Origin of the sequence: Saccharopolyspora taberi (genome assembly GCF_039534165.1) — a bacterium.
GTDB classification, from domain to species: Bacteria; Actinomycetota; Actinomycetes; order Mycobacteriales; family Pseudonocardiaceae; genus Saccharopolyspora_D; species Saccharopolyspora_D taberi.
The window spans coordinates 132,434-173,900 of record NZ_BAAAUX010000011.1 but is presented as its reverse complement, the minus strand read 5'-3'; the positions used below and the strand labels follow the sequence as shown (position 1 = coordinate 173,900).

The following is a 41,467-nucleotide window of genomic DNA, read 5'->3' as shown; positions in this document are numbered from 1 at the left end:
CGCGCGTCGCGCTCCCGCCGGTGGACCAGGTCCACCAGCTCGGCCGCGATGTTCTTGATCATGTGCAGTCCTTCGCGGCCCCACGGGCGCGGTTCGGAGTCCACCACGCAGATCGTGCCGAGCGCGGTGTCGGTGCGGTCGATCAGGGGAGCGCCGAGGTAGGAACGCACGCCCATCCGGTCCACCACGTCGTTGCCCGCGAACCGCGGGTAGGCGAAGACGTCGTCGAGCACCAGCGCCTTGCGCCGCGCGATGACGTGCGGGCAGTACCCGGTTTCCAGCGGCGCCGAGCGCAGCGCGCTGTCGTCCGAGGTGTCCGGGGCGATGATCCCGCTGTAGAGGCCGGCGGCGAACTGCTGGGTGTCGCCGATGAAGTTGACCATCGCGTTCGGCACGCCCGCGGTCTTGGCGACGTACTCGGCGAACGCGTCGAGCTCGGGGTCGGGCTTGCCGCCCAGGCCGAGCTGCTGGAGGCGGGCGGCCCGCTGCTGCATGTGGTGGTCCACAGGGGTCAGATGGCGGTGGCCTGCGCTGTCGAAAGTGGTCATTCAGGGGCTCCGAATCTGAGTGGGGCTACCGGGCGGACGGGGTGGCGGCGAGGACGTGCTTGGTCAGCGACACCAGCACCGAGGCCGCGGAGCTCCTGCTCCGCGCGTCGCACAGCATCACCGGCACGTGCGGCTTGATGCCGAGCGCTTCCCGCACCTCGCCGGGCTCGTACTGGAAGGATCCGTCGAACTCGTTGACCGCGACCAGGAAGTCGATGCCGCGCCGCTCGAAGAACTCGACCGCGGCGAAGCAGTCCTGCAACCTGCGGGTGTCGGCCAGCACCACCGCGCCGAGCGCCCCGCGCACGAGGTCGTCCCACATGAACCAGAAGCGCTCCTGGCCCGGGGTGCCGAACAGCAGCAGGACGACGTTCTGCGGCTGGAAGGTGATGCGGCCGAAGTCCATGGCGACGGTCGTGGTGTTCTTGTCGTCCACCCCCTCCAGGCTGTCGGTGGCCGTGCTGGCGGTGGTGAGCTTCTCCTCCGTCGTCAGCGGCTCGATTTCGCTGACCGACCGGACGAAGGTGGTCTTGCCGACGCCGAACCCGCCCGCGACGAGCATCTTGAACGCGGTCGGGAGCGACTCAGAGCTGTTGGAGGCCATGGAGTAACGCCTTCAGTAGGTGTCGGTCGGGCGGTTCGTTGACGGCGGTGGGGGCGCGGGTGGTCAGCGCTCCCCAGTCGATGAGGTCGGAGAGCAGGATCTTGGTGACCACTGCGGGCTGGCGCAGGTGCGCGGCGACCTCGGCGACCGAGGTCGCCGCGCGGCACAGCTCCAGCGCGTTGGCGTGCTCCGGGGCCAGGCGTTCCGGTGCCACCCGGCCGGTGGTGCGCACCATCGAGAGCAGGGTGAGCGAGGCCGACGGGCTGGTGCGCCCGTTCGTCAGGGTGTACGGCCGCAGCAGCGGCCCGGCCTCGTGGTCGAACCACGGTTCGTCCCGGGGATCGGTCATGATCACCCGCTCAGATCGCCGAACGCCGTCGCGGCGTGCCGCGCGGGCGTGGCCAGGTAGGACGGCACCCGCTTGACGAGCTGGGCCATCTCGTACCCGATCACGCCGGCGTCGGCGTCGCGGGAGGCCACGACCGCCAGCACGGCGCCGGGGCCCGCCGCCGAGACGAACAGCAGCGCGTCGTCGAGCTCGGCGACGACCTGGCGGACGCCGTTGCCGCCGCCGAAGTGCTTGCCCGCGCTGCGAGCGAGGGAGCACAGCCCGGACGCGATCGCGGAGAGCGTGTCGGCGCCGCTGCTGTCCAGGCCGTGCCAGTTCTTCTTCACACCGTCCGAGGAAAGCAGCAGGGCGCTTCGCGTCTGCGGGACCTTCTGCACCAGGTTGGTGAGCAACCAGGTGACGTCCGATGCCTGGCCCGAGGTCACATCGCTGGCCATGAGTGGTTCTTCTCCTTGACGTGAGGTCTGGTGGCTGGGGAGGGGTGACGCCGGTCAGCGCGCGCGGTCGCGCGGGTCGTCGTCACGGGAACCGAGGTCCAGGCCCTGCTGGAAGGCGGCCATCAGACCCGGGTCGTGCCCGCCGCCGTAGTCCTCGCGGTCGGCGTGGTTGTCGAGCAGTTCGGGCACCAGGTACGAGGTTCCGCCCTTGCGCTTGGGCAGCGGCGGACGGGCTTCGTTGCCCGCCGGGCGCGCGCCGTTGCGCGCCGGGCCCGTGCCGTTGTCCGCCGGACCCGTGCCTGCGTCCTTGAACACGACGGCCTGCGGTTCCGGCAGCGATCCGGTGCGGCGCTCGTACCGGGGGCGGTGCGCCCCCGAGGCCGGGATCGAGTCGGCGAACGGGCGCGGACGCGCCTCGTGCCTGCCGCCGGAGGCGGGCTCGGGCGCCGGGACCTCGGCGACGGGCGGAGCGGGCGGCTGTTCCGGCGCCGCGGGCTGCTCGTCCGGAACCTCCTCGCCGAGCAGGCGGTGCGGCACCACGATCACGGCGTCGGTGCCGCCGTAGATGTTGTTCTGCACCCGGACGGCGACGCCGTGGCGCTGGGACAGCTCGGCCACCACGTAGAGCCCGATGCGGCCGTCCTTGAGCAGTTCGCCCAGGTCGATGTCGCCGGGGTTGGCGAGAAGTTCGTTGGCGCGGCGCTGGTCCTCCTGCGGCATTCCCAGGCCGCGGTCCTGGATGTCGATGGCCAGGCCCGCCGTGACGTTCTCGGTCCGCACGATCACCTGCGTCTCGGGCGCGGAGAACGTGGTGGCGTTCTCGACGAGCTCGGCGATCAGGTGGATGACGTCGGCGACGGCGTGGCCGTGCAGCATCCCCTCGATCGGCGGAACCACCTTGACCCGGGCGTAGTGCTCGACCTCGGCGACCGCAGAGCGCAGCACCGTGTACATGCTGACCGGCTGGCTCCACTGCCGCCGGGGCACCGCGCCGCCGAGCACGGCGAGGCTCTCGGCCTGCCTGCGCACCCCGGTGGTGAGGTGGTCGACGTAGAACAGGCCCTTGAGCAGGTCGGGGTCCTCGACCTGGTGCTCGAGCTCGTCGAGCTTCTGGATGGCCCGGTGGATCAGCGACTGCAACCGCCGGGCGAGGTTGACGAACACCGCGACCCGGTGGTCGGAGTCGCTGGTGAAGGGACGGGCCGCGGTCTCGACCACGGCGGCCTCGGCGACCCGCTGGGCCTGCTGGAGGTCGTGGGCGAGCAGTGCCAGCGGGGTGTTGTCGGCGGGCTGTCCGGCCGGGGCGCGCGGCGTCGGGTGTTCGCCGTTGCGCACCTGCTTGACCAGCCTGCGCAGCTCGTCCTGGCCCTCGGCCATGGTGCCGCGCAGCGTGGTGATCCACTGCTGGTCGTCCCGCTGCGAGCTGTCGATCCGGTGGTCGACGGCGCGGAAGGTGTTCCTGGCCTGGCGGGCTGCCACGGTCAGCACGGCGGCGACGGCGGCGGCACCGCCGCCGAGCACCGCGTAGGAGGTGACCGCCGACGGCACGGCGACCAGTGCGGTTCCGGCAGCGGTTCCGAGCAGCGCGACGGCGGTGGCCGGGAGCACCGCCAGGCGCGTGATCCGGGTGCGCAGGTCGTCGTCGGTGCGCGGCCAGGGGATGGCCAACCGGTCGGAACCCGTGTCGGATAAGGGGAATTCAGACATCAGCGTCCTTGGTACGGGGAAAAGGGCCGGTGACGGGCAGGGTCTCGGGTCGGGGACCGCCACCGCGCAGGGACTACTGGTGCTTCCTAGTTGATCAACATGTCACCGGTTGATAGTAGCGACACCGAAAGCGCGGAGCGAAGGGCAGGTGCCCGGCCAATCCGGCCGCGATCAGCGCGGACTGGTGCGAGGTGGCGGGCGGTGCGCAGCTGTGAACCGTTTTCCCCGGCCTGCGGTGATCTTCTTCCGCCGGTGACCGCGAGTTCACACAGGTGTGTGTGGATCCACCTGGTGTAAAACGAATTTTTAGTCTGCGGGGGTGAATTTCGCTGCCGGAACCGGAATCAGCGTGACAAGCCCCGGGATCGGTGACGCGGAGCGCAGGGCGTGGACAGCGGAAGGAGTCTTGGGCTACCTGCCCTGCGAGGACGCCGGGAACGTGTGGTGCGCGCGTTCAGTGAATTGTCGGCCCCGGAAGCCATTTCGGTACTGGAGTACTGAAAACGCGAGGGCCCCGGAAAACCGAACCCCCACAGACATCGCCGCTCCGGCGGAGGCGCCGCCCCACCAAAGACGCTCCCGCCCCGAAACCGCGCCGGTAGGATCCGCTGCCCTGGAGCCGTGGAGTTGCGGGAGGCGCCATGTGTGCGGCGAGCAGCGCGAAGTGGGCGGCCTTCGGAAGCCGGGTCCGCGAGCTGCGCCGGACGGCGGGATGGACGCAGGCGCAGCTGGGGCGGCGGGTCGGCTACGACCGGACGCTGCTGAGCCGCGTCGAGCGCGGCGCGCGGGAACCGTCGCCCTGGCTGGCAGCGCGGCTGGACGAGGCGTTCGGCACCGGCCGGGAACTGGCCGTCCTGCGGGCCGCGGCCGACCGGTACGGACGGCCGGTCCCGCTGGCCACGACCCTGCTGCAGGCCGTCGACGACGTGGTCCCGGCAGGGCTGGAACTGCCGCGGTGGCCGGAGTTCCTCAACACCGACGTCACCCCCTGCGTCCTGCACGGCCGCACCCGGTGTCCGGTTCCTGCCGCGGCGGAAGCGGGCAACCTCGTGCGGCAGGTCGTGAGCGGTGGAATCGGGAGCCGCGTGCACACCGATGCGGTGCACGCGCTGGTCTCGCTGCTGGAGAGCTGGCTGCGCGGCTACGACCGCCCGTGGCAGCCCGGAGCGCTGGCGGCGGTCGAGCCGATCGCGCACGGTATCGCGCGGTGGGCGCAGGCTGTCGGCGGCGACGCGGCGCGCCCGCTCTGGCAGCTGGCCGCCGAGTACGCGCACCGCGCGGGCGTCGCCCGCACCGACATCGGCTACCCGCTGGTCGGGATCACCTGGCTGACGCTGGCGATGCAGTGGGCCGACCACTCCGGTTCGGCTGGCACCCGGGTTCTCGGTTCTGCGGGACATGACCTGGCAGATCCTGCTCAGCGGCGACACCGGCACCGCGCTGCGCTACGCCAACGCGCTGGTCGCCATCGACGACCGCCGCCGGTGGCCGGTCGCCTACGGCGGCCTGGTGCGATCATGAGTCCTCGCCCGCCGGGCCGACGCGCCGGAAGCCCTGCGGACGCTGGAAACCGCGCGCCAAGTCCTGTCCGAACTGGACGAGGACGAGATGGCCGAGGTGCCTTGGCTGGACGGCGACGGTGACGGCGCGCGCGGGATCTGGTTCGACGTCGGCGAGAGCGGCACCCTGCGCGACCTGGCCGTGGCCACCGGCCGCACCGCGTTCGCGACCGGCGCGGTGGAGGCGACCCGGCGGAGCCTGGCGGCGTTCACCGGCCTACCGGAGCCGTCCCGGATCCGGCTGATGCTCACCACGCGGCTGGCCGACGCCCTGCTGTGCGCGCGGGAACCGGACCAGGCGGTCGCGGCGGCGGGCGGCGCCGTTCCGCGCGCGGCCGGGGCGAAGTGGTTCACGGTGTCGGCCGAACTGGGGATGCTCCGGACCAGGCTGGCGATCTGGAACGGGCAGCGGGACGTGGCGGCCGTCCGCCGGCGGTGGGTGGGCGAACTCCGCTAGGAAGCGCAGGCGCCGCCTCGGGGACGGCACCTGCTGGTACCCACCGGGACGGGTCCCGGTCGGAGCCCCGGACCCCGGACGGCGCTTTCCGATGGCCTGCATGCTCTTCCTGGGCGCCACCAATGTTCGAAGCCTCCACTGTGGACCCAGGGCGCGTCCGCGTTTTTCCTCCTGTGACTGGTGATGAGCACCCGGGGCCGAATGGTGCAGGTCGGTGCCGCCATCAGGATCTGACCCCGGTTTCGTCGCGCGTGCCAGAGTTCCCGGTGTACGCGCTGAAGGGAGTCGCCGTGTCCCTGCGAATCCGGACGTCGCTGGCCGCGTTCGCCGGCAGCGCAGCTCTGCTCGCCGCCCCGCTTCCGGCTTACTCCGGCGCTCCGGAGTCGGAGTGGATGGAGGTGTTCTCCCCGGACGGGGCGATCAGCCGTGCGCTCGTACCGGTGCGCCCGCAGCCGCCGGCCGCACCGCAGGACGTCCGGGCGGACGTGGTGCCGATCCAGCAGACCGGCCCCAGCTCGGAGCGGTTCGACCTGGTCATCGTCGGCGACGGCTACGCGCGTGCCGATCTCGGCGCCTACCACGAGCAGGCGGTCCGCCGGTGGGAAGAGCTCGCGGCCGTCGAGCCCTTCCGCTCGTACCGGGAGTCGTTCAACGTGTGGCAGGTCAACGTGGTCTCCGCGGAGTCCGGAGTGGACAACGACCCGACGATGGGGGTGCGGCGGGACACCGCGCTGGACATGGGTTTCTGGTGCCGGGGCGACGACCCGAACACCGAAAGGCTCTTGTGCGTCAACGAGACCAAGGCGCGCCAGTTCGCCGCGCTGGCGCCGGAGGCCGAGCAGGTGCTCGCACTGGGCAACTCGGCGAAATACGGCGGCGCGGGTGGCGGGATCGCCACGTCCTCCGGCGGGAACGACCGCGCGGGACTGATCGTCGTGCACGAACTCGGCCACTCCGTGGGCGGTCTGGCCGACGAGTACGACTACCCCGAGGACACCTACACCGGCCCGGAGCCCTCCGAACCGAACGTCTCGATCCACACCCGCGAGGAGATCGAGCAGGGCAGGCTCAAGTGGCACGAGTACCTGGGCAAGCCGTCGCCGGACGGTGGTGTGGTCGGCGCGTTCGAAGGCGCCTACTACCACCGGCGCGGCGTCTACCGGCCCACCGAGGACTCGGTCATGCGCACGCTCGGCAAGGAGTTCAACCTGCCCGGCCGGGACGCGATGATCCGGGCCTTCGAAGCGGCCCTGCCGCTTCGAAGGCCCATATAAGCGAACGGGACTGTCTTCGTCGGAGAGCGCTGGAGAACCGGCTACTGCCGCTTGTCAAACGGACGCTAAGCCTCAACCGGCGCGCGCGTCGGCGACCGCCGGGACCGCCGCGTTCGCGCCGGTGATGCACTCGCGGACGTCGCTGCCTTCGGGCAGCCCGAGCACGGAGTAGAGGCGTTCGGCGCGGGTCCAGTGCGGCAGCGCGGCGGCCGGATTGTCCAGCTGTGCCATCGCGTTCCCGATGGACCGGTGGTGCCTCGCCTGGAAGACGAGGTCCTCGGTGTCGCGGGCGACGGCCAGGCCGCGGTGGAACAGGCCGAGCGCCTGGCTGTCCATGCCGAAGCCCTGCATGAGTTCCCCGGCGATCAGCAGCACGACTGAGCCGTGCACGTCCCGGCCGTGCTCGGAGGCCAGGTCGACGGCCCGCCGCAGCGCGCCGAGCGCCGCTGTCCGGTCTCCTTCGGCGCGCAGGATGCTGGCCCGCAGGATCGACGCGTACGCCTCGACCGCGATGTTGCGGATCGACCGCGCGAGCGTGATCGATTCCGCGGCGTGGCCCAGCGCGTCGGCGTGCATGCCCGACGCGTGCAGGAACAGGCCGAGACCGAGAAGCGCGTTGCAGGTGTCCAACGGGTCGCCCGCGCTCAACCGCAGGGCCTGCTCGCCGTGCATGACAGCGTTGTCGGGATGTCCGAACTGGACGAGGTTCTCGCCGAGGTGGATGTGGAACATCGCCTGCGCCCGCGCATCGCCGAGTTCCCGAGCGGTGACCAGACCCCGCTGCGCGACCTCGGCCTGCGAACTCAGGTCGCCGAGGTGGTAGTGGAACCGCTCCATGCACAGCGCCAGCCCGCACGCCCGGTCCCACAGACCACCGGCCGCGGCCGACGCGAGCGCGTTGTGCAGGTTGTCCTCCTCGGCGCGGAACCAGCCCAGCGCCGCCGTCACCGTCGACAGCTCGGGTGACTCGGCGGGCCGGTGCTCGGCCCGGATCCTGGGCTGCCACGCCGAGTCGGTGATGAGCCTGCGGCCGGCGTCGACGGTGTGCAGGTAGTAGTCCAGCAGCCGGGCGGTCGCGGCGTCCCGCTCGGCCGCGGGTTCCTCGTCGGCGACCGTGGTGGTGTAAAGCCGGACCAGGTCGTGCCGCCCGTAGCGGTCGGTTCCGGTCCGGTGCAGCAGGTGCACCGCCAGCAGCCGCTCCAGGTGGACCTGGCTCTGCGCGATGGTGGTGCCTGCCAGCGCGGCGGCGGCGTAGCGGTCGACGTCGACGCCCGGATGCCTGCTCAGCAGCCGGAAAAGCCGCGCGGAGCCGGGGTCGAGCTGGTGGTAGCTCCAGGTCAGCGCGCTCCGCACGGCGGCGCCGGAATCCGGCAGCGACAGCTCGCACAACCGGTGGTGCTCGTCGGAGAGCGCCTCGACCAGCGACCGGACCGTGGTGTGCGGCTGGCCGCTGCCGCGCGCGGCGGCGATCCGCAGCGCCAGCGGGAGCCGGTCGCACAGCTCGGCGAGCTCGGCGGCGGCCTCTGGTTCGGCGGCGACCCGCTCCGCCCCGAGCACCACGCCCAGCACCCGGACGGCGGCTTCCCGGCTCAGCGCCGGGACGGTCATCCGCAGCGCGCCTTCGGTGGCGGTCAGGTCGTCGAGCCTGCTCCGGCTCGACACCAGCACCTCGCAACCGGACGTGCCCGGCAGCAGCGGCCGGACCTGGTCGGCCGACCGCGCGTTGTCCAGGATCACCAGCATCCGGCGCCCGGCCAGCACGGAGCGGTAGAGCGCGGCGCGTTCCTCCAAGTCGGCGGGAATCCGCGCGTCCGGCACCCCGAGCGCGCGCAGGAACCCGGTGAGGACCTGGCCCGGATCGACCGGTTCGGTCTCGTCGAACCCGCGCAGGTCGCAGAACAGGTTGCCGTCCGGGAACCGGGCGGCGACCTGGTGCGCCCAGCGCAGCGCGAGCGCGGTCTTGCCGACACCGGCGGGCCCGGTGAGGATCCGGATCGCGCCGTCGCCGTCGCGGCCGGAACCGAGTTCGGCGAGTTCGGCGGACCGTCCGACGAAACCCCTGTTCTGCCTGGGAAGTTGCGCGGGAACGGCGGCAGGCGTCGCGGGCGGCTCCTCGGTCTCCAGCACGGTGTTCAGCGCCGCCAGCAGCCCGGGGCCGGGGTCGACGCCGAGTTCGTCGGCGAGCCGCGCCCGGGTCTCGTGGTAGACGTCGAGAGCCTCGGCCTGCCTGCCGGCCTGGTGCAGGCTCAGCACCAGCTTCTCCACCAGCGGTTCGCGCAGCGGCCGAAGCGCGACGGCTTCCCGCAGCCGGTCGACGGCCTCCGCGGCGCGCCCGAGCCGCAGCAGCCTGCGGCCCAGCTCCTGGACGGCGTTGACCGCGGACTCCTCCAGCCGGGCCGAGACCTCCCGGTGCAGCCGTTCCGCCGGGACGTCGGACATCGCCGGGCCGCGGCGCAGCGCCAGCGCGGAGTTGAGCAGCTCGACGGCTTCGGCGTCGGAGGTGTTCGCGGCCTCGGCGAGCAGGTCCTCGAACCGGGTCACGTCCAGCAGCGAGCGGTCGGCGACCAGCTGGTAGCCGGGGGAGCGGGTGACCAGTTCCACCCCGTCGCCGAGGTCCTTGCGCAGCTGGGCGATGTGGCCCTGCAACGCGGCTTTCGCGCTGCGCGGCGGGTTTCCGTCCCAGACGATGTCCATCAGCCGGTCGCCGGAGACGACCTGGTTGAGTTCGAGGGCCAGCGCCGCGAGCACGCTGCGGCGTTTGGCGGCACCGAGTCCGGCGACGGTTCCGTCCGCCCGCAGGAGTTCCACCGGTCCCAGCAGGCGAATCCGCGTCATGGCAGCCCGATCCCCAGAAAACATTTCGCGCTCAAGCTTAGCCGGTGCCGAGGATGTTGATCCCCGAAACCCTTGGACCACCGTTGGCGCGACGTTGGTGCGACGTTGGCGCGGCCCGTCATCATCGCCCGGGTTATGCCTGTGTTCAGGGGGAATTCATGAGTGAGGCCGAGGCGAGCGTGCCCGCCGAACCGCAGCGGTTCGCGCCCGCGCAACCCGTCGAGCGCACCGCGCAGCTCGAACCGAAGCACCTGGCGGAGCCTGCCGAGCAGCTCCAGCCGAGGCACCTGGCGGAGCCCGCCAAGACGGTCGAACGGTCGGCGGCCGAGGTCAGGTCGTTGCACAGGTCGGTGGAGTCGCAGGACGTGTGGCTGGACCCGGCGGCGGGCAAGCGCCTGCGCGAGATGCTGGACGAGCAGCTGAGCCGGGTCGAAGCGTGGATGAAGCGGAGCGAGGACCTCGCCCGGCAGGCGCCGCTGGGGCGGAACCCGGTCGGCACCGCGATGGCGGAGAAGTTCGCCGGCCGCGCGGGCAGCACCGACGAGCACTCGTTCGCCGGAGTGCTGCAGCGCTACCGCGAGGTGCTGGAGGACGCCCGGGGCGCCGTCGACGACGCCATGCGCACCTACCGGCAGGTCGACGAACAAGCGGCCGACAGCTTCCGCAAGCTCATCTGACGCGATCCGGTGCGACCGGGAGCGCGAGCGCGCAGTCGAGGGGGAGAGACCAGAACATGTCCCAGGAAACACCGGACGGGCCCGGTGCGGACAACGTGCTGCGGGAAACGCAGAACTGGGCGTCGCGCAGCCACCGCGAGCTCTACGAGGCGGTGCACACCGACAACGACCCCGGTCGGGTCGGTCAGCTGGCCGACGAGTGGAACCGGCTGAGCCGCGAGATCTCCGAAGCCGCCCAGACCATGGCCGACGAGGTCCGGGCCACCGAGGCCGGATGGCGCGGCGAGGCCGCCGAAGCGGCGCGGTCGGCGATCCGCAAGCTGGCGGACTGGAACGACGAAGCAGGCGTGACCGCGGCCGGTCTGGGCGACCGGATCGCGGCGCAGGGCCGGGTCATGGAGACCGCCAAGGCCGAGATGCCGGAGCCGCTGGAGAACGCCAAGGCTCTGGAAACGGGCTATCAAGCGATGGCGGCCGCGACCTTCGCCGCGGGCAACCTGGAGGGGTTCGTCCAGTCGACCCAGAACGTCCAGGCGGTGCGCGTGACCAGCATGATCGGGCACGCCGCGGCGGTCGCGGTCATGACGAAGATGGAGGCCGAGTCCCGCGCCATCGACGCCGACACCCCGAAGTTCGCCCCGCCGCCGAACCCGATCCGGCAGGCGGCGACTCCGTTCCAGCGGAACGCGGCACCCGAGGGCAAGCGGCTGGCCGAGGTCCCGGCCACCGGTGGCGGTGGACCTGCGGGAGCGGGCGGCCCCGGCGGTCAGGGTGGTCCCGGTGGACCGGAGGGGCCTGCAGTTCCAGGCGGCCCCGGTGCTTCTCCGGGTGCTCTCGGCGTTCCGGAGGGGCCTGGTGTTCCCGGTGGTCCGGGCGTTCCCGGCGGTCCCGAGGGCGTCAGCCCGGCGGGATCGACTCCGGCGACTGCCGCTCCGCCCGCTGCTCCACCGGCAATGCCGGGTGGTCCGGGCGCGATGACGAGCCCGCCCCCGCTGGGAAATCCGGCCAGCATGCCGGGCGGCACGCCGATGACCGGCGGACCGGGGGCGCCCGGGGTCGGCAACCCGGGATCGCAGCCGACGCGGAAGCTGAAGCCGCTGGGTCCGATGCCGGGCATGCCGAACCCCGACGACTACAAGCGGGGAACGCCCACGCCGCCGAAGCTGGAGGACTTCGAGCCCGGTAGCACGAATTCGCAGGGCGCGGACCCGTCCCGCCTCCAGCCGCCGACCGGTGATCTCCCGCCGCTGCCGAAGCCGGTCCCGAAGCTGGACGACCCCACCGCGATCGGTGGCTCCCCGCTGTCGCCGGGTGGCAGGAACGGCCCCGGTGGTGGCAAGGGCTGGAGCGGGCAGATCCCGCCGATCCCGGGAACGAGCGGTGGTGGCGGTGGTGCCGGCCTGGGCGGCGCCGGCGGTGGTGCCGGCGCCGGACTCGGTGGTGCCGGTGCTGGTGGCGCAGGCGGGTCGGCCCAGCCGCCGGGCCCCGGTGGCTCGTCCGGTACGGGTCAGACGCAGGGCACCGGTGCGGGAGCCGGTGCCGGTGCGGGTTCCCGCGGCACGAGCGGCTCCGGAGCCGGTGCGATGGGCGGCGGCATGGCGCCCGGCATGGGCGCCGGTGCCGGTGGCAGGCGCGGCGGTGAGGACGAGGAACGCCGTGCGAGGTACGTCGAGGGCGGTCCGATCGTCGAGGTTCCGGGCGCGGACCTGCCGCCGCCGGTGATCGGTGAGGGCAAGCGGAGGAAGAAGGACCAGGAGTGACGATGACTGCCACGCCGGACTTCGTGCTGTCCACGGCCGAGTTCGACCTCCTCCAGGACTCGCTCGGCCTCGGCCGGGCGCCGTTCCCGCTGGATGTCCCCAGCCAGGGCGCGACCATGGAGGAGCGCGCCGGACTCGCCGCTCAGGCGCTGAACGGGCTGGCCGCCCGCGGCCTGGCCGTGCGGGACGAACTCGACGAACGGCTGGGGGCTCTGCTCCGCCTGCTGTTCGAACACGACATCTCGGTGGACGCGGTGGGGCACCTCGACCAGCCGCTGCGGGCGCTGGCGGCAGCCGACCGCGGTCTCGGGGTGCTCGCCGAGGTCACGGGAGACGAGGTGCGGTTGACCGAGATCCGGCCGACCGCGCTGGCGCGCTCCATCGTCGACGTGCTGCCGCCCAACGATCCGGGACCGGTTCGCTCGTTGTCGATGCCTTCCGAGCCGCTGACCCGCGCGGTCGAGGCCGAGGACGACGAGGACGACCCGTTCGGCGGCGATCTCGACGACCACACCGCGCTGACCCGGGCCGGACTGCCGTCCCAGGACGCCGCGACGCTGATCGAGCTGGTCGAGAACCGCCGCGCAGGCGGCCAGTTCGGCGTCACCCACGGGTCGGCCCGGGCGTCGACGCTGGTGAACTGGTTCGACACCCACCAGGGCCGGTACCTGATGACCAGCGAGAACTCCTGGCTCAGCATCACCCCGGCGGACAACCAGCGCATCGAGCACCGACTGGCCTCCGTAGTGTCCACAGTGTCCTGACGGGGACACGCGGTGTCCTGACAGGACAGAGGGGGAACAACACCATGAGCTTCGAGGTCGTCTCCGAGGAGCTGACCGCGCACGCCAGCCACCTGGACGGACTGGTGGACCGGATGGACTCCGCGATCGAGGCCGCCGAGCAGGTGAGCATGGCCGACGAGGCGTACGGGCTGCTGTGCTCCTTCCTGCCTCCCATCGTGAATCCGATGGAGGAGGAGGGCATGAACGCCCTGAAGGCCGCGAGCGAGGGCATCAGCACCACGGCCGACAACGTGCGCAGCACGGCGAAGAACTACCAGGAGACCGACGACGCGAACTCCGATTCGTTCAAGCCGCTGGACGAAGCCCAGCACAGCGCGGTTCCGGCCTGGAGGTCACGGGATGTCGGGCAGGGCGGCGGAGGCGGTGAGCCCGCGGAGCCGGCGCGGACGGCGAGGGAGCAGGGTGAGCCGCTGGAGCCGGCGATGGAGCCGAGGCAGCGGGCTGAGCCGCTGGAGCGGGCGCTGACGGCGAGGGAGCAGGCTGAGCCGTTCGAGCGGGTAGTGATGCCGGCGAAGCAGGCTGAGCCTGCGGAGCCGGTGATGGAGCCGAAGGAGCGGGCTGAGCCGCTGGAGCGGGAGGTGACGCAGCCGTCCCACGCCTGGCGTCCGGTGTCGGGTTCGCTCAACGACGCCCCGGAGGCTCCGTTCCAGCGGGTGCAGCCCCCGGAGCAAGCCGATCCGAGGCAGTAGGCGGAGCCCCGGTTCCGCCAACCGCGGTACATCGCGCGCAAGAACGCACAGTCGAATTCGTTGGAGGACTGAGAAATGCCTGGCGAGAACCTGGGGGGATTCGCCGCTCCCGGCGCCGATCCGGACGAGGCGCAGCGGCGGATCGAGCAGTGGGCGCAGGGGTTCGCGGAGAAGGCCCAGCGCTACCAAGCCGTTCAGCAGGAGACCGAGCAGCTGCGGCTGACCGCCGCCAGCTCGGACGGACGCATCAAGGTCACCGTCCGCGCCGACGGCAGCGTCACGGACCTGGAGTTCACCGACAAGGTCCGCACCATGGCGCCGCAGGAGCTCGCCGCGCAGATCCTGGCGACGATGCACCGCGCGCAGGCCGACATCGCCGCGCGGGTCGGCGAGACCATGGCCGCGCACCTCGGTGACGAGGACCAGGAGACGCGGGCCGCGATGCTGGACAACCTGCGCGAGCGATTCCCGGAACAGCCCGAGGAACCCGAACCGGAGCAGGAGCAGGGTTCGTCCAAATGGGACGGTCCTGAGGAGGACGCGGCTCCGGCGCCGCCCGCACCCCAGCCGCCCGCGGCGCAACAGCCGCCCGCCGCGCCACCGGCGCAGCCGAGGCGGCGCCCGCGTGACGACGAAGACGACGACTTCGGTCCCGACTTCGACCCGCTGCGGGACTGACCTTTCCGACCTGCTGACGACGGACCGATTCTGGGGGTAGTGGCGTGGGCAATCCGCTGGTGGCCGAGGCGGAGGAAACGAAGTCGTTCGAGGGCATTCCGCTTCTGGAGTCGGTCGACGACACGAAGAAGGCGATCGAGAAGGGGGACTGGGCCGGGACCGTGCTCGGCGCGGTTGGTACCGGCCTGGACGCCGCCGTGATGGCGATGGACCCGATCGGGTCGATTCTGGCCGCGGGCGTGGGGTGGCTGATCGAGCACGTGGAGCCGTTGACGGAAGCGCTGAACGCGTTGACCGGTGATGACGGTGAGATCAAGGCGCACTCGAAGACGTGGACCAACGTCGCCAACGAGCTCGGTGAGATCAACGCCGAGATGGCCAACCTGGTCAAGAACGACACCGCCGGTTGGACAGGCAAGGCGGGGGACGCCTACCGGAAGCGCACTGAGGAAACCGCGACGCTGATCGAGGCGGCGAAGAAGGCCGCCGAGGGCGCCGCCGACGGGATCAGCAAGGCCGGGATGGCCGTGTCCGCGGTGCGCACGTTGGTGCGTGACATCATCGCGGAGCTGGTCGGGCATTTGATCAGCTGGGCGTTGCAGGTGCTGGCCACGGCGGGCATCGGGATGGCGTGGGTGCTGCCGCAGGTGGTGGCCGCGGTCGCGAAGGTCGCGACTCAGATCGCCGACATCACCGGCAAGCTGGTCAAGGCGATGAAGGCCCTCGCGCCGCTGCTGAAAAGTCTCGGGGACTCGTTCGGCAAGGCCGGCGATCTGCTGAAGAAGATCAAGGCCGACAACGCGCCGGCCCCGAAGCCGAAGCCTCAGCCCAAGCCCGACACCCGCAGCCCCGACGGCAAGGGCCCGGATCCCAACTCCTCGCAGGGCTCGGGCGGCGGCAAGGGCCCGGATCCCAACACTTCGCAGGGTGCCGACGGCGGGAACGGTCCGGCCCCCAACACCTCCCAGAGCGCCGATGGCGGCAACGGCCCGGCCCCCAGCACTTCCCAGGGCGCCGAGACCCCGCCGCCGCGCTCCGGTGACCAGCCGCCGCCCGACCAGTCGCGCAGTGCGACCCCGGAGCCGGGCGGCGGCAGCACGCCTCCGCCCAGGACCGGTTCGCAGGGCAGCTCTGGCGGCGGCTCGCAGGGCAAGCCGAATATCCGGGACAACAACCGCGGTCCGGACAAGGAGCGCACGCCGGACAAGAACAAGAACACCTGCGGTGATCCGATCGACGTGGCCAGCGGTGATGTGGTGCTGCCGCAGACCGACGTGGAGCTGGCGGGCGTGCTGCCGCTGGTGCTGCGCCGACTGCACCTGTCGTCGTACCGGGCGGGCTGGTCCTTCGGCTCGAACTGGGCGTCCACTGTGGACCAGCGGTTGGAGGTGGACGAGGCGGGCGTGTCGTTCGCGGGCGATGACGGCACGCTGCTGTTCTACCCGCACCCGGCGCCGGAGTCCTTGCCGCAGGCCGGACCGCGCAAGCCGCTCGCGCTGACCGACGAGGGCTATACGATCACCGTCGCGGAAGAGGGCTGGACGCTGCATTTCGGCAGCGGTAGCGCGGTGTTGCCGTTGCGGGCGATCACCGATCGCAACGGGCACCGCATCGAATTCGACCGCGACGAGGCCGGGGTGCCGACCGAGATCCGGCACAGCGGTGGCTACCGAATCCGGGTCGAGTCCGCGGACGGGTTGATCACGGCACTGCACCTGTGCGGGGCCGATGGTGGTGCCGACCTGCCGCTGGTGCGATTCGGCTACCAGGGCGGTCGGCTGGCCGAGGTCATCAACGCCTCCGGGGTGCCGCTGCGGTTCACCTATGACGACGCGGGCCGGATCACGAGCTGGACCGACCGCAACGGGACCTGGTACCGCTACGGCTACGACCATGAGGGTCGCGTGGTGCGTGCGGATGGTTCCGGCGGGTTCTTCAGCGGCACCATGTCCTACGAGGACGGGGTGACGCGGTGGACGAACTCGCTCGGGCAGCAGACCGCCTACCACCTCGACGAACGCGGCCGGACGGTGCGCGAGGTCGATCCGGCGGGCAACGAGGTCCGGTCGGAGTGGGACGAGTTCGACCGGCCGCTGACGCGCACCGATCCGCTCGGGCGGGTGATGCGTTACGAGTACGACGAGGCCGGAAATCTGCTGGCAGTGTCCCGGCCGGACGGTTCCCAGACCCGGTTCGAGTACAACGACCGCGGCCTGCCGGTGACAGTGGTCGCGCCGGACGGAACGGTCTCACGGCAGGAGTACGACGAGCGCGGCAACCTGACCCGCGTGATCGATCCGGCGGGTGCGGTGACCACCTATGGATACGACGAACACGGGAACCTTTCGACGATCACGGACGCGCTCGGCGGGGTCCGAACCGTGGAGACCGACGCGGCGGGCCTGCCGGTATCGGTCACCGATGCGACCGGGGCGACCACGCGGTACGAGCGGGACGGTTTCGGGCGCACTTCGGTGGTGGTGGATCCGCTCGGGGGCGTCACGCGGTTCGGGTGGACCGTGGACGGCGCACCGGCCTGGCGGACGTTGCCGGACGGGACCACGGAAAAGTGGGCCTACGACGGCGAGGGGAACCTGCGTACGCACGTAGACCCGCTCGGGCAGGTCACGCGCACCGAGGTCACCCACTTCGACCTGCCCATCGCAGAGGTGCGTCCCAACGGCACCCGGCTGGAGTTCGGCTACGACACGGAACTGCGGCTGACCAGCGTCACCAACCAGCAGGGGCTGGTGTGGCGCTACGAGTACGACACCGTGGGCAACCTGGTGCGCGAAACCGACTTCAACGGCCGCATGGTGACATACCGGCACGACGCTGCCGGGCAGCTCATCGAACGCACCAACGGCGAAGGCGAAACCACCCGGTTCACCCACGATGTCTTCGGTAACGTCGTCGAACGCCGCAGTGGTGGGAAAACCTCGACGTTCACCTACGACGCACTGGGCCGCCTGGTCGAAGCGACGAACCCGGAAGCACAGGTCGCGTTCCGCCGAGACCCGGCCGGACGCGTACTCGCCGAGACCGTCAACGGCCGCACCATCGCCTCGGTTTACGATCCGCTCGGCCGCCGGGTCCGGCGTCGCACGCCTTCGGGAGCGGAGAGCGTGTGGGACTACGACGCGAGCAGCCGGCCCGTCGCGCTCCACACCGCCGGGCGCACACTGCGCTTCGACTACGACAGTGCCGGCAACGAGATCCAGCGGCACCTCGGCAGTGATGCGGTGTTGTCCCAGTCCTGGGATGCCAATCACAAGTTGCTGTCGCAGACGCTCACGGGTGCTGCAGGAGGTCGGGTGCAGGAACGTTCCTACACGTATCGTGCGGATGGCTTCCTGTCCGCAATGGACGACCGGCTCACCGGTCCACGCACGTTCGACCTCGACCGCACCGGACGTGTCACCGCGGTCAGCGGGTCGGGCTGGACCGAACGGTATGCCTACGATGCCGCGGGAAACATTGCCAACGCGTCGTGGCCCACGCCGTCTGGGGCGGACGTCGACGAAATCGGCGACCGCGAGTACAGCGGCACGCTGATCCGCCGTGCGGGCAAAGTTCGCTACGAGCACGACGCACAGGGACGTGTCGTGCTGCGACAGCGGAAGCGGTTGTCACAGCGCCCCGAAACCTGGCGTTACCTCTGGGACGCCGATGACCAGCTTTCCGAAGTGCTCACCCCGGACGGCGCCCGCTGGCGATACCGCTACGACCCGCTCGGTCGGCGTATCGCCAAGCAACGGCTCACTCCGGATGGCTCGCGGATACTGGAGCAAGTCGAATTCGTCTGGGACGGCCTTGTTATGGCGGAACAGGCGCACACCGACGGACTTCCGAACGGTCCCGGCCTCGGTGACGCCCGCGTCACGGTCTGGGACTACGAACCGGGAACCAGCCGACCCCTCACGCAAACAGAACGATCACCGCTGAGCAACGCGCCGCAGCAGTGGATCGACGAACAATTCTATTCGATCGTCACAGACCTGGTCGGCACCCCGACAGAACTGATCGATGACAAAGGGGACATAGCCTGGTTCCACCGGACGACCCTCTGGGGCGCCACGATCGATCAAAGCGGGGGAGGTGCCGGAACTCCGCTGCGTTTCCCTGGTCAATACCATGACCCGGAAACCGGCTTCAATTACAACTTCCACCGCCACTACGATCCCGTATCCGGCCGGTACAGCAGCGCCGATCCGATAGGCTTGGAAGGCGGGACCAACCCACACCAATACGTCCCCAACCCGCACACCTGGCTCGACCCCCTTGGGCTGACACCGACACAATGCATTAAAGAGCGAATAGCAGAGGATTCCAGGCTACGTGCGGATATTTACCACGGCATGGTTGATGACGAGTGGACGCGGAATCGTTCCACGTATGCGATCATAAGCGCGCTTGATCAAGGGGGGAATTCGCGGACTGTGGTCGGAGCCAGCAGTGTCGGATTCAACCAAAGGCAGTTGGATTTGGCAAGAAGGGTGGGGGATGATGTGGCGCCGGGCAGTGGGCATGCAGAAATGAATGCACTGGCCTATATCAGAAGCCAGGGATGGAGTCCGCAAGCCGGCGGGGCGTCACGGAACGTATGTGTGGACTGCGGCAGAAGCCTGTTCCAGAATGGAGGGGCTGAGCTGCGAGGCCCGGAACACATCTATGGCAAAGGAACAGGAGAGCGACTGTTCACGTGGGGTCCGTGAGTACTTTCTGCCGTTGGACCGCGAGGTGCGTCGGCACCTCGCGGTCCTTCGTCATCGAGAAGATCCAGGCGGACAACGGCACCGAATTCGCCACGCAGTTCCACTGGCACGTGCTGGACAAAAGGCATCGGGCCCATCTACATCAAGCCCCGCACCCGGGCCCGCTGCCGGAAGTCCGGCAGCGGGCCCGCGGTGCGTTCGGGGATCAGGCCCCGGTGTTCTGGTTGATCCAGTCGGTGTAGGCGACCGCGTTGGTGTAGATCGACGGGTCCTGCGCGCACTGCGGGGTGGTCCCGCCCAGTCGGCTGGTGACGCCGATCAGTTCCCAGTTGCCCTGCGTGCCCTTGATCTGCGGGCCGCCGGAGTCGCCGAAGCAGGCGTTGGCGTTCGGGGTGTCGCTGGCGGTGCACAGCTCGGTGTTGCCGTCGATCCCGCCCGCCGAGCACTGCTGCGCGTCGACGACCTTGGTGTCGAGCTCCTGCAGCATCCGCGGGATGCTGCCGTCGCCCTGGTTCGGCGTGGTCTGGCCCCAGCCGATGATCCGGCTCGGCTCCGGCTGCCCGGCCTCGGCGGCCAGCTTGACCGGCGCGTTCTGCACCGGCGCGGACAGCTGGATCACCGCGATGTCGGAGGTGCCGTTGCCAGATCCGTAGTCCGGGTGCACGGTGATCTTGCTGACCGCGGCCTCGGTGCCGCCGCTGGTGTGGTCGTTGCTGCCGATGCGCACGTTGATCTGCTCCGGCGACTGGCCGTCCACGCAGTGCGCGGCGGTCAGCACCCAGTCGGGCTTGATCAGCGAGCCACCGCAGAAGTGCTGCCCCTGCTGCTGCAGGGACGCCATCCAGGAGTACTCCTCGGTCGCGTCGTGACCGCCGACGATCAGCGGCTTGACGTCCTGCGGCTCGGCGGCGTCCTGCGGTGCGGCGGCGGAAACGAACGGAAAGGCCAGCACGGTCGTGGCGGCGGCCAGGACTCCGGTCAGTAGCGTGCGGTTGCGCATCTGCGATCCTCACCTCGTCAGCGAAACGAATCGTGGCCGTACTTTAGGGATCACCTCCGGGCGCGGACCAGCAATCCGGGCGAATCGATTTTTGCCTTTCTTAACAACTGGGTGCTCCCGTCCGGGAAATTGCCGGACCCGGCAGCTGGTCACCCATGGCGGGAAAAACGGTTGACCGCAACCACATCCGGTCCACTAGCGTCCCGGTCATGGCTTACGAGCACCCGCTGGCTTACCTGATCGGGCTTGAAGGCATCGCGTTGCTGCGCGCGTTCAACGGGGAGTACGACCGCGAGTTCGCGGAAGCCCGCATCGCCGAGGTGCGCAGGCTGCTCGACGACGAGTCGCTGACCGGGGTGCAGGTGGAGCGCGTTCGTGCGGACGAGGCCTACCGCGTCTGGGCACCGAGCTACGACGAGCCGCGCAACGGTCTGTTCGACTTCGAGGAGCCCGTCGTGCGGGAAATCCTTGACGGACAGGCCAAAGGAGTCGCTCTGGACGCGGCGTGCGGCACCGGGCGGTACGCCGAGTACCTGGTGGAGCAGGGGCACGAGGTCGTCGGCGTGGACGGTTCGCCCGAGATGCTGGAGCGGGCCCGGATCCGGGTGCCGAGCGCCGATTTCCGGGCCGGGGACCTGAACCGGCTGCCGGTCGACGACGACGCCGTCGACATCGTCGTCTGCTCTCTAGCGCTGACGCACGTCCCGGACCTCGGCCCGGTGATGGCGGAGTTCGCGCGGGTGCTGCGTCCGGGCGGGCATCTGGTGATCTCGGATTCCCACTGCGAATCGGTGTCACTGGCCGCGGTTCCGACGGTCATCGGGCCGGACGGGACGCGCGGTCGTCTTCCCGGCTACCGCCATCTCGCGGGTGACTACCTCCGCGCGGCCCTCCCGCTCGGATTCCAGGTGCTCCGTTGCGAGGAACCCAGGCTCCCGGAAGTTCCCCAGCAGCCGGCGTCGGACGACCCCGGTCCGTGGGAACTGTGGCCGTGGACGCTGAACCGCCTGGTGCCCGAAGCCGCGCGGGCGGTCAACACCGGCAGGCCCGTCACGATCATCTGGCACTTCCGGCTGGGCGCGGATTCCTGACGGACCTACCCGTGGAAGCGGGTGGTCTCGCAGAGCTTGGCCCGCGGCACGACGACCTTGCTCAGCGGGGAATCGGTGTCGGCGTAACCGAAGGAGATGCCGAACATCAGCTTGCCGTCCTCGATTCCCAGCGATTCGCGGATGGTGTCGGCGTAGAAGCCCAGAAGTCCCTGCGGGCAGCTGGAAACGCCGTACGCCGTCATCGCCAGAAGCAGCGTCTGGGCGTACATGCCGGTGTCGTTGGCCATGCGCTCCTCCGCGTTGGAAGGCATGAACAGCAACGCGACGTGCGGCGCGCCGTAGAACCTCAGGCTTTCGAGGTTGAACGCGTCGCGCGCTTCGCGGTCGTCGCGGGCGATTCCCGCCGACCCGTACATGATCGCGCCCGCCTCGCTGCGCCTGCGGCTCAGCGGCGCCGGGTACATGTCGTCGCTGTAGGCGAAATCGGCCGACAGCTGGTTGCGCTTCGCGGCGGCGAGCAGGTCCCTGCTGAGCTTGTCCCTCGCGGCGCCGCTGACGACCTCGATCTGCCACGGCTGCGTGTTCGAACTGGAAGGGGCGGTGCCCGCCAGGGCGAAGATCCGGCGCAGGGTCTCTTGCGGCACCGGATCCGGGCGGTAGGCGCGGACGGAACGCCGCCCGCGGATCAGCGCCTCTGCGTGTTCGGGGCGGAGGTCGATCGTGGTCATGCGTGGCTCATCCCTCGGCGGACAGGTAGGAGTCGATCAGGCGGTCGGTGGTTTCGGTCAGCGCGGCGCGGGACCTCTCGGTGGTGAAGAACTGGGCCGTGGCGCTCGCACCCTCCATCAGCATCTGGAGCGCGTAGGCCAGCTCGCCGGGATCGCGGACCGGCAGCTGCGAGACCAGCTCGGTGAGCCGTCGCAGGTACTCGGCCTTCAGCTCGTCGACGGCCACCCGCACGGGGTGCGCGCGGTCCGGGAACTCGATCGCCGTGTTCGCGATGACGCAGCCGCGGTACCCGGGGGTGCCCATCTCGGTCGCGACCCTGGCGATCACGTGCCGCAGCTGCGCCATCGGATCTCCGGGGAACGCCTTCCGCGCCACGTCGAAGGATTCGAGCCCTTCGACCGCTTGCGCGCGCACGTACGCCACGGCGAGGTCGTCCTTGGAGCCGAAGTTCCGGTAGAGGCTCGGTTTGCCCACCCCGGAGGTCTCGGCGATCTCGGCCACGCCGACCGAGCGGATCCCTTCCCGCGAGAACAGCTCGCAGGCGGTCCGCCACACCCGGTCGCCCGCGGGTGAGCGGGTGCGGCCCTCGTCCGCCATGATCACACCTCCAGTCGCGTACCGTTCGGTACGCGATCGACAGTACCGAACGGTACGAACGCGTGGCAACAGGACCCCGCGGGTCGCGGAGTCCGCGCCGGGCTCAGCGGAGGTCGAGGAGGATCTTGCCGCCGCTGTGGCCGGTGGCGCTGTCGTCCTGCGCCTGCGCGGCCTCGGCGAGCGGGTAGGAGCGGGCCTGGCGGATCAGCAGCCGGTCCGCCGCGGCGAGGTCGGTGAGCTCGGTCAGCACCTCGGTGTTCTGGTTGCCCTTGCTGGAGAAGGTGATTCCCAGGTCGAAGGCGGCGGGGTCGGCGAGGGTGACGATCCGCTCGGTCCCGCCGCGCAGCTCCATCGAGTCCGGCAGCGCGCCCTTGCCCGCGGCGTCGAGCACGGCGTCGATCCGCGGGCTGATCGCGCGCACCCGCTCGACCAGGCCCTCCCCGTAGGCGACCGGGGTGGCGCCGAGGGATTCGACGATCTCGGCGCTGTCCCCGCCGCAGGTCCCTATGACGGTCGCGCCGCGGGCGACCGCGAGCTGGGTCGCCAGGCTGCCGACCACGCCGCTGGCGCCGTGGATCAGCACGACCTCCCCGGACTCCACCGCCAGCAGCCCGACGGCGCGCAGCGCGGCCTCCCCGGCGACCGGGAGCGCCGCCGCGTCCTGCCAGCTCATCGTCTCCGGCTTGGGAACCAGGACCGACGCCAGCGCGTACTCGGCGTACGAACCGGTCGCGGCCCAGCCGAGCACCTCGTCGCCCACCGCGACAGCGGCCCCTTCGCCGACGGCGTCGACGACACCGGACAGCTCAAGGCCGGGCCGGTACGGCAGCCGCACGACGCCGGGCATGATCCCGGCGCGCACCTTCCAGTCGAACGGGTTGACCCCGGCGAACCGGACGGCGACCCGGGCCTGGCCGGGGCCCGGCTCGGGCAGATCCGCCTCCTGGAGGGTCAGCACCTCGGAGCTTCCGTACTCGGCGAATTCGATGGCACGCATGGAGATCCTTTCGACTGCGGTCGGTGATCATCTGTTGGGATACCACGGCGGGCGCGGCGGCGCGGGGCACATCACCGGGAATCCCCTTGGCGGCGGTCGGATTCCCTGATCGCCGGGCGCGCGCTGTTGGGTGCGGCGGCTGCGGCGCCGGGTACGGCTGTGGCCTACCCCCGGTTGTTAGGTAGGATTTTTCCTACCTATAGTCGCCGAGGAGGGCGGAGATGGCCGAAGCGCGTGCGGGCGAGGACCGCGTCTTCGCCGCGCTGTCCAGCCCGGTCCGCCGGGAGGTGCTGCGGATCCTGCGGGACGAGGGACCGCAGTCGGTGGCGTCCCTGGCCGCCCGGTTCCGGATGGCCAGGCCCAGCTTCTCCGAGCAGCTGCGGGTGCTGCGGGACGCGGGCCTGGTCAGCGAGCGCAGGCAGGGCAGGCAGCGGATCTACCGGCTCGAACCCGAACCGCTGCTGGAACTGGCCGACTGGCTCGGTCCGTACGAGCGCTACTGGCGGCAGCGCCTGGCCGAACTGGGCTCGGTGCTCGACGAGATGGAGGAGACATGAGCGAAGACCTGACCGCGGTCCGGCTGGACCACTTCTACCCGCACCCGCCTGCCAAGGTGTGGCGGGCGCTGACCGAGCCCGAGCTGATGGCCCGGTGGCAGATGCCGGTCGAGGACTTCCGGCCGGAGGTCGGGCACCGCTACACGATGCGGGGCACGCCGATGCCGTCCACGGGGTTCTCCGGAACGGTCGCCGCCGAGGTGCTCGCGGTCGAGCCGGAGAAGCTGCTGCGGATCAGCTGGAAGGACGCCGCCGAGCAGGCGCCGGGGGAGTTCACGGTCACGTGGCGGCTGGAGCCGGAGGGCACCGGCACGCGATTGTTCCTGGAGCAGGAGGGTTTCGACCCGGACAGCCCGCAGCAGCAGCGTGCCCGCGACATCATGGGCCGCGGCTGGGTGCACATCCAGCAGCGGCTGGAGGAGGCGCTCGCCTCCGCGTGAGGAGTGTCCTGTGTGGACATTGCGTGCGGGCGGTCAGTGCAGTCTGATCGCGATGCGGGAGACACCTGCGAGGCGATTTCGTCGAAGCAGCTGGTGATTCTGGGGCGGGCGGGCGCGGCAGATGGACACACGGCCGGGCCAGCCTGCCGGCCGCAACCTGGCCGAGGTGCTGACCACGCCGCAGATGGTCACGCTCGCCCGCGCCGCTGAACCCGGCGCCTGAACTCATCGCGACAACCATCCGAACAAACCAATCAAGCATGCTTGCTTTTTCTGCTGGCGGCTGGGAGCGTGGCCCGCGTGACGGACACGAGCCGCGTGGTGGGCGACCTGCGGGCCGAGGGCGACGAGCTCGACGCGATGGTCGCGGACCTGCCGGAAGACAGCTGGGCCACGGCGACGCCCGCCGTGGGGTGGACGCTCGCGCACCAGATCGCGCACCTCGCCTGGACCGACGACGTCGCCCTGCTCTCGGTGACCGATCCGCCGGGCTTCGCCGCGCGGCTGGAGGTGGCCTCGCGCGATCCGATGGGCTTCGTCGACGAGGCGGCGGAGACGGGTGCGCGGGAACAGCCCGCGCGGCTGCTCGCCCGGTGGCGCGCCGGGCGCGCCCGGCTGGTGGACGCGCTGCTGGCGGTGCCGCCCGGCCGGAAGCTGGACTGGTTCGGCCCGCCGATGAGCGCCGCGTCGATGGCCACCGCGCGGATCATGGAGACCTGGGCGCACGGGCAGGACGTCGCCGACGCGCTCGGCATCCGGCGGGAACCCACCGCGCGGCTGCGCAACGTCGCCCACATCGGCGTGCGCACGCGGGACTTCGCCTACCTGCTCAACGAGAAGACGCCGCCCGAGCACCCATTCCGGGTCGAGCTGACCGCTCCCGACGGCGAGCTGTGGACCTGGGGTCCGGAGGACGCCAGGTCGCGGATCACCGGTCCGGCGCTGGACTTCTGCCTGCTGGTCACACAGCGCAGGCACCGGGATGACCTCGCGCTGGAGGTCACCGGCGCGGAAGCCGCGGACTGGCTGACCATCGCGCAGGCGTTCGCCGGACCGCCCGGCGCCGGCCGCGCTCCGGGAAGCGCGTCATGACCGGGCCGCTGCGCATCGGCAACTGCTCCGGGTTCTACGGCGACCGCTTCTCGGCGATGCGGGAGATGCTCGACGGCGGGCGGCTCGACGTGCTCACCGGGGACTACCTCGCCGAGCTCACCATGCTGATCCTCGGCCGGGACCGCATGAAGGACCCACAGCTGGGCTACGCCAAGACGTTCCTGCGGCAGGCCCGGGAATGCCTCGCGCTCGCGGCCGATCAGGGCGTGCGGATCGTCGTCAACGCCGGTGGGCTCAACCCTGCGGGACTCGCGGTGAAACTGCGGGAACTGTCCGGAGAACTCGGCGTCGCGGCCGAGGTGGCGCACGTCGAAGGCGACGACCTGGCGCCGAGAGCGGCGGAGCTGGGCTTCGGAGAACCGCTCACGGCCAACGCGTACCTGGGCGCATGGGGCATCGCGCGTTGCCTCGACGCCGGTGCCGACATCGTCGTCACCGGCCGGGTCACCGACGCCTCGCTGGTCGTCGGCCCGGCGGCGGCGCACTTCGGCTGGGGTCGCGCGGACCACGACCGGCTGGCCGGGGCGGTGGCCGCGGGGCACGTCATCGAGTGCGGAACCCAGGCCACCGGCGGGAACTTCCCGTTCTTCACCGAGATCACCGACCTGTCCCGCCCGGGCTTCCCGATCGCCGAGGTCCACCAGGACGGCAGCAGCGTCATCACCAAGCACGACGGAACCGGTGGCGCGGTCACGGTGGACACGGTGACCGCGCAGCTGATGTACGAGATCACCGGCGCCCGGTACGCAGGGCCGGACGTCACGACCAGGCTGGACACCGTCGAACTCTCGCAGGAGGGTCCGGACCGGGTGCGCATCACCGGCGTCACCGGGGAGGCGCCGCCACCGCGGCTGAAGGTGTCGCTGAACGCCGTCGGTGGTTTCCGCAACGAGATGACGTTCGTCCTCACCGGACTCGACATCGAAGCCAAGGCGGAACTGGCCCGTGCGCAACTGGAAGCGGGTCTGAGGACCAGGCCCGCCGAACTCACCTGGACGCTCGCGCGGCTCGACCGCGCGGACGCCGGGACCGAGGAGGAGGCCAGCGCGATCCTCCGCTGCGTGGTGCGGGACTCCGACCCGGACGTGGTCGGGCGCGCGTTCTCCAACGCCGCCGTCGAGATGGCGCTGGCCAGCTATCCGGGCTTCCACCTGACTTCGGCGCCCGGATCCGGCTCGGTGTACGGGGTTTTCACCCCTGGATACGTCGATGCCGCGGAGGTGCCGCACCGGGCGGTGCTCGCTGATGGATCCACAGTGGACATCGAGCCGAGCGGAGAGAGCCGCGCGCTGGAAGAGGTCGCCGAACCGCGGCTCCCGCCCCCGCTGCCGCCGGGCCCGACGCGGGACGTCCCGCTCGGCCTGATCGCGGCGGCGCGCAGCGGGGACAAGGGCGGGGACGCCAACATCGGCGTCTGGGTGCGCACCGACGACCAGTGGCGCTGGCTCGCCCACGAGCTGACGGTCGAGCGGCTGAAGCGGCTGCTGCCCGAGGCCGCCGAGCTGACCGTCCGCCGGACGCTGCTGCCGAACCTGCGCGCGGTGAACTTCGTCGTCGAGGGGATCCTCGGCCGGGGAGCGGCCTACCAGGCCCGGTTCGACCCCCAGGCCAAGGGCCTCGGCGAGTGGCTGCGCGCACGACACGTCCCCATCCCCGAGGAGCTGCTGCCGTGACGACGTGGGACACCGCCGAAAGGCGGGCGCTGCGGGAAACCGTCCGCCGCTTCATCACCACCGATGTGCTGCCGCACCTGGACGACTGGGAACGCGCGGGCGAGATCCCGCGCACCCTGCACAAGCGCGCCGCCGACCTCGGCCTGCTCGGCGCCGGATTCCCGGCCGAGGCCGGGGGCAGCGGTGGTGACCTGGTCGACGTGGTCACCATCATCGAGGAACTGCACCTGGCAGGCGGCTCCGGCGGCCTGTTCGCCTCCCTGTTCACCAGCGGTATCGCACTGCCGCACCTGGTCGCCGCCGGGGACCGGGACCAGATCGAGCGCTGGGTGCGCCCGACGCTGGCGGGGGAGCGGATCGGTTCGCTGGCGATCACCGAGCCCGGCGGCGGTTCGGACGTCGGCCGCATCGTCACCCGCGCCGAACGCGACGGCGACCACTACGTCGTCAACGGCGCCAAGACGTTCATCACCTCCGGTTGCCGGGCCGACTTCGTCGTCACGGCGGTCCGCACCGGCGGGCCGGGCGCCGCCGGGGTGTCGCTGCTGGTGATCGACAAGGGCACACCGGGGTTCGAGGTCAGCCGCAAGCTGGAGAAGATGGGTTGGCACGCCTCGGACACGGCCGAGCTGGCGTTCACCGACTGCCGGGTGCCCGCGGCGAACCTGGTCGGCCCGGAGCACGGCGGCTTCGCGCAGATCGCGCAGGCGTTCCTCAGCGAACGCCTCAGCCTGGCCGTGCAGGCGTACGCGAGCGCGCAGCGCTGCCTGGACCTGACCGCGCGGTGGTGCCGCGACCGGGAGACCTTCGGGCGACCGCTGATCTCCCGCCAGTCCGTGCAGAACACGCTCACCGAGATGGCGCGCCGGATCGACGTGGCGCGGGTGTACGCGCGCACGCTCGCGGAACGCTCGGCGGCCGGCGAGCAGGGGCTGATCGCCGAGACCTGCTTCGCCAAGAACACCGCCGTGGAGACCGGCGAATGGGTGGTCGACCAGGCCGTGCAGCTGTTCGGCGGCCTCGGCTACATGCGGGAGAACGAGATCGAGCGCCAGTACCGGGACATGCGGATCCTCGGGATCGGCGGCGGCACCACCGAGATCATGACCGGCCTGGCAGCACGAGTGTTGGGGTACACCTCATGACAGCACTGCGATCCACACTGGACACAGGATCTCCGGAGCACCTGGCCGCGGCCGAGGCGATGCGGGACAAGCTGGCCGAGATCGAGTCCGAGCACGCCAAGGCGATCGCCGGGGGCGGCCCGGCCAAGCTGGAGCGGCACCGCAAGCGCGGCAAGCTCACCGCCCGCGAGCGGATCGAGCTGCTGATCGATCCCGACTCGCCGTTCCTGGAGCTGTGCCCGCTGGCAGCGTGGGGCAGCGACTTCCAGGTCGGCGCGTCGATCGTCGTGGGCATCGGCGTCGTGGAGGGCGTCGAGTGCATGATCGTGGCCAACGATCCGACCGTCCGGGGCGGCACCAGCAACCCCTGGACCGTCCGGAAGTCCTTCCGCGCCAACGACATCGTCATGCAGAACCGGCTGCCGGTGATCTCGCTGGTCGAGTCCGGCGGCGCCGACCTGCCCACCCAGAAGGAGGTGTTCATCCCCGGCGGCCGGATGTTCCGCGACCTCACGCAGGCGTCCGCGGCGGGAATTCCGACGATCGCGCTGGTCTTCGGCAACTCCACCGCCGGTGGCGCCTACACCCCGGGGATGTCCGACCACGTGGTGATGATCAAGGAGCGGTCGAAGGTGTTCCTCGGCGGTCCGCCGCTGGTGAAGATGGCCACCGGGGAGGAGGCCGACGACGAGTCGCTGGGCGGCGCCGAGATGCACGCCCGCACCTCGGGGCTGGCCGACTACCTCGCGGTCGACGAGCCCGACGCGCTGCGCATCGGCCGCCAGATCGTGCGGCGGCTGAACTGGCGCAAGCAGGGCCCCGCGCCGCGCGCCGGGGTGCGCGAGCCGCTGCACGACGCCGAGGACCTGCTCGGGATCGTGCCCGCCGACCTCAGGGCCCCGTTCGATCCGCGCGAGGTGATCGCCCGGATCGTGGACGGCTCCGACTTCGACGAGTTCAAGCCGCTGTACGGGTCGAGCCTGGTCACCGGCTGGGCGGAGCTGCACGGCTACCCGGTGGGCGTCCTGGCCAACCACCGCGGGGTGCTGTTCTCCGAGGAGTCGCACAAGGCGACCCAGTTCATCCAGCTGGCCAACCGGGCGAACACCCCGCTGCTGTTCCTGCACAACACGACCGGTTACATGGTCGGCAAGTCCTACGAGCAGGGCGGCATCATCAAGCACGGCTCGATGATGATCAACGCGGTCTCCAACTCGAAGGTCCCGCACATCTCGGTGCTCATGGGCGCCTCCTACGGCGCCGGGCACTACGGGATGTGCGGCCGGGCCTACGACCCGCGCTTCCTGTTCGCCTGGCCCAGCGCCAAGTCCGCGGTGATGGGACCGGCGCAGCTGGCCGGGGTGATCTCGATCGTCAGCCGCGCGGCGGCCGAGGCCAGGGGCATGCCGTTCGACGAGGAGGCCGACGCCGGGATGCGGGCCGCGGTCGAGGCCCAGATCGAGGCCGAGTCGCTGCCGATGTTCCTGTCCGGACGCCTCTACGACGACGGCGTGATCGACCCGCGCGACACCCGCACGGTGCTGGGCCTGTGCCTGTCCGCCATCCACAACGCTCCGGTCCAGGGCACCGAGAACTTCGGTGTCTTCCGAATGTGAGGACCTCGCATGCCGACTTCGGTACTCGTCGCCAACCGCGGTGAGATCGCCCGCCGCGTCTTCGCCACCGGACGCCGGATGGGTCTGTCCACAGTGGCCGTGTTCTCCGACGACGACGCGGACTCCCCGCACGTCGCCGAAGCCGACCTCGCGATCCGGCTGCCCGGCAGCACCCCCGCGCAGACCTACCTGCGCGGCGACCTGCTGGTCGAGGCAGCGCGCGAGGCCGGGGCCGACGCCGTCCACCCCGGCTACGGTTTCCTGTCCGAGAACGCCGGTTTCGCGCGGGCGGTGCTCGACGCGGGACTGGTCTGGATCGGCCCGCCCGCCCGAGCGATCGAGCTGATGGGCTCGAAGGTGGAGTCCAAGAAGCTCATGGCCGACGCCGGGGTCCCGGTGCTGGCCGAGCTCGACCCGGCCGCGGTCACCGCGGCCGACCTCCCGGTGCTGGTCAAGGCGTCCGCGGGTGGAGGCGGGCGGGGCATGCGGGTCGTCCGCGATCTCGCCGATCTGCCCGAGCAGCTGGACGCGGCCCGCCGCGAGGCGCAGTCCGCGTTCTGCGATCCGACCGTGTTCTGCGAGCGCTACCTGGAAACCGGCCGCCACATCGAGGTGCAGGTGGTGGCCGACCGGCACGGCACCGTCTGGGCGGTGGGGGAGCGCGAGTGCTCGTTGCAGCGCAGGCACCAGAAGGTGGTCGAGGAGGCGCCGTCGCCGCTGGTGGAACGCACGCCGGGGATGCGGGACCGGCTGTTCGACGCGGCCCGGCTCGCCGCCGCGGCCATCGGCTACGAGGGCGCCGGGACCGTGGAGTTCCTGGCGGACGAGCGGGGCGAGTTCTTCTTCCTGGAGATGAACACCCGGCTCCAGGTGGAGCACCCGGTCACCGAGTGCACGACCGGGGTCGACCTGGTCCGGTTGCAGCTGCAGGTGGCGCGGGGCGCCGCGCTGCCGCCGGAACCGCCCGCGTCGCAAGGGCATTCCATCGAGGTCCGGCTCTACGCCGAGGATCCGGCGAAGGACTGGCAGCCGCAGAGCGGAACCGTGCACCGGTTCGAGATCCCCGGCACGGAGTTCGACCTGCCCGGAGCTCCCGGGATCCGGCTGGATTCCGGTGTGGTCAGCGGTTCTTCCGTCGGGGTGCACTACGACCCGATGCTGGCGAAGGTCATCTCCCGCGCCGACACCCGGGAGGAAGCCGCGGCGGTGCTGGCGTCGGCGCTGGCGAAGGCCAAGGTGCACGGGCTCACCACCAACCGGGACCTGCTGGTGCGGGTGCTGCGCCACCCCGCGTTCCTCGCCGGGGACACCGACACGTCGTTCTTCACCACCCACGGGCCGGACGTGCTGGCGCGGCCGCTGGCCTCCGCCGAAGCGGTGGAGCTGTCGGCGGTCGCGGCGGCGCTCGCCGACGCCGCGCGCAACCGCAGGGACGCCGCGGTCAACGGCGGACTGCCCATCGGCTGGCGCAACGTCCGGGCCGAGCCGCAGCGCAAGTCCTTCGCCGTGACAACGGGATCCGGCGAGATCGAGGTCCGGTACCGGTTCGGCCGCGACGGGGTCCGGGTCGAGGGGCACGACGGGCTGGCGCTGGTCTCCGCCGAGCCCGAGCTGGTCGTGCTGGACCTGCCGGGCGGCCTCCGCCGCCGCTTCGACATCGCCCGCTACGGTGCGCTCACCTGCGTGGACTCGCCGCTCGGTCCGGTCTCGCTGGTGCAACGCCCGCGCTTCACCGACCCCGCCGACCAGGTGGCGGCCGGTTCGCTGCTGGCCCCGATGCCGGGCACCGTCGTCCGCGTGGCCGCGCGGGTCGGTGAAGCGGTGGCCGAGGGCCAGCCGCTGGTGTGGCTGGAGGCGATGAAGATGGAGCACGCGATCGCCGCGCCCGCGGCGGGCGTGCTCGTCGAACTCGGCGTCGAGGTCGGCCAGTCGGTCGAGGTTGGCGCCGTAGTGGCCATTGTGGACGAGGTGGCTGGGGCGGAGGACTGATGAAGCCGCACACCCCTCCTCCGCTGATCAGATTCGACCGGCGCAAAACACGGGAGCTCCGATGAGTTTTGTCGAGACCGATGTCCAGAAGGAGCTGCGGGCCTCGGTGGCCAAGCTCGCCGCGCGCTACAACTACACCGACTACGTCCTGCCCCGGGCCAGGGAGGGCCGCCCGCTGACCGAGCTGTGGCGGGAGGCGGGCGAGCTCGGGTTCCTCGGCGTGAACCTGCCCGCCGAGTACGGCGGCGGCGCGGGGATCTACGAACTCGCGCTGGTGCAGGAGGAACTGGCCGCGCAGGGCGCGGGACTCCTGCTCGTTGTGGTCTCGCCCGCGATCTGCGGGACGGTGATCGCCCGCTACGGCACCGAGCAGCAGCGGCAGCGGTGGCTGCCCGGCATCGCCGACGGGTCGAAGATCATGGCCTTCGGGATCACCGAGCCCGACGCCGGGTCGAACTCGCACCGGATCACCACCACCGCGCGCCGGGACGGCGACGACTGGATCCTCAGCGGGCAGAAGGTCTTCGTGTCCGGAGTGGACCAGGCCGACGCGGTGCTGATCGTCGCGCGCACCGAGGACCACCGGACCGGCAAGCTCAAACCCGCCCTGTTCATCGTGCCGACCGACGCCCGGAACTTCGAGGCGCAGCGGATCGAGATGGACATCGTCGAACCGGACCACCAGTTCACGCTGTTCCTCGACGAGGTGCGGCTGCCCGCCGACGCGCTGCTCGGCGAGGAGGACGCGGCGCTGCTCCAGCTGTTCGCGGGCCTGAACCCGGAGCGCGTGCTCGGCGCGTCGATGGCCATCGGCATGGGCCGCTACGCGCTGGCCCGCGCCGCCGAGTACGCCAACCAGCGGCAGGTGTGGAAGGTCCCGATCGGCGCGCACCAGGGCCTGTCGCACCCGCTGGCGCAGATCAAGATCGAGCTGGAGCTGGCGAAGCTGATGATGCAGAAGGCCGCGGTGCTCTACGACAGCGGCGACGACGTCGGAGCGGGCGAGGCCGCCAACATGGCCAAGTACGCGGCGGCCGAGGCCAGCATCCGGGCTCTGGACCAGGCGATCCAGACCCACGGCGGATCGGGCCTGACCAAGGAGTACGGGCTGGCCTCGATGCTGGCCGCGTCCCGCATCAGCCGGATCGCGCCGGTCAGCCGGGAGATGATCCTGAACTTCGTCGCCCAGCACAGCCTCGGCCTGCCCAAGTCGTACTGACCTGCCCAATTCGTACTGGGAGGACCGGGAGTGGAACCGCACGTGCGCACCGGGGTCGCGGACGGGATCGCGACCCTGACGCTGGACTCACCGCACAACCGCAACGCGCTGTCGACGCGGTTGGTCGCGGAACTGCGCCAGGGGCTGGCCGACGCCGCCGCGGACGAGCGGATCCGCGCGGTGGTGCTCACCCACACCGGCGGGACGTTCTGCGCGGGCGCCGACCTGACCGAGGCGGGAACCGATCCGGACCAGCGGACCCGCGAGCTGATCGAGCTGCTGCGCGCGCTGGTCGAGCTGCCCAAGCCGGTCGTCGGCCGGATCGACGGGCACGTCCGGGCGGGCGGGATGGGCCTGGTCGGCGCCTGCGACGTGGTGATCGCCGGGCCGTCCTGCACCTTCGCGCTCACCGAAGCCCGGCTGGGGCTGGCCCCGGCGGTCATCTCGCTGACCGTGCTGCCTCGGCTGACCTCGCGCGCCGCGAGCCGCTACTTCCTCACCGGGGAGCGGTTCGGCCCCGCCGAGGCCGAGCAGGCGGGCCTGGTGACCCTCGCGGCCGACGACGTGGACTCGGCTACCAGCGCCGTGCTCGCGCGCCTGCGGAAGGGCTCGCCGCGGGGACTGGCCGAGTCGAAGGCGCTGACCACGGAGTCCGTGCTGGCCGGGTTCGACCGGTCCGCCGACGAGCTGGCCGCGCGGTCGGCACGGCTGTTCGCCGGCGACGAGGCGCGGGAAGGCATGATGGCCTTCCTGCAGAAACGACAACCCCGGTGGGCCGGCTGACGGGCGGGCCCGCCCCGCGAAAGGCCCGGATGAGCACCCGCGAACCCAAGCAGGAACGCAGCCGCGCGACCCGCAGGCGACTGCTGGAGTCGGCCATCGACTGCCTGGCCGCGCACGGCTGGCAGGCGACCACGGTGAGCGTGGTCGCCGAGCAGGCGGGTGTCTCCCGCGGAGCTGCCCAGCACCACTTCCCGACCCGCGAGGACCTGATCACCGCGGCGCTGGAGCTGATGACCGACAGCCGCCTGGAGCTGATCCGGGAGGAGGCCCGCGGGCTCCCGGACGGCCCGGGCCGCACCGAGGCGGTGCTGCGGCGGATGGTCGAGCACTTCACATCGCCGCTGTTCAAGGCCGCTTTGCAGGTGTGGACCGCGGCGGCGGCCGACGAGTCGCTCAAGCAGCGGATCGTCCCGCTGGAAGCCAGGTTCGGGCGCGCCGCGCACCGGGTCACGGTGGAGCTGCTCGGCGTGGACGACAGCGACCCGGTCGCGCACCGGCTGGTGCAGGGGACGCTGGACATGGCGCGCGGGCTGGGTCTGGCCGACGTGCTCACCGACGACTCGGCGCGGCGGGAGCGGATCGTGCTCCAGTGGTCGGCGACCCTGGACGCGGCTCTCAGGCGGTCGCCGTCGCCATGAGGTCGTCGCGCAGGTTGAAGCACCCGCCAATTGTGGAAACGTGCTTGCCGCCTGCCAGGCGAACCGTTGCGTAGAAGAACACGAGTCCCCTTTTCGTGAAATTGCCGACAATGCGGTCGGAGGTGAGATCGACCGTTACCTCGGGGTCGAAAATCGGTTTGCGGAACTTCAGCTTCACCGAGGTTATGAGAAATCGGCGACCGGCTTCGGCCAGGCTCACTTTCGGGGCGGACGAGAGTTCTGGGAAGTGCTCTTGGGAATACGCGAACAACGCCGAAGCGAGAGTGTGGTACATGCTGATCTCGAACAGCGTCGAACCGTGCAGCAATGGCCGGTGCGGTGCCTTCTCGTCGAGGTCGGCGTCCAGCTGGACGTGGTAAAGGCCGCGGTACACGCCGTCCCGGTAGTCGAGGTTCTTCAGTTCCCACGGGATGAACGTCCATGTTTCGCCGAGGGATCGGGCGACGTCCTCGAATGTCACATGGCTGCCATCCATGAGCACCTCCGGTCACGATCCTGCTGCTGTGCAGAATCGTTCCAGCCGTGTTAGGGGGCTGCACCCGGGAAAAAGGATCTCCAGCCCAACGAGTGAGCTTTTTCGGTCCGGATCGGCCGTTGTCCGGCAGCGTTACCGGACCTTGCGGCCGAGTCCGCCGATGTGCAGCGCGTGCGCGGGGTTGTCCGGATCGGGGACGTCGCCCGCGGGCCGCCACTCGTTGTTGGGCACGAGCCCGGGTTCCACCAGTTCCAGCCCGTCGAAGTAGCGGATCTGCTCGTCCCAGGTGCGGAAGCAGCGGGTTCCCATGCCGTTCTCGGCGAAGACCCGGGCCAGTTCCGCGGCGCGCGGTTCGCCGGTGTCGCAGGTGTTGGACACCAGCAGGTGGCCGCCCGCCGGAAGCCGGTCGCGCAGGTTGGCGGCGATGCCCTCCGGATCCTCCTCGTCCTCCAGGTGCATCAGGATGCCGCCGAGCAGGATCGCGAACGGCCTGCTGGTGTCGATCAGCCGCCGGGTCTCCGGGTGGCCGAAGATGACGTCCGGTTCGCGCAGGTCGGCGCTGATCACGGTGGTGTTCGCGTCGGTTGCCAGCAGCGCCCGCGCGTGCGCGAGGACGACCGGGTCGTTGTCGACGTAGACGACGCGGGCGTCCGGGTTCTTCTCCTGCGCGATCTCGTGCACGTTGCCCGCGGTGGGCAGCCCCGACCCGATGTCGATGATCTGGTCGATCCCGGCCTCGCCGGCCAGGTAGCGCACGGCCTGGCGGAGGAAGCAGCGGTTGACCTGCGCCAGCAGCGGCGTCTCCGGCACGACCTCCATCATGGCCTGGGCCGCGGCGCGGTCGACGGCGAAGTTGTCCTTGCCACCGAGGCAGAAGTCGTACACCCGGGCGATCGAGACCTCGTCGGTGTTGACCTCGGCCTGCGTGGAGCCGGGGGAGTCCTTCGGATCGGTCACGCGGCACCCGTTCGTCACTCGGCGATCTCCAATGCTCACCCATCGTACGCGGGTGCCGCCGACGTCCCGACCGGTTCCGGGATTCGGCTTTCACGCCGCGAAAGCCCAGTGAAATGGATGTCCTTTGTGGACTCAGGTCAGGTCGACCGCGGTGAGCAGCGTGCGGGTGCACAGATCCCGCAGCTCGGTGCGGTCGATGGTGGGCCGGTCGGTCCACTCCAGGCAGACGGTGATCACGAACGACAGCCAGCCGCGGACCGCGACCTCGGTGACCTCGTCGGTCCGGATCTCCGCGCTGAGCGCGGCCAGGATCCGGTCGCGCTGCCGGGCGATGCCGTCCTCGCAGATCCGCCGGATCTCGGCGTCGACCGCGGTGGAGGCGCGGTGCAGGATGCGGTAGCCCTCCCGGTGCTGCTCGACGTAGTCCAGGTAGGCGTCCAGGCCCGCGTCGAGCTGCTCGCGCACGGTCAGCGCGGGCTTCGGCTCGGTCAGCGCCAGGATCCGGTCCGACTCGGCGCGCACGACCTCGGCGAAGAACTCCTTCTTCGACGAGAAGTAGTGGTACAGCAGGCTCCGGGAGACCTGCGCGATCTCGGCGACCTCCTCGATCCAGACCTCGTCGTAGGGCCGGTCGGCGAACAGCCGGGCACCGATCGCGAGCAGCTGCTCGCGACGCCGCTGGGTGTCGAGACGGGTGCGCATCGTGCGCTGATGCTAGTTGACACGGCTTCGGCCGAGCGCGATCCTCGACCCTATTGGATGTGAGTTCAATAACGGAGGTCGCCCATGGACACCGCCGGGATACCGCACCCGCCGCGCCGGATTCCGCTGCTCGGCGACCTCCGCGGAACGAACCCGCGCACGCCCTTGCAGGACTCGATGCGGCTCGGCGGGGCGCTGGGGCCGATCTACACCCGCAAGTTCCTGAACCGGGAGATCGTGTTCGTCTCCGGCGCCGACCTGGTGGCCGAGCTCTCCGACGAGAAGCGGTTCGCCAAGCACGTCGGGCTCGGCATCGAGAACCTGCGCGGGATGGGCGGCGACGGCCTGTTCACGGCCTACAACTCCGAGCCGAACTGGCGGCGGGCGCACGACATCCTGCAGCCGGGCTTCGCACTCGGCTCGATGCGCCAGTACCACCCGACGATGGTCGAGGTGGCCAAGGACCTGGTCGAGCGCTGGGACGCCGCGGCAGGCGAGCGCCCGGTGGACGTGCCCGCCGACATGACCAGGCTGACCCTGGAGACGATCGGGCGGACCGGGTTCGGCTACTCCTTCGGCTCGTTCGAAAGCGACCGCCCGCACCCGTTCGTCTCGGCGATGGTCGGCGGCCTGCTCTACGCCCAGCAGCTCAGCTTCCAGCTGCCGCTGCTCGGGCGGCTGCTCAACCGGAAGGCGGCCCGCCGCAACGACGCCGACCTGGCGTTCATGAAGCAGCAGGTCGACGAGGTGATCCGGATCCGCCGCGAGGCCAGCGACACCAGCACGCGCGACCTGCTCGGGCTGATGCTCAACGAGGTGCACCCGGAGACCGGCGAGCGGCTCGACCCGGTCAACATCCGGTACCAGGTCATCACGTTCCTGGTCGCCGGGCACGAGACCACCTCGGGCGCGCTGTCGTTCGCGCTGCACTACCTGTCGCGCAGCCCGGAGGTGATGGCCAGGGCGCAGGCCGAGGTCGACGCGATGTGGGGGGAGCAGGACGATCCGGACCCGGAGTTCAAGGACATCACCAAGCTGCGCTACGTGCGGCGGGTCCTGGACGAGGCGCTGCGGCTGTGGCCGACGGCCCCGGCCTACGCGCGGGTGGCGCGGCAGGACACCGTCCTCGGCGGCCGGTACCGGATGCGCCAGGGCGACTGGGTCATGGTGCTGATCCCGCTGCTGCACCGGCTTCCCGAGGTGTGGGGCGCCGATCCGGAGGAGTTCGACCCGGACCGGTTCGCGCCGGGGCGGGCCAAGCAGCGCCCGGCGCACACCTACAAGCCGTTCGGCACCGGGGAACGCGCGTGCATCGGCCGGCAGTTCGCCATCCACGAAGCGACGCTGGTGCTGGCGCTGCTGCTGCACCGCTACGACCTGGTGCCCGATCCGGACTACCGGCTGCGCGTCACCGAGCTGCTCACGATCAAGCCCGAGGGGCTGACCATGCGGCTGCGGCGGCGCCGCCCGGAGGACCGGGGCGCGGCGCGGCCCGCAGGCGAGCCGGAGGCCGAGGAGTCCGCGAAGTGCCCGGTCCGGCACTGATCGTCAGCGGTCGCGGGGCTTGGCGCGCACGTGCATGCGTTCGCCCTGCTTGCCGAACAGGCTGAGGATCTCGACCGGCGCTTCCCCGGTGCTGCCGAACCAGTGCGGCACCCGGGTGTCGAACTCGGCGGCCTCGCCGACGCCGAGCACCACGTCGTGTTCGCCCAGGACCAGCCGGAGCCGCCCGGCCAGCACGTACAGCCACTCGTAGCCCTCGTGGGTGCGCGGGTCGGGGGTGTCGCGGTCGGCGGGGAGGACCATCTTGAACGCCTGCAGCGGCCCGGGCTGGCGGGTCAGCGGCAGCACGGTGTTGCCGTGCATCTGCCGGGGCTTGAGGCGGACCCGGGGATCGCCGACCTCCGGCGCGCCGACCAGCTCGTCCAGCGGGACCTGGTGCGCCTGCGCGATCGGCAGCAGCAGCTCCAGGCTGGGCCGCCGCTGGCCGGACTCCAGCCGGGACAGCGTGCTCTTGGAGATGCCGGTCGCCTCCGACAGCGCAGCCAGCGTCACCCGGCGCTGCGTGCGCAGGCGCTTGAGGCGGGGGCCGACGGCGGTCAGGGCTTCGGTGATACCGGGCGGGTTCTCCATGCTCCCCATTGCACCGCCCGGGTCCCGGATCCGGCAACCTTCGTTGCCGAACCCGGGACACGGGCAGGTCAGGCAGCGGCCTGCTTCTGCTCGTAGCCGACGAGGCGGACGCAGGTGGTCAGACCATGCATCGCCTGCTCCAGGTCGTCCTGGCCCGGGTAGCTGGGCGCGATCCGGATGGTCGCGTCGCGCGGGTCGTCGCCGTGCGGGTGCGTCGCGCCCGCCGGGGTGAGCACGATCCCGGCCTCGGCCGCGCGGCGCACGACCTCCTTGGCGCAGCCGTCCGGGACCTCGAGGGTGACGAAGTAGCCGCCCTTGGGCTCGGTCCACCGGGCCAGGCCGGTGCCGCCCAGCTCGGCCTCCAGGATCCGCTGCACGGCCTCGAACTTCGGCTGGAGCAGGGCTCGCTGGCGGGCCATGTGCTCGCGCACGCCGGCCGCGTCCCGCAGGAACAGCACGTGCCGCAGCTGGTTGACCTTGTCCGGGCCGATGGAGCGCTTGGCGTTGTTGGCCAGCAGCCAGGTGAGGTTGGCCGGGGACGAGCCGAAGAAGGCCACGCCCGCGCCGGCGAAGGTGATCTTGGAGCTGGAGCCGAACACGAAGGTCCGGTCCGGGTTGCCCGCCGCCTCGCACGCCGCGAGCAGGTCGGCGATCTCGACCTGCTCGTCGGTCAGGTGGTGCGCGGCGTAGGCGTTGTCCCAGAAGATCCGGAAGTCGGGCGCCGCGGTGGTCATGGCGGCCAGCCGGGACACGGTCTCGTCGCTGTAGCTGACGCCGGTCGGGTTGCTGTACTTCGGCACGCACCAGATGCCCTTGACCGCCGGGTCCTCGGCGACGAGCCGCTCGACCACGTCCATGTCCGGGCCGTCGGAGGTCATCGGCACCGGGATCATCTCGATGCCGAAGCGCTCGCACAGCGCGAAGTGGCGGTCGTAGCCGGGCACCGGGCACAGGAACGCGACGCGCTCCTGGTCGACCCAGCGGGACTCGGCGCCGGGCAGCACGCCGAGCAGCGCGTGCACCAGGCAGTCGTGCATCAGCTCCAGGCTGGAGTTGCCCAGCGCCAGCAGCTGCTCGGCGGGCACCTGGAGCACCTCGGCGAAGATCTCACGCAGTTCGGGCAGGCCCTTCAGGTTGCCGTAGTTGCGCACGTCCGTGCCGTCGGCGGCCGAGCGCAGGTCGCGGGGCAGGCCGAGCAGGTCGTCGGACAGGTCGAGCTGTTCGGGCGCGGGCTTGCCCCGGGTGAGGTCCAGCGAGAGGCCGCGAGCGGCTAAGGCCGCGTAGTCCTGCCTGGCCCGCTCCAGTTCCCCGGCCAGGGTGTCTTGGCTCAGCTCGGTGGTCATTCCGGTTCCTCTCGTGGGGCTTGCACGGCGTCCCGCCGAGGTTACAAAGGCCCGGCGCGCCCCTCCGGGGCAGGCGCCCCGAACCGGGCCGCGGTCACGCGCGGCGGCCGGTGCAGGGCGGTGATGACCGCGGCGGTCCAGGCCGTGCCCAGCGCGTACCCGCCGAGGACGTCGGTGAGCCAGTGCGCGCCGAGGTAGAGCCGGGAGTACCCGACCACCAGCACGACCGCGGCGGCGACCGGCCACGCGGTGATCCGCAGCGCCCGCTCCGGCCGGTGCGCGGCGACCAGGTGCGCGATGGCCGCGCACGCCGCGGCCGACTGGGCGGCGTGCCCGGACGGGAACGAGGCGCTGTCGGTCTCCACCAGCACCAGGGCGAGATCGGGCCGGGCCCGGCCGACGACCAGCTTGATCGCGTTGACCAGCGCGATGATCCCGGCCACGGCCACCAGCGCGGTCACCGCGGCCCGGCGCCGGTGCTCCGGCGCGGGGACGATCACGGCGGCCACCAGCGCCAGCGGCAGCGCGGCCCACGCGCTGCCCAGGTTCGTGGTCACCTGCATGACCGCGGTCAGCCCCTCGGACCGGTTCGCGGTGAGCCAGTCCGCCAGCGGGCCGTCCGCGCCTGCCAGCCGCTCCTGCGCCAGGACGTCCCCGGTGATCACGCCGAAGGCGCAGCCGCAGCAGGCGACGACGGCCAGCCCGAGCGCCCTGCCGGGCGGGCTCAGCCGCCATGCCAGGAACAACCCGCCAAGCAGCGCCACCGCGCAGAGCGCGGCCACCAGCGGTGCTTCCAGTACGGGCATGCGGCTCCTGCCTGCGGCGGACGGCGGCCATCGATGCTACCGGCGTGGCCGGACGTGGATCCGTCCGTCCACTGTGGATGATTTTCGCGGTGTGACAAGTCGCCGGGTGACAAGCCGCTGGTGGACGGCGGGCGCGCCCGGTGTGCACAGTGGAGGGCATGGTCATCCGTATCCCCACGCCTGGTGATGTGTTCTCGGTGGCGAAGACCACCGTCGGGTGGGCGGTGGACTCCGCCACCGCGGCCGCCGCCGTCCCCGGCCGGGTGCTCGCTCTCGTCGACAGCGCGGAGGCGCTGGTCGCCCGCGTGCACGACGTCGTCGGCCGGGCCGAGGGCCTGGTCGAGCGCACCGAGAAGACGGTCGTCGCGGCGGAGGAGACGGTCCGGGACGCGCGCGTGGTGGCCGACG

37 protein-coding genes are annotated in these 41,467 nt (G+C 71.1%); 21 read left to right on the top strand and 16 right to left on the bottom strand.

Translation table 11 applies throughout. The features are described 5' to 3' along the window. The 5 genes from ABD691_RS09965 to ABD691_RS09945 form a co-directional block, all read right to left on the bottom strand. Nucleotides 1–548: GAF domain-containing protein (locus ABD691_RS09965; RefSeq protein ID WP_344679255.1), on the bottom strand; the 548-nt coding region annotated here is incomplete at its 3' end. A 25-nt stretch (nucleotides 549–573) separates the two neighbouring features. Continuing rightward, a complete protein-coding gene (locus ABD691_RS09960; RefSeq protein ID WP_344679253.1) occupies nucleotides 574–1,152 on the bottom strand; it encodes a GTP-binding protein in 579 nt (192 codons plus the stop codon). Next, on the bottom strand, nucleotides 1,133–1,501 hold the full coding sequence (locus ABD691_RS09955; protein WP_344679251.1) for a DUF742 domain-containing protein: 369 nt from the start codon (nucleotides 1,499–1,501) through the stop codon (nucleotides 1,133–1,135). The genes ABD691_RS09960 and ABD691_RS09955 overlap by 20 nt, the downstream gene beginning before the upstream one ends. Before the next feature lie 2 nt (nucleotides 1,502–1,503). Next, on the bottom strand, nucleotides 1,504–1,938 hold the full coding sequence (locus ABD691_RS09950; protein WP_344679250.1) for a roadblock/LC7 domain-containing protein: 435 nt from the start codon (nucleotides 1,936–1,938) through the stop codon (nucleotides 1,504–1,506). A 54-nt stretch (nucleotides 1,939–1,992) separates the two neighbouring features. Continuing rightward, complete coding sequence (locus ABD691_RS09945) at nucleotides 1,993–3,645, bottom strand: sensor histidine kinase (protein WP_344679248.1); 1,653 nt, start codon at nucleotides 3,643–3,645, stop codon at nucleotides 1,993–1,995. Nucleotides 3,646–4,286: 641 nt separating this feature from the next. Here ABD691_RS09945 and ABD691_RS09940 point away from each other — a divergent pair. The 3 genes from ABD691_RS09940 (at nucleotide 4,287) to ABD691_RS09930 (ending at nucleotide 6,935) form a co-directional block, all read left to right on the top strand. Next, entirely contained in the window at nucleotides 4,287–5,288 is a 1,002-nt protein-coding gene (locus ABD691_RS09940; RefSeq protein WP_344679247.1) for a helix-turn-helix transcriptional regulator, read from the top strand. Continuing rightward, a complete protein-coding gene (locus ABD691_RS09935) occupies nucleotides 5,254–5,661 on the top strand; it encodes a hypothetical protein (RefSeq protein WP_344679245.1) in 408 nt (135 codons plus the stop codon). The genes ABD691_RS09940 and ABD691_RS09935 overlap by 35 nt, the downstream gene beginning before the upstream one ends. A gap of 290 nt (nucleotides 5,662–5,951) precedes the next feature. Further along, nucleotides 5,952–6,935 (top strand): M64 family metallopeptidase, encoded by a 984-nt coding sequence (locus ABD691_RS09930; protein ID WP_344679244.1) that lies wholly within the window; start codon nucleotides 5,952–5,954, stop codon nucleotides 6,933–6,935. 72 nt (nucleotides 6,936–7,007) lie between these two features. Here ABD691_RS09930 and ABD691_RS09925 read toward each other — a convergent pair whose 3' ends face one another. Beyond that, nucleotides 7,008–9,770, bottom strand: coding sequence for an AfsR/SARP family transcriptional regulator (locus tag ABD691_RS09925; protein WP_344679243.1), 2,763 nt, complete (start codon nucleotides 9,768–9,770; stop codon nucleotides 7,008–7,010). A gap of 158 nt (nucleotides 9,771–9,928) precedes the next feature. On the opposite strand from ABD691_RS09925, the gene ABD691_RS09920 reads away from it, so the two are divergent. From ABD691_RS09920 to ABD691_RS09895, 6 genes are all read left to right on the top strand, one after another. Beyond that, entirely contained in the window at nucleotides 9,929–10,447 is a 519-nt protein-coding gene (locus ABD691_RS09920; protein WP_344679242.1) for a hypothetical protein, read from the top strand. Between the two features lie 56 nt (nucleotides 10,448–10,503). Beyond that, complete coding sequence (locus tag ABD691_RS09915; RefSeq protein WP_344679239.1) at nucleotides 10,504–12,207, top strand: WXG100 family type VII secretion target; 1,704 nt, start codon at nucleotides 10,504–10,506, stop codon at nucleotides 12,205–12,207. Nucleotides 12,208–12,209: 2 nt separating this feature from the next. After that, complete coding sequence (locus tag ABD691_RS09910; RefSeq protein ID WP_344679238.1) at nucleotides 12,210–12,971, top strand: ESX secretion-associated protein EspG; 762 nt, start codon at nucleotides 12,210–12,212, stop codon at nucleotides 12,969–12,971. Nucleotides 12,972–13,015: 44 nt separating this feature from the next. Beyond that, nucleotides 13,016–13,702: a type VII secretion target gene (locus ABD691_RS09905; RefSeq protein WP_344679237.1), complete on the top strand. Its 687-nt coding sequence runs from the start codon at nucleotides 13,016–13,018 to the stop codon at nucleotides 13,700–13,702. A gap of 75 nt (nucleotides 13,703–13,777) precedes the next feature. Beyond that, nucleotides 13,778–14,380, top strand: coding sequence for a YbaB/EbfC family nucleoid-associated protein (locus tag ABD691_RS09900; protein ID WP_344679236.1), 603 nt, complete (start codon nucleotides 13,778–13,780; stop codon nucleotides 14,378–14,380). A 44-nt stretch (nucleotides 14,381–14,424) separates the two neighbouring features. Beyond that, complete coding sequence (locus tag ABD691_RS09895; RefSeq protein WP_344679235.1) at nucleotides 14,425–19,095, top strand: RHS repeat-associated core domain-containing protein; 4,671 nt, start codon at nucleotides 14,425–14,427, stop codon at nucleotides 19,093–19,095. Between the two features lie 205 nt (nucleotides 19,096–19,300). Here ABD691_RS09895 and ABD691_RS09890 read toward each other — a convergent pair whose 3' ends face one another. After that, nucleotides 19,301–20,095, bottom strand: a complete 795-nt coding sequence (locus ABD691_RS09890; protein WP_344679234.1) for a S1 family peptidase — start codon at nucleotides 20,093–20,095, stop codon at nucleotides 19,301–19,303. Nucleotides 20,096–20,304: 209 nt separating this feature from the next. On the opposite strand from ABD691_RS09890, the gene ABD691_RS09885 reads away from it, so the two are divergent. Beyond that, a complete protein-coding gene (locus tag ABD691_RS09885) occupies nucleotides 20,305–21,186 on the top strand; it encodes a class I SAM-dependent methyltransferase (RefSeq protein WP_344679233.1) in 882 nt (293 codons plus the stop codon). Between the two features lie 5 nt (nucleotides 21,187–21,191). Here ABD691_RS09885 and ABD691_RS09880 read toward each other — a convergent pair whose 3' ends face one another. From ABD691_RS09880 to ABD691_RS09870, 3 genes are all read right to left on the bottom strand, one after another. Then, nucleotides 21,192–21,875, bottom strand: coding sequence for a nitroreductase (locus ABD691_RS09880; RefSeq protein WP_344679232.1), 684 nt, complete (start codon nucleotides 21,873–21,875; stop codon nucleotides 21,192–21,194). A 7-nt stretch (nucleotides 21,876–21,882) separates the two neighbouring features. Further along, nucleotides 21,883–22,473, bottom strand: coding sequence for a TetR/AcrR family transcriptional regulator (locus ABD691_RS09875; protein ID WP_344679231.1), 591 nt, complete (start codon nucleotides 22,471–22,473; stop codon nucleotides 21,883–21,885). A 103-nt stretch (nucleotides 22,474–22,576) separates the two neighbouring features. Beyond that, the gene (locus ABD691_RS09870) at nucleotides 22,577–23,470 is read right to left on the bottom strand and encodes an NADP-dependent oxidoreductase (RefSeq protein WP_344679230.1); all 894 of its coding nucleotides are present in this window, start codon (nucleotides 23,468–23,470) and stop codon (nucleotides 22,577–22,579) included. 221 nt (nucleotides 23,471–23,691) lie between these two features. On the opposite strand from ABD691_RS09870, the gene ABD691_RS09865 reads away from it, so the two are divergent. From ABD691_RS09865 to ABD691_RS09820, 10 genes are all read left to right on the top strand, one after another. Continuing rightward, nucleotides 23,692–24,027, top strand: a complete 336-nt coding sequence (locus ABD691_RS09865) for an ArsR/SmtB family transcription factor (protein WP_344679229.1) — start codon at nucleotides 23,692–23,694, stop codon at nucleotides 24,025–24,027. Then, nucleotides 24,024–24,467, top strand: a complete 444-nt coding sequence (locus ABD691_RS09860; RefSeq protein WP_344679228.1) for an SRPBCC family protein — start codon at nucleotides 24,024–24,026, stop codon at nucleotides 24,465–24,467. The genes ABD691_RS09865 and ABD691_RS09860 overlap by 4 nt, the downstream gene beginning before the upstream one ends. A gap of 300 nt (nucleotides 24,468–24,767) precedes the next feature. Further along, on the top strand, nucleotides 24,768–25,559 hold the full coding sequence (locus tag ABD691_RS09855; protein ID WP_344679227.1) for a TIGR03084 family metal-binding protein: 792 nt from the start codon (nucleotides 24,768–24,770) through the stop codon (nucleotides 25,557–25,559). After that, nucleotides 25,556–27,253, top strand: a complete 1,698-nt coding sequence (locus ABD691_RS09850) for an acyclic terpene utilization AtuA family protein (RefSeq protein ID WP_344679226.1) — start codon at nucleotides 25,556–25,558, stop codon at nucleotides 27,251–27,253. Before ABD691_RS09855 ends, ABD691_RS09850 begins: the two co-directional genes overlap by 4 nt. Then, a complete protein-coding gene (locus tag ABD691_RS09845) occupies nucleotides 27,250–28,398 on the top strand; it encodes an acyl-CoA dehydrogenase family protein (protein WP_344679225.1) in 1,149 nt (382 codons plus the stop codon). Before ABD691_RS09850 ends, ABD691_RS09845 begins: the two co-directional genes overlap by 4 nt. After that, nucleotides 28,395–29,993, top strand: a complete 1,599-nt coding sequence (locus ABD691_RS09840; protein ID WP_344679224.1) for an acyl-CoA carboxylase subunit beta — start codon at nucleotides 28,395–28,397, stop codon at nucleotides 29,991–29,993. The genes ABD691_RS09845 and ABD691_RS09840 overlap by 4 nt, the downstream gene beginning before the upstream one ends. Before the next feature lie 9 nt (nucleotides 29,994–30,002). Then, nucleotides 30,003–31,982, top strand: a complete 1,980-nt coding sequence (locus tag ABD691_RS09835) for an acetyl/propionyl/methylcrotonyl-CoA carboxylase subunit alpha (protein ID WP_344679223.1) — start codon at nucleotides 30,003–30,005, stop codon at nucleotides 31,980–31,982. A 61-nt stretch (nucleotides 31,983–32,043) separates the two neighbouring features. After that, nucleotides 32,044–33,201: an acyl-CoA dehydrogenase family protein gene (locus tag ABD691_RS09830; RefSeq protein WP_344679222.1), complete on the top strand. Its 1,158-nt coding sequence runs from the start codon at nucleotides 32,044–32,046 to the stop codon at nucleotides 33,199–33,201. A 30-nt stretch (nucleotides 33,202–33,231) separates the two neighbouring features. Continuing rightward, entirely contained in the window at nucleotides 33,232–33,984 is a 753-nt protein-coding gene (locus ABD691_RS09825; RefSeq protein ID WP_344679221.1) for an enoyl-CoA hydratase family protein, read from the top strand. 29 nt (nucleotides 33,985–34,013) lie between these two features. Further along, nucleotides 34,014–34,622, top strand: coding sequence for a TetR/AcrR family transcriptional regulator (locus tag ABD691_RS09820; RefSeq protein ID WP_344679220.1), 609 nt, complete (start codon nucleotides 34,014–34,016; stop codon nucleotides 34,620–34,622). On the opposite strand, the gene ABD691_RS09815 is transcribed toward ABD691_RS09820, so the two are convergent. The 3 genes from ABD691_RS09815 to ABD691_RS09805 all read right to left on the bottom strand — a co-directional run bounded on the left by ABD691_RS09815 (nucleotide 34,600) and on the right by ABD691_RS09805 (nucleotide 36,777). Continuing rightward, nucleotides 34,600–35,118, bottom strand: coding sequence for a hypothetical protein (locus ABD691_RS09815; protein WP_344679219.1), 519 nt, complete (start codon nucleotides 35,116–35,118; stop codon nucleotides 34,600–34,602). The genes ABD691_RS09820 and ABD691_RS09815 overlap by 23 nt on opposite strands. Nucleotides 35,119–35,250: 132 nt before the next feature. Beyond that, on the bottom strand, nucleotides 35,251–36,075 hold the full coding sequence (locus tag ABD691_RS09810; protein ID WP_344679218.1) for an SAM-dependent methyltransferase: 825 nt from the start codon (nucleotides 36,073–36,075) through the stop codon (nucleotides 35,251–35,253). A gap of 132 nt (nucleotides 36,076–36,207) precedes the next feature. Beyond that, nucleotides 36,208–36,777, bottom strand: coding sequence for a TetR/AcrR family transcriptional regulator (locus tag ABD691_RS09805; protein ID WP_344679217.1), 570 nt, complete (start codon nucleotides 36,775–36,777; stop codon nucleotides 36,208–36,210). Nucleotides 36,778–36,861: 84 nt separating this feature from the next. Here ABD691_RS09805 and ABD691_RS09800 point away from each other — a divergent pair, with 84 nt between their 5' ends. Further along, nucleotides 36,862–38,322: a cytochrome P450 gene (locus ABD691_RS09800; RefSeq protein WP_344679216.1), complete on the top strand. Its 1,461-nt coding sequence runs from the start codon at nucleotides 36,862–36,864 to the stop codon at nucleotides 38,320–38,322. A 3-nt stretch (nucleotides 38,323–38,325) separates the two neighbouring features. Here the strand turns inward: ABD691_RS09800 and ABD691_RS09795 are convergent, their stop codons facing one another. The 3 genes from ABD691_RS09795 to ABD691_RS09785 form a co-directional block, all read right to left on the bottom strand. Continuing rightward, a complete protein-coding gene (locus ABD691_RS09795; protein ID WP_344679214.1) occupies nucleotides 38,326–38,910 on the bottom strand; it encodes a helix-turn-helix domain-containing protein in 585 nt (194 codons plus the stop codon). A gap of 68 nt (nucleotides 38,911–38,978) precedes the next feature. Beyond that, nucleotides 38,979–40,253, bottom strand: a complete 1,275-nt coding sequence (locus tag ABD691_RS09790) for an aspartate aminotransferase type Ic (RefSeq protein ID WP_344679212.1) — start codon at nucleotides 40,251–40,253, stop codon at nucleotides 38,979–38,981. Between the two features lie 41 nt (nucleotides 40,254–40,294). Then, on the bottom strand, nucleotides 40,295–41,059 hold the full coding sequence (locus ABD691_RS09785; RefSeq protein ID WP_344679211.1) for a phosphatase PAP2 family protein: 765 nt from the start codon (nucleotides 41,057–41,059) through the stop codon (nucleotides 40,295–40,297). Nucleotides 41,060–41,467: the final 408 nt, after the last annotated feature.

Excerpts from the sequence above, each read along its gene's own strand:
- ABD691_RS09960 (WP_344679253.1), bottom strand. The coding sequence starts at position 1,152 with ATGGCCTCCAACAGCTCTGAGTCGCTCCCGACCGCGTTCAAGATGCTC.
- ABD691_RS09955 (WP_344679251.1), bottom strand. The coding sequence starts at position 1,501 with ATGACCGATCCCCGGGACGAACCGTGGTTCGACCACGAGGCCGGGCCG.
- ABD691_RS09950 (WP_344679250.1), bottom strand. The coding sequence starts at position 1,938 with ATGGCCAGCGATGTGACCTCGGGCCAGGCATCGGACGTCACCTGGTTG.
- ABD691_RS09945 (WP_344679248.1), bottom strand. The coding sequence starts at position 3,645 with ATGTCTGAATTCCCCTTATCCGACACGGGTTCCGACCGGTTGGCCATC.
- ABD691_RS09940 (WP_344679247.1), top strand. The coding sequence starts at position 4,287 with ATGTGTGCGGCGAGCAGCGCGAAGTGGGCGGCCTTCGGAAGCCGGGTC.
- ABD691_RS09935 (WP_344679245.1), top strand. The coding sequence starts at position 5,254 with ATGGCCGAGGTGCCTTGGCTGGACGGCGACGGTGACGGCGCGCGCGGG.
- ABD691_RS09925 (WP_344679243.1), bottom strand. The coding sequence starts at position 9,770 with ATGACGCGGATTCGCCTGCTGGGACCGGTGGAACTCCTGCGGGCGGAC.
- ABD691_RS09920 (WP_344679242.1), top strand. The coding sequence starts at position 9,929 with ATGAGTGAGGCCGAGGCGAGCGTGCCCGCCGAACCGCAGCGGTTCGCG.
- ABD691_RS09915 (WP_344679239.1), top strand. The coding sequence starts at position 10,504 with ATGTCCCAGGAAACACCGGACGGGCCCGGTGCGGACAACGTGCTGCGG.
- ABD691_RS09910 (WP_344679238.1), top strand. The coding sequence starts at position 12,210 with ATGACTGCCACGCCGGACTTCGTGCTGTCCACGGCCGAGTTCGACCTC.
- ABD691_RS09905 (WP_344679237.1), top strand. The coding sequence starts at position 13,016 with ATGAGCTTCGAGGTCGTCTCCGAGGAGCTGACCGCGCACGCCAGCCAC.
- ABD691_RS09900 (WP_344679236.1), top strand. The coding sequence starts at position 13,778 with ATGCCTGGCGAGAACCTGGGGGGATTCGCCGCTCCCGGCGCCGATCCG.
- ABD691_RS09890 (WP_344679234.1), bottom strand. The coding sequence starts at position 20,095 with ATGCGCAACCGCACGCTACTGACCGGAGTCCTGGCCGCCGCCACGACC.
- ABD691_RS09885 (WP_344679233.1), top strand. The coding sequence starts at position 20,305 with ATGGCTTACGAGCACCCGCTGGCTTACCTGATCGGGCTTGAAGGCATC.
- ABD691_RS09880 (WP_344679232.1), bottom strand. The coding sequence starts at position 21,875 with ATGACCACGATCGACCTCCGCCCCGAACACGCAGAGGCGCTGATCCGC.
- ABD691_RS09875 (WP_344679231.1), bottom strand. The coding sequence starts at position 22,473 with ATGGCGGACGAGGGCCGCACCCGCTCACCCGCGGGCGACCGGGTGTGG.
- ABD691_RS09870 (WP_344679230.1), bottom strand. The coding sequence starts at position 23,470 with ATGCGTGCCATCGAATTCGCCGAGTACGGAAGCTCCGAGGTGCTGACC.
- ABD691_RS09865 (WP_344679229.1), top strand. The coding sequence starts at position 23,692 with ATGGCCGAAGCGCGTGCGGGCGAGGACCGCGTCTTCGCCGCGCTGTCC.
- ABD691_RS09860 (WP_344679228.1), top strand. The coding sequence starts at position 24,024 with ATGAGCGAAGACCTGACCGCGGTCCGGCTGGACCACTTCTACCCGCAC.
- ABD691_RS09850 (WP_344679226.1), top strand. The coding sequence starts at position 25,556 with ATGACCGGGCCGCTGCGCATCGGCAACTGCTCCGGGTTCTACGGCGAC.
- ABD691_RS09840 (WP_344679224.1), top strand. The coding sequence starts at position 28,395 with ATGACAGCACTGCGATCCACACTGGACACAGGATCTCCGGAGCACCTG.
- ABD691_RS09835 (WP_344679223.1), top strand. The coding sequence starts at position 30,003 with ATGCCGACTTCGGTACTCGTCGCCAACCGCGGTGAGATCGCCCGCCGC.
- ABD691_RS09830 (WP_344679222.1), top strand. The coding sequence starts at position 32,044 with ATGAGTTTTGTCGAGACCGATGTCCAGAAGGAGCTGCGGGCCTCGGTG.
- ABD691_RS09820 (WP_344679220.1), top strand. The coding sequence starts at position 34,014 with ATGAGCACCCGCGAACCCAAGCAGGAACGCAGCCGCGCGACCCGCAGG.
- ABD691_RS09815 (WP_344679219.1), bottom strand. The coding sequence starts at position 35,118 with ATGGATGGCAGCCATGTGACATTCGAGGACGTCGCCCGATCCCTCGGC.
- ABD691_RS09805 (WP_344679217.1), bottom strand. The coding sequence starts at position 36,777 with ATGCGCACCCGTCTCGACACCCAGCGGCGTCGCGAGCAGCTGCTCGCG.
- ABD691_RS09800 (WP_344679216.1), top strand. The coding sequence starts at position 36,862 with ATGGACACCGCCGGGATACCGCACCCGCCGCGCCGGATTCCGCTGCTC.
- ABD691_RS09795 (WP_344679214.1), bottom strand. The coding sequence starts at position 38,910 with ATGGAGAACCCGCCCGGTATCACCGAAGCCCTGACCGCCGTCGGCCCC.
- ABD691_RS09790 (WP_344679212.1), bottom strand. The coding sequence starts at position 40,253 with ATGACCACCGAGCTGAGCCAAGACACCCTGGCCGGGGAACTGGAGCGG.
- ABD691_RS09785 (WP_344679211.1), bottom strand. The coding sequence starts at position 41,059 with ATGCCCGTACTGGAAGCACCGCTGGTGGCCGCGCTCTGCGCGGTGGCG.